The sequence below is a fragment of the Pseudoroseomonas ludipueritiae genome (genome assembly GCF_014490445.1).
Taxonomy (GTDB): Bacteria; Pseudomonadota; Alphaproteobacteria; order Acetobacterales; family Acetobacteraceae; genus Pseudoroseomonas; species Pseudoroseomonas ludipueritiae.
This window is the reverse complement of the sequence record NZ_JACTUZ010000003.1, coordinates 1-57,041: the sequence shown is the minus strand read 5'-3', so window position 1 is coordinate 57,041 and position 57,041 is coordinate 1. Positions and strand designations below refer to the sequence as shown.

Annotated in this window: 50 protein-coding genes and 1 pseudogene (1 of these 51 running past the window's edge); 28 read left to right on the top strand and 23 right to left on the bottom strand. The window is 65.8% G+C overall.

The window, feature by feature from the left end:
- The 7 genes from IBL25_RS01935 to IBL25_RS01905 form a co-directional block, all read right to left on the bottom strand.
- A protein-coding gene (locus IBL25_RS01935) for a hypothetical protein (protein WP_187776872.1) crosses the window boundary here: on the bottom strand, positions 1-303 show its 5' portion. It extends 213 nt beyond the left edge of the window; only the first 303 of its 516 coding nucleotides appear in the window; the start codon lies at positions 301-303; its stop codon lies off the left edge, out of view.
- Positions 304-461: 158 nt separating this feature from the next.
- Positions 462-1,844 carry an NAD(P)H-dependent oxidoreductase gene (locus IBL25_RS01930; RefSeq protein WP_187776871.1) on the bottom strand — a complete coding sequence of 461 codons (1,383 nt, stop codon included), beginning with the start codon at positions 1,842-1,844 and terminating at the stop codon, positions 462-464.
- 101 nt (positions 1,845-1,945) lie between these two features.
- On the bottom strand, positions 1,946-2,158 hold the full coding sequence (locus tag IBL25_RS27450; RefSeq protein ID WP_194433579.1) for a type 2 periplasmic-binding domain-containing protein: 213 nt from the start codon (positions 2,156-2,158) through the stop codon (positions 1,946-1,948).
- Positions 2,159-2,186: 28 nt separating this feature from the next.
- Positions 2,187-3,719: a tripartite tricarboxylate transporter permease gene (locus IBL25_RS01920; protein ID WP_187776870.1), complete on the bottom strand. Its 1,533-nt coding sequence runs from the start codon at positions 3,717-3,719 to the stop codon at positions 2,187-2,189.
- A 10-nt stretch (positions 3,720-3,729) separates the two neighbouring features.
- Positions 3,730-4,212 carry a tripartite tricarboxylate transporter TctB family protein gene (locus IBL25_RS01915; protein ID WP_187776869.1) on the bottom strand — a complete coding sequence of 161 codons (483 nt, stop codon included), beginning with the start codon at positions 4,210-4,212 and terminating at the stop codon, positions 3,730-3,732.
- A 21-nt stretch (positions 4,213-4,233) separates the two neighbouring features.
- On the bottom strand, positions 4,234-5,235 hold the full coding sequence (locus tag IBL25_RS01910; protein WP_187776868.1) for a Bug family tripartite tricarboxylate transporter substrate binding protein: 1,002 nt from the start codon (positions 5,233-5,235) through the stop codon (positions 4,234-4,236).
- A gap of 64 nt (positions 5,236-5,299) precedes the next feature.
- On the bottom strand, positions 5,300-6,280 hold the full coding sequence (locus IBL25_RS01905; protein ID WP_238940147.1) for a 4-hydroxythreonine-4-phosphate dehydrogenase PdxA: 981 nt from the start codon (positions 6,278-6,280) through the stop codon (positions 5,300-5,302).
- Here IBL25_RS01905 and IBL25_RS01900 point away from each other — a divergent pair.
- On the top strand, positions 6,279-7,130 hold the full coding sequence (locus tag IBL25_RS01900; RefSeq protein ID WP_238940146.1) for a GntR family transcriptional regulator: 852 nt from the start codon (positions 6,279-6,281) through the stop codon (positions 7,128-7,130). The two genes, IBL25_RS01905 and IBL25_RS01900, sit on opposite strands and share 2 nt — an antisense overlap.
- 289 nt (positions 7,131-7,419) lie before the next feature.
- On the opposite strand, the gene IBL25_RS01895 is transcribed toward IBL25_RS01900, so the two are convergent.
- The 7 genes from IBL25_RS01895 to IBL25_RS01865 all read right to left on the bottom strand — a co-directional run bounded on the left by IBL25_RS01895 (position 7,420) and on the right by IBL25_RS01865 (position 15,232).
- Positions 7,420-7,734, bottom strand: a complete 315-nt coding sequence (locus IBL25_RS01895) for an EthD family reductase (RefSeq protein ID WP_187776866.1) — start codon at positions 7,732-7,734, stop codon at positions 7,420-7,422.
- 188 nt (positions 7,735-7,922) lie between these two features.
- Complete coding sequence (gene fabG, locus IBL25_RS01890) at positions 7,923-8,714, bottom strand: 3-oxoacyl-ACP reductase FabG (protein WP_187776865.1); 792 nt, start codon at positions 8,712-8,714, stop codon at positions 7,923-7,925.
- A 7-nt stretch (positions 8,715-8,721) separates the two neighbouring features.
- Entirely contained in the window at positions 8,722-9,426 is a 705-nt protein-coding gene (locus IBL25_RS01885; protein WP_187776864.1) for an ABC transporter ATP-binding protein, read from the bottom strand.
- Positions 9,410-11,215, bottom strand: a complete 1,806-nt coding sequence (locus IBL25_RS01880; protein ID WP_187776863.1) for a branched-chain amino acid ABC transporter ATP-binding protein/permease — start codon at positions 11,213-11,215, stop codon at positions 9,410-9,412. The genes IBL25_RS01885 and IBL25_RS01880 overlap by 17 nt, the downstream gene beginning before the upstream one ends.
- Positions 11,216-11,225: 10 nt before the next feature.
- The gene (locus IBL25_RS01875) at positions 11,226-12,101 is read right to left on the bottom strand and encodes a branched-chain amino acid ABC transporter permease (RefSeq protein WP_187776862.1); all 876 of its coding nucleotides are present in this window, start codon (positions 12,099-12,101) and stop codon (positions 11,226-11,228) included.
- A gap of 24 nt (positions 12,102-12,125) precedes the next feature.
- Positions 12,126-13,343: an ABC transporter substrate-binding protein gene (locus IBL25_RS01870; RefSeq protein WP_187776861.1), complete on the bottom strand. Its 1,218-nt coding sequence runs from the start codon at positions 13,341-13,343 to the stop codon at positions 12,126-12,128.
- A gap of 155 nt (positions 13,344-13,498) precedes the next feature.
- The gene (locus IBL25_RS01865; RefSeq protein WP_187776860.1) at positions 13,499-15,232 is read right to left on the bottom strand and encodes an acetolactate synthase catalytic subunit; all 1,734 of its coding nucleotides are present in this window, start codon (positions 15,230-15,232) and stop codon (positions 13,499-13,501) included.
- Between the two features lie 76 nt (positions 15,233-15,308).
- On the opposite strand from IBL25_RS01865, the gene IBL25_RS01860 reads away from it, so the two are divergent.
- Complete coding sequence (locus tag IBL25_RS01860) at positions 15,309-16,016, top strand: GntR family transcriptional regulator (protein ID WP_275295939.1); 708 nt, start codon at positions 15,309-15,311, stop codon at positions 16,014-16,016.
- 115 nt (positions 16,017-16,131) lie between these two features.
- Here IBL25_RS01860 and IBL25_RS26760 read toward each other — a convergent pair.
- Positions 16,132-16,464, bottom strand: a pseudogene (locus IBL25_RS26760) (hypothetical protein); the annotation flags it as partial.
- Between the two features lie 163 nt (positions 16,465-16,627).
- On the bottom strand, positions 16,628-16,882 hold the full coding sequence (locus tag IBL25_RS26630; protein WP_367615526.1) for a hydantoinase B/oxoprolinase family protein: 255 nt from the start codon (positions 16,880-16,882) through the stop codon (positions 16,628-16,630).
- 358 nt (positions 16,883-17,240) lie between these two features.
- Between IBL25_RS26630 and IBL25_RS01850 the strand changes: the two genes are divergently transcribed.
- Both IBL25_RS01850 and IBL25_RS01845 read left to right on the top strand, forming a co-directional pair.
- Positions 17,241-18,023, top strand: a complete 783-nt coding sequence (locus tag IBL25_RS01850; RefSeq protein WP_187776858.1) for a DUF2092 domain-containing protein — start codon at positions 17,241-17,243, stop codon at positions 18,021-18,023.
- Between the two features lie 422 nt (positions 18,024-18,445).
- On the top strand, positions 18,446-18,994 hold the full coding sequence (locus tag IBL25_RS01845; RefSeq protein ID WP_187776857.1) for a hypothetical protein: 549 nt from the start codon (positions 18,446-18,448) through the stop codon (positions 18,992-18,994).
- A 79-nt stretch (positions 18,995-19,073) separates the two neighbouring features.
- Here IBL25_RS01845 and IBL25_RS01840 read toward each other — a convergent pair whose 3' ends face one another.
- Positions 19,074-19,793, bottom strand: coding sequence for a transporter family protein (locus IBL25_RS01840; RefSeq protein ID WP_187776856.1), 720 nt, complete (start codon positions 19,791-19,793; stop codon positions 19,074-19,076).
- Between the two features lie 408 nt (positions 19,794-20,201).
- On the opposite strand from IBL25_RS01840, the gene IBL25_RS01835 reads away from it, so the two are divergent.
- Positions 20,202-21,155 carry a SphA family protein gene (locus IBL25_RS01835; protein WP_187776855.1) on the top strand — a complete coding sequence of 318 codons (954 nt, stop codon included), beginning with the start codon at positions 20,202-20,204 and terminating at the stop codon, positions 21,153-21,155.
- Between the two features lie 39 nt (positions 21,156-21,194).
- A complete protein-coding gene (locus IBL25_RS01830) occupies positions 21,195-21,761 on the top strand; it encodes a preprotein translocase subunit YajC (RefSeq protein ID WP_187776854.1) in 567 nt (188 codons plus the stop codon).
- A gap of 147 nt (positions 21,762-21,908) precedes the next feature.
- On the opposite strand, the gene IBL25_RS01825 is transcribed toward IBL25_RS01830, so the two are convergent.
- Positions 21,909-22,577 carry a response regulator gene (locus tag IBL25_RS01825; protein WP_187776853.1) on the bottom strand — a complete coding sequence of 223 codons (669 nt, stop codon included), beginning with the start codon at positions 22,575-22,577 and terminating at the stop codon, positions 21,909-21,911.
- A 537-nt stretch (positions 22,578-23,114) separates the two neighbouring features.
- Here IBL25_RS01825 and IBL25_RS01820 point away from each other — a divergent pair.
- From IBL25_RS01820 to IBL25_RS01760, 13 genes are all read left to right on the top strand, one after another.
- On the top strand, positions 23,115-24,023 hold the full coding sequence (locus IBL25_RS01820; protein ID WP_187776852.1) for a formylglycine-generating enzyme family protein: 909 nt from the start codon (positions 23,115-23,117) through the stop codon (positions 24,021-24,023).
- Between the two features lie 13 nt (positions 24,024-24,036).
- Complete coding sequence (locus IBL25_RS01815; protein WP_187776851.1) at positions 24,037-25,677, top strand: arylsulfatase; 1,641 nt, start codon at positions 24,037-24,039, stop codon at positions 25,675-25,677.
- A complete protein-coding gene (locus IBL25_RS01810; protein ID WP_187776850.1) occupies positions 25,677-26,690 on the top strand; it encodes an AAA family ATPase in 1,014 nt (337 codons plus the stop codon). The genes IBL25_RS01815 and IBL25_RS01810 overlap by 1 nt, the downstream gene beginning before the upstream one ends.
- 1 nt (position 26,691) lies before the next feature.
- On the top strand, positions 26,692-27,654 hold the full coding sequence (locus IBL25_RS01805; RefSeq protein ID WP_187776849.1) for a DUF58 domain-containing protein: 963 nt from the start codon (positions 26,692-26,694) through the stop codon (positions 27,652-27,654).
- Complete coding sequence (locus IBL25_RS01800) at positions 27,651-28,112, top strand: DUF4381 domain-containing protein (protein ID WP_187776848.1); 462 nt, start codon at positions 27,651-27,653, stop codon at positions 28,110-28,112. Before IBL25_RS01805 ends, IBL25_RS01800 begins: the two co-directional genes overlap by 4 nt.
- Entirely contained in the window at positions 28,096-29,100 is a 1,005-nt protein-coding gene (locus tag IBL25_RS01795) for a vWA domain-containing protein (RefSeq protein ID WP_187776847.1), read from the top strand. Before IBL25_RS01800 ends, IBL25_RS01795 begins: the two co-directional genes overlap by 17 nt.
- Complete coding sequence (locus tag IBL25_RS01790) at positions 29,093-30,661, top strand: VWA domain-containing protein (RefSeq protein WP_187776846.1); 1,569 nt, start codon at positions 29,093-29,095, stop codon at positions 30,659-30,661. Before IBL25_RS01795 ends, IBL25_RS01790 begins: the two co-directional genes overlap by 8 nt.
- Complete coding sequence (locus IBL25_RS01785; RefSeq protein ID WP_187776845.1) at positions 30,658-32,025, top strand: BatD family protein; 1,368 nt, start codon at positions 30,658-30,660, stop codon at positions 32,023-32,025. Before IBL25_RS01790 ends, IBL25_RS01785 begins: the two co-directional genes overlap by 4 nt.
- Before the next feature lie 26 nt (positions 32,026-32,051).
- Positions 32,052-33,065: an HAD family hydrolase gene (locus IBL25_RS01780; protein ID WP_187776844.1), complete on the top strand. Its 1,014-nt coding sequence runs from the start codon at positions 32,052-32,054 to the stop codon at positions 33,063-33,065.
- Positions 33,066-33,131: 66 nt separating this feature from the next.
- Entirely contained in the window at positions 33,132-33,473 is a 342-nt protein-coding gene (locus IBL25_RS01775) for a hypothetical protein (protein ID WP_187776843.1), read from the top strand.
- A 40-nt stretch (positions 33,474-33,513) separates the two neighbouring features.
- Complete coding sequence (locus IBL25_RS01770) at positions 33,514-33,942, top strand: DUF1134 domain-containing protein (protein ID WP_187776842.1); 429 nt, start codon at positions 33,514-33,516, stop codon at positions 33,940-33,942.
- A gap of 31 nt (positions 33,943-33,973) precedes the next feature.
- The gene (locus IBL25_RS01765) at positions 33,974-34,654 is read left to right on the top strand and encodes a MarC family protein (RefSeq protein ID WP_187776841.1); all 681 of its coding nucleotides are present in this window, start codon (positions 33,974-33,976) and stop codon (positions 34,652-34,654) included.
- A gap of 108 nt (positions 34,655-34,762) precedes the next feature.
- Positions 34,763-35,233 (top strand): hypothetical protein, encoded by a 471-nt coding sequence (locus IBL25_RS01760; protein WP_187776840.1) that lies wholly within the window; start codon positions 34,763-34,765, stop codon positions 35,231-35,233.
- A 473-nt stretch (positions 35,234-35,706) separates the two neighbouring features.
- Here the strand turns inward: IBL25_RS01760 and IBL25_RS01755 are convergent, their stop codons facing one another.
- Positions 35,707-37,401, bottom strand: a complete 1,695-nt coding sequence (locus IBL25_RS01755) for an aspartate-alanine antiporter-like transporter (protein WP_187776839.1) — start codon at positions 37,399-37,401, stop codon at positions 35,707-35,709.
- 18 nt (positions 37,402-37,419) lie between these two features.
- Complete coding sequence (locus tag IBL25_RS01750; RefSeq protein WP_187776838.1) at positions 37,420-38,817, bottom strand: glutamate decarboxylase; 1,398 nt, start codon at positions 38,815-38,817, stop codon at positions 37,420-37,422.
- A gap of 394 nt (positions 38,818-39,211) precedes the next feature.
- Here IBL25_RS01750 and IBL25_RS01745 point away from each other — a divergent pair, with 394 nt between their 5' ends.
- The 7 genes from IBL25_RS01745 to cyoD all read left to right on the top strand — a co-directional run bounded on the left by IBL25_RS01745 (position 39,212) and on the right by cyoD (position 49,287).
- Positions 39,212-40,912: an aspartate:alanine exchanger family transporter gene (locus IBL25_RS01745; RefSeq protein ID WP_187776837.1), complete on the top strand. Its 1,701-nt coding sequence runs from the start codon at positions 39,212-39,214 to the stop codon at positions 40,910-40,912.
- A gap of 430 nt (positions 40,913-41,342) precedes the next feature.
- On the top strand, positions 41,343-42,512 hold the full coding sequence (locus IBL25_RS01740) for a sensor histidine kinase (protein ID WP_187776836.1): 1,170 nt from the start codon (positions 41,343-41,345) through the stop codon (positions 42,510-42,512).
- A 1,060-nt stretch (positions 42,513-43,572) separates the two neighbouring features.
- Positions 43,573-44,916 carry an MFS transporter gene (locus IBL25_RS01735; RefSeq protein ID WP_187776835.1) on the top strand — a complete coding sequence of 448 codons (1,344 nt, stop codon included), beginning with the start codon at positions 43,573-43,575 and terminating at the stop codon, positions 44,914-44,916.
- Positions 44,917-44,919: 3 nt separating this feature from the next.
- Positions 44,920-46,233, top strand: a complete 1,314-nt coding sequence (cyoA, locus tag IBL25_RS01730; RefSeq protein WP_238940145.1) for a ubiquinol oxidase subunit II — start codon at positions 44,920-44,922, stop codon at positions 46,231-46,233.
- A 45-nt stretch (positions 46,234-46,278) separates the two neighbouring features.
- A complete protein-coding gene (gene cyoB, locus IBL25_RS01725; RefSeq protein ID WP_456315846.1) occupies positions 46,279-48,252 on the top strand; it encodes a cytochrome o ubiquinol oxidase subunit I in 1,974 nt (657 codons plus the stop codon).
- 4 nt (positions 48,253-48,256) lie between these two features.
- Entirely contained in the window at positions 48,257-48,883 is a 627-nt protein-coding gene (gene cyoC / locus IBL25_RS01720) for a cytochrome o ubiquinol oxidase subunit III (RefSeq protein ID WP_187776833.1), read from the top strand.
- Positions 48,880-49,287 (top strand): cytochrome o ubiquinol oxidase subunit IV, encoded by a 408-nt coding sequence (cyoD, locus tag IBL25_RS01715; RefSeq protein ID WP_187776832.1) that lies wholly within the window; start codon positions 48,880-48,882, stop codon positions 49,285-49,287. The genes cyoC and cyoD overlap by 4 nt, the downstream gene beginning before the upstream one ends.
- A 461-nt stretch (positions 49,288-49,748) precedes the next feature.
- On the opposite strand, the gene IBL25_RS01710 is transcribed toward cyoD, so the two are convergent.
- The 3 genes from IBL25_RS01710 to IBL25_RS01700 all read right to left on the bottom strand — a co-directional run bounded on the left by IBL25_RS01710 (position 49,749) and on the right by IBL25_RS01700 (position 55,044).
- On the bottom strand, positions 49,749-52,571 hold the full coding sequence (locus IBL25_RS01710) for a cation-translocating P-type ATPase (protein ID WP_202986639.1): 2,823 nt from the start codon (positions 52,569-52,571) through the stop codon (positions 49,749-49,751).
- A gap of 62 nt (positions 52,572-52,633) precedes the next feature.
- On the bottom strand, positions 52,634-53,608 hold the full coding sequence (locus IBL25_RS01705; protein WP_187776831.1) for a lactate/malate family dehydrogenase: 975 nt from the start codon (positions 53,606-53,608) through the stop codon (positions 52,634-52,636).
- Complete coding sequence (locus IBL25_RS01700; RefSeq protein WP_238940144.1) at positions 53,608-55,044, bottom strand: DASS family sodium-coupled anion symporter; 1,437 nt, start codon at positions 55,042-55,044, stop codon at positions 53,608-53,610. The genes IBL25_RS01705 and IBL25_RS01700 overlap by 1 nt, the downstream gene beginning before the upstream one ends.
- Positions 55,045-55,566: 522 nt before the next feature.
- Between IBL25_RS01700 and IBL25_RS01695 the strand changes: the two genes are divergently transcribed.
- Entirely contained in the window at positions 55,567-56,241 is a 675-nt protein-coding gene (locus IBL25_RS01695) for a 2Fe-2S iron-sulfur cluster-binding protein (protein WP_194433577.1), read from the top strand.
- Positions 56,238-57,041: FAD-binding protein (locus IBL25_RS01690; protein WP_187776829.1), on the top strand; the 804-nt coding region annotated here is incomplete at its 3' end. The genes IBL25_RS01695 and IBL25_RS01690, both read left to right, overlap by 4 nt.

Sequence of the window (57,041 nt, the reverse complement as noted above, 5' to 3'; positions counted from 1 at the left end):
GGACCGCGCCTCACCTTTCCCTGCCATGCCTGCCGCCCCGGGGCAACAGGTCGGCAGGCGCTTCCCGCCCGCAGCGATCACGGTCGGCGGCCAGGGCACGGCGCAGGACGGCCGGGGCATGCCGCCGGCCTGGATCAGGCTCACCTCACGCGTGGCCCCCAGCAGGTCCTGGCCGATACCCGGCGCGGCGCGTCCGGCGATGGCATAGGCCACGGCCAGGGGTGGCGAGGCGAGCAGCGCGGCGGCAACCAGCAGGCTGAGGTCGGAGGTGTTGGTGCAGGATGTCACGGCGGCGATGGTCACGGCATCCGGCGATATCGAGACGGCTTCCACCGACGCGCTCCAGGAGCGGGGAGGGGCTGCTCCTGGAAACGGCTGTTTCGCCTCCCGGCGCGTGGATGGGCGCGGTGCCCTGGCAACCCTCGCCAGGGTGCCCTGGCCGCGCCGCTCGTGGGAGAATTTCAGTCCTTGGGCGGCTGAAGGCTGACGGACCGGCGCAACCGCTGCATCACCGAGCCTTCAAGATCAACCATGTCCTCGCGCAGCAGGGTACCGCGTGGAAGATCGACGCGCAGCCGCTTGTGGGCGGCAAGGTAGAAGGGCACCAGGCCTTCCGCCTCGGTGGCCGGCAGCAGAAGCGCGGTGCAGCCGGTCATGACATGGTGGTGCCCGCCCATCTCGAGCACTTCCCCGGCCTGGAAGTCGCGATCCGCGCGGGCGACCATGACGGCATGCGAGCGCTGGGTATCGCTGCCCGAGGCGCGCCCCTGTCCCGCCGCGGAGAGCAGCGAGACGGGCGTCTCCAGCCCCATCAGGTGGTAGGGCTGGAAGATGCAGGCATAGCGGCCATTGCGGCTGACCACATGCCCCTTCTCCCGCAGCATCTCCCAGACCACGGCATCGCCGCAGCGGACGATGACGAAGACGCCGCCGCCGAAGCTGACTTCCTCCGGCCGGCGCAGGCAGTTGAACACATCCACCACCCCGGTCCGGTCCAGGATGCCGCCCTCGGCGCGGGGTATGAAGATATCCGCCAGTTCGGAGATGCGGCAGACCGGGTAATTGAGCGCGTCCCGCGAGGGCAGCAGGCCGGTGGAATTGGCCACGATATTCATTTCGCAATAATCCGGCGTCGCGCTCTGCGGCAGGGCAGCCAGGGCCGCCGAGCGTTCCGCCAGGCGCGCCGGGATGTCCTCGCCCAATGTCCAGAGATCGGCCAGGGCGGGTGCGGTGCAGCGCTGGTCCGTCTGGGTCACGACACCGGTCGCATGGTCGAAGATGAAGTCGTATTCACTGGACTTCCCCGCGGCCACCACATCGAAGCCCAGCAGCCGCGCCCAGGTGACAAGGCCGATCAGGTTGGCCGGCTGGTCGCCATCGGCGGTGGTGTAGACAACGCCATGCTCCTTCGCGAGCTGGTTCAGATGCGGCCCGACAACCGAATCCGTTTCCTTCGTGACCATGGCCACATGCACATTGCGCCGGATCGCTTCCATCGCGACCTGCGCCCCGGCCTCCGGCTGCCCGGTCGCTTCCACCACGATGTCGAGCGGCACAGCGGCCAGGAGCGCATGGTCGCGCAGCACGACGATCCTGCCGGCCCCGGCGGCCTGCCGGGCGGCGCCGGCATCCTCGCAGAGCAGGGCCGCCTCCGATGGAAAGCCGAGTTCCCGCAGCACCGTCAGGACCCCCTGCGGGTCCAGGTCGCACAGCGCCGCCAGTTGCAATTGCGGCACAGCCCGGATCTGCGAAAGCAGGGTCCGGCTGAAGCTGCCCTTGGCGCCGGTGACGCCGACGCGGAAGCGGCGGTCGCCCAGGCTGCGGAACAGGATCTCATGGTTCATGGCAATCTCTTGGTCTGGGGAACGGGCTTCAGCGGAACCGGCGCAATGGCGTGGGACGGTCTGCGGCAGCGGAACCAGCAGGAACGGCATGACGCCGCGCATCAGCGGGCCTTTTCGACCCGCGCCGCAGTGCTGGCGATATCCGGCGTGCCGCCGCGGGCCGGGGCGGTGCTGGCCTGGCCGCTGCCCAGCACGCCATTGCCGAAGACCTGCGCGGTGACGGCACCATCGGCCCGCTCCTTCAGTTGTTTCCTGAAGAGCCTCGCGGCCTTTTTCCGGCTGTCGCTTTCCGGGTGAGGATGCGTGAAGCGCAGCCGTACCGGCCGGCAGGCATGGCATTCCTCATGCGTCCTGCTCCGGATGGGCTGCCAGGGCGAGGCTCTCCGCCGGCCGGCGGCGCAGCAGCACGGCCAGGAGAGGCCAGAGCAGGAACAGGATGGCCAAGGTGGTCAGCGTGCCCACCAGCCAGTTCGACCACAGGATGCTCAGGGAGCCGTTGGACACCAGCATCGACTGCCGAAAGGCATCTTCCGCCTTGTCACCGATGACCATGGCCAGCACCAAGGGCGCAAGCGGATAGTCGAGCTTCTTCATCAGGTAGCCGGCGATGCCGAAAAGCAGCGCCAGCCACAGGTCGAAGCCGGCCCCGGCCACGGTATAGGCGCCCACCAGGCAGACCGTGACGATGATCGGCCCGATGATCGAGAAGGAGATGGAGAGCATCGCGGCGAAGAGCGGCACCGTCGCCAGGGCCAGCACGACGCCGACGACATTGCCCAGGTACATCGAGGCGATCATGCCCCAGACGAAATCCTTCTGCTCGGCAAAGAGCATCGGCCCCGGGTTCAGCCCCCAGATCATCAGCCCGCCCAGCATCACCGCCGAGGTGGCGGAGCCGGGAATGCCGAGGGAGAGCATCGGCAGCATCGCCGCCGTGCCGGCGGAATGGTCGGCGGTTTCCGGCGCGATCACGCCCTCCGGCTCCCCCTTGCCGAAGCGGCCGCGGTTGCGCGAGACGCGGCGGGCGATGCCGTAGGACATGAAGGAGGCGGCGGTCGGCCCGCCCGGTGTGACGCCCATCCAGACGCCCACCGCGCTGCCGCGCAGCATGGCCAGCCAGTAGCGCGGCATCCGCGCCGCCGCGCGCAGCATGGCGCGTGGGTCGATGCGGCCGCTGGCGCCCTTGAATTCGGGTCCCTCCTCGATGGTCAGCAGCAGCTCGCCGAGCCCGAAGAGGCCGATCACCACCACCAGGAAGGAGATGCCACGGATCAGCTCGTCCAGCCCGAAGGTCAGGCGCATGGAGCCGGAGACCGTGTCCGTCCCCATCATGCCGAAGCCGAAGCCGAGGCAGAGCGACACGATCGTCTTGAGCGGCGCGCCGCCACCGAAGGCGATGAAGGAAGCGAAGGCGAGCAGATAGACCGCGAAATATTCCGGCGGCCCGAAGCGCAGCGCGAAGGAGGCGACGGCCGTGGAGAGCAGCGTGATGACGATGATGCCGACCAGGGCGCCGAAGCCCGCGGAAAGGAAGGCATAGGTCAGCGCCTCCGTCGCGCGCCCCTGCCGCGCCATCGGATATCCGTCGAAGGTGGTGGCGACGGAGGAAGGCTCGCCCGGGATATTGAACAGGATCGAGGTGGTGGAGCCGCCGAAGAGCGCGCCCCAATACAGGCTGGTCAGGAGGATGATGGCCGAGACGGGGTCCATCGAGAAGGTCAGTGGCAGCAGCAGCGTCACGCCATTGGGGGCGCCGAGGCCCGGCAGCACGCCCACCAGGATGCCGAGCAGCACCCCGGACACGATCAGCAGGACGTGGTAGGCGGTGAGCGCGACGCTGAAGCCATGAACCAATGCTTCGAGATTGGCGAACATGGCGTTCCCCTCAGCCCAGGCCGAGCATGATTTCGAGCGGCCCTTTGAGCAGGGGCACCTGGAACCACCGCTCGAACACGATGAAGGTGACGATAGGCACCCCGAGCGCGACGCCGAGGCAGGTTGTCCAGGGGCGGCGGCCGCGCAGCCGGATGGTGAACAGCAGATAGGCCGCCATGGCGACATAGAGGCCAAGCCACTGGGCCAGCGCCACCATGCCGATGATCGGCAGGCCGAACCATAGCACGCGCCCGAGGCCCGCATGGTCGGCCACCGGCACCTGGCGCAGCGCGGCCCGGCCGCGCCAGGCCTGCACCGCCACCAGCACCGCCGCCGCCATCAGGATCAGGGCGACGCGGAAAGGGAAGAAGCCGGCTTGCGGCCCGTCCGACGCCCAGCCCGTGTTCAACTCGGCCGAGCCGTAGAGGCCGCCCAGGCCAATCAGGAACACCAGGCCGGCGAAGATCAGTTCGAGATGCAGTCGGGACAGCATGCCGCCTCTCCTTCCCGCCGGTCAGTTCGTCAGCCATCCTTCCGCGGCAAAGACCTCGCGCGTGGCGGTCTCCTCCGCCTGGATGACGCCGCGCATCTCGTCGCTGCCGATGAAGCGGCCGCTCTGGCTGGTGCGCTGGATGTAATCCTGCCATTCCGGCGTCTCGCTCACCTTGCGGAACACCTCGCTCCAATAGGCCTGCGCCGCCGCCGGCGCGCCGGGGGGCAGGAAGACGGTGCGGGGCATGCGGAATTCCTCCACCGCCACGCCCTGGCTGGCGCAGGTCGGGATGTCGGACCAGCCCTGGGTCTCCGTCACCTTGCCGCCCTGGGGCAGCGGCTCGCGCCGGAAGACGCAGACCGGACGCACCTGCCCGCCGCGCCAGCCGCCGATGCTCTCGGACGGATTGTTGGTATTGGCCTCGATATGCCCGCCGGCGAGTTGCACGCCGACCTCGCCGCCGCCACGGTAGGGGATGTAGTTGAAGCGCACCCCGGCCGCGCGCTGGATCAGCATGGTCAGGGTCTGGTCGGTGTCATGGGTCTGGCTGCCGCCCATGCGGATCGACCCCGGCTTCTCCCGCGCCGCCGCCACCAGGTCGGCGGCGGTCTTGTAGGGGGCGTCCTGCTTCACCCAGAGCATGAATTCGTCGAAGGCCATGATGGCCACCGGCGTCAGGTCGGTGACCTTCCAGTTGACCTTGGCGACCATCGGCAGGGTCCAGGCATTGTTGGTGCCGAAGATCACCTTGTGCGGGTCACCCTTGGCGCCGGTGCCGTAGACGAAGCCCTCGACGCCCGAGCCGCCGCCCTTGTTGGACACCACCACGGAAGTCGGGATCAGATCGTGCTTGGTGATGGCGGCCTGCACGGTGCGGGCGAAGACATCGGTTCCACCCCCGGCGCCGGAGGTGACGACGAATTCCACCGGCCTCGTCGGCTTCCAGGTCGTCTGGGCCTCCGCCGGGAAGATCGCAAGCAAGGCAGCACCAGCGGCAAGCGCCGCCGTCGGGACAAGCTTCATGGAACTCTTTCCTCCTGGATGCTCCGCACGCCCCTTTGGGGTTCTCTGCGGTGTTTCGGTGGATCTAGGGACCCGCAACCTCCCTGGCCGCCATGCGGGCCGCGAGCAGCAGCGCGTTGCGCATGGCGCCCGGATGGGCGATTCCCCGCCCCGCGATGTCATAGGCGGTGCCATGCGCGGCGGTGCAGATCGGGAAGGGGAAGCCGCCCATCAGCGTGACCCCCGCCTCGAAACCAATCAGCTTCATCGCGATCTGCCCCTGGTCGTGGTACATCGTCAGCACGGCATCGAAGTCTCCGCGCCGGGCGCGCACGAACACCGTATCGGCCGGGAAAGGGCCGTCGCAGCCGATCTGCTGCGCCTTGCCCTCCTCGACGGCGGGGCCGATGACCTCGATCTCCTCGCGGCCGAAATTGCCATTGTCGCCGGCATGCGGGTTGAGCGCGGCAACGGCGATGCGCGGGCGCGCGATGCCCGCCGCCCGCAAGGCATCATGGGTCAGGCGCAGGTTGTCCAGGATGGTCTGCCGGCTGAGCAGGGAGGCAACATCCTTGAGCGGCACGTGCGAGGTGACACGGGCATTCCACAGCCCTTCCAGCACGTTGAACTCCTTGGCCACGCCATGGAAGCCGATGGCCTCCGCGGTGAAGCCGATCTCGTCCTCATAGCCAGGGGTCACCAGCCGCATCGCCGCCTTGTTGAAGGGCGTGAAGCAGACCGCATCGGCCTCGCCGGCGGCGGCCATCGCCAGCGCCCGGCGGAAGTTCTCCGTGGCAAAGCGGCCGCCAGCTTCGGAGATCTGCCCCAGCGGAACCTCGGCCGGGTCGCAATGGGCCAGGTCGATCAGGAGTGGCCGCTCCGTCCGAGGGGCTGATGCCGGAACATCCGCCGCGATGTCGATGTCCAGATCGAGGCCAGCCACCCGCGCGCCCTCGGCCAGCACACGGGCATCTCCGAAGACGGTGATCGAGGCCGCCGCGCGGACATCGTCATCGGCCAGGACCTTGGCCGCGAGTTCAGGCGAGATACCGGCCGCGTCGCCCATGGCCAAGGCGATCCGAGGCTTGGCGGAAAATGCAGCCTGCATCCTCATGGAGATGGGCCCTTCTGGTAAACCCCTGTCCGATTATACTGCATACAGTATTTTCGGAGTCAACGTGGTAAGCCAGGCCTCTCAGCAGCATCGTTTAGGAAGCCCAGTCATGGACGCGGAATGGGACGCGCATCCGCAACAAGCAGCCGCCCCGGCGGATGGGCCAATCATCCGCCGCCCGTTGCAGGAGGAGGTGGCGGTCAGGCTCAGAGACCTCATCACCCAGGGCCTTATCCCGGCCGGTGCCCGGCTGAATGAGGTGGCGCTTTGCGCGCAGCTTGGCGTCTCCCGCACACCGCTGCGGGAGGCCGTGCGGGTGCTTGCCGGCGAAGGGCTGGTGGAACTGGTGCCAGCCCGGGGTGCGGTGGTGCGCCGGCTGACGCGCAAGGATGTGGCCGACAGCCTGGTCGTCCTGAAATCCCTGGAGATGCTGGCAGGCCGCCTGGCCTGCTCCGAAGGCTCCGCCGCCGGCATCGCGGCTATCGAAGCGCTGCACCATGGGATGATGCAGTGTTACAAGGCCCAGGACCGCCTTGCCTATTTCAAGCTGAATCAGTCCATCCATACAGGCATCGTGGCACTACCGGGTAATGCGACGCTGATCTGGGCACATGAAGCGATCCAGTCCCGCATGAAACATATCCGCTTCATTGGCAATGCCGGCCCGGAGAAATGGGCCGATGCCGTTGCCGAGCACGAGGAGATGATCCGGAGCCTGAAGGCGCGCGACGGAGAAGCGCTGGCTCACATCCTGGGAAAGCACCTGGACAATACCTACGAGCGGGTGAAGGAACTGATCTAAGGCTCTGTCGGCGCCTGGATGTGCGTCCCGTGCTCCAAGGATGACCAGAGCACCGACAATCAGGATCTTGGGGAATTGATCCGGCACTCCAGGCGCCGCCGGTCAGGATGAGAATCATCTTGATCTCGACGCAGAAGTGCTGAGCCGCGAGACAGCCATACCTCACACCGACGATGGTTTTGCCCGGCGCTGAGGCCGCTTCGGCTATGTCGCGGCCCCGCTCATTCCGCGCCAAGGGCATGGAAGCGTATCAACCTGGCTCAGCGAGAAGACACGACACATCATCCCGTCACACCGACACGGCACGTGCCAATACAGGCTTCACGTCAGTGAAACGCGCAACGTCGGCCATGACTTCAGAAGTGTCAGCCGAAGCAAGTGAAGCTGCGAGTGCTGCATCATCACGAAAGCGAAGTTCACAGATCGCGATGGTTCCGTCCTGCGCGGCGGCCGGAAAGAAAGCGGCGGCACTCTCCAGGCCGTGCCCCTCCCAGGCTTTCATGACCAGAGGCAGATGGGTCCCGACATAGTAGCCACGGTCGAAACGTGTCGTCGCGCTGCCCTGGTAAGTGACATAGATGATCGTGGGAGCAGTGGCGGACATGGAACCTCCTGATGATCCGGTAACTGTGGATTACGCCCTGCTGCCTCGGCGACGCCTGGACCGGGGACCTGCCGGATGTCAGGAGCATGCTAAACTGTCCCCGACACAACCCACTTTGCAACGAAATACTGCCTGGCCGGGCCAGGGCGGGACTGCCGCGCTTGCCCATGCGCCCACCAATCCTGACCTCAGGTCATCATCATTCCGCCGGCGACATCCACGACCTGCCCGGTGACGAAGGATGCCTCGCCGGAAGCAAGGTAAAGCGCCAGGTCTGCTACTTCCTCCGGCTTGCCGAGCCGCCGCAGTGGCGTAGCCGCCACCTGGCGCTGGTTCACCTCGTCCGGCACCGTCCGGATCAGCGGGGTATCGATGCGGCCCGGTGCAATCGCATTGACACGAATGCCATAGGGACCGAGTTCGCCGGCCAGATGCTTGGTCAAGCCGATCAGTGCGGCCTTGGTGGCGGCATAATGGGCGCCAACCACCATGGAATAGGTCCGGCCGGCGATCGAGGACATGTTGACGATGCTGCCGTGCCCTGCCGCACGCATTGCCGGCGTAAGCAGGCGGATGGCGTTGAAGCAGCCACTGAGGTTGACGGCGACAACGCGGTTCCATTCATCCGGCGCCATCTCCCATGCCTCGTGCGCCCGCCCGTCATGCTTGGGCGAGATGCCGGCATTGTTCACCAATGTGTCGAAAGGCACACCGAGTTCAGCCTGCAGGGCATCCACCGCTGCCGAAAGCGCCGCATAGTCAGCCACATCCGCCGTGGCGGCACACGCCCTGCCGCCATTCCCCTGGATCGCCCTGGATACATCCTCGGCACGGTCGGAAGACGCGTCCAGCACCCCGACAGCCGCGCCGCGGCGGCCAAAAGCCATGGCGATGGCGGCGCCGATACCCTGACCTGCACCGGTGACCAGTACGCAGCGGCCGGCATGGCTTGGGCGGGTAGCCAGATCCTGCATGGACATCACGCTCTCAGATTCCGAGATAAGCGCGGCGCACATGATCGTCGCGCAACAAAGCAGAACCGCTATCGCTCATGGTGATCTCGCCATTCTCCAAGACGTAGCCGCGGTCGGCGATAGAAAGGGTGCGGAACACATTCTGCTCCACCAGCAGAACCGTGACGCCGGTTTGCACGATGCGCTCCACCACATCGAAAACCTGGGAGACAATGATGGGGGCGAGGCCGAGCGAGGGTTCATCGAACATCAGCAGCTTCGGCCGTGCCATCATGCCGCGCGCGATCGCCACCATCTGTTGCTCCCCGCCCGAAAGGGAGCCGGCATGCTGGTCGAGCCGTTCCCTGACCCGGGGAAACAGCTCCAGCACCTCCTCCATGGTCTGTTCCATTCGGGCGCGGGCATGTGGCGTATAGGCACCCATGCGAAGATTGTCGCGTACGCTCATAAAGGGAAACAGTTGCCTCCCTTCCGGAATCAGGGTGATGCCGCGCGCGACCACCTCGTGCGGCGACAGGCGGCCGATCTCCTCGCCCTCGAAGGTGATGCGCCCGGCACTCGGCCGTACCAGCCCGGCAATGGTGCGCAGCGTGGTGGTCTTGCCCGCGCCATTGGCGCCAACGATGGTGACGACCTCGCCTGAGCGCACCTCGATATTGATGCCATGGAGGATGGTCGTGCGGCCGTAGCCTGCCTGGACATCATGCAGGGTGAGCATCGACGAAATCCTTCCCGAGATAAGCTTCGATCACCATGGGATCGCGCACTACCTCCTTCGGCTGGCCCTCCGCGATAACCCGGCCGGAATTCAGCACCACCACGTGATCCGAAAGGGCCATGATGGCCTGCATCACGTGCTCGATGGCGATGATACTCACGCCGTCGTCACGGATCTGCTCGATCATGCGAATGGCGCGGCGGACATCGGTCTGGTTCAGGCCGGCCATCACCTCGTCCAGCAGCAGGATACGCGGCTCCATCGCCATGACGCGCGCGACCTCCAGCCGCTTCAGCCCACCGATGGTGAGCGAGCGTGCTTCCAGGTCACGCTGCGACCACAGCCCCATGCGCGCGGCGGTTTCCAACGCCTTCTCGCGCGCCTCGGCCCGGCCAGGGTGGCGGTGGAAGGCGCCGATCATGATATTCTCCAGCACCGTCATGGCCGCGAACGGCTGGACGATCTGGAACGTGCGGCCGACGCCGGCATGGGCAAAGCCATGCGGCGTCGCCGGCGTCACGAGGCTACCATCTGCCAGCCGCACCCGCACCACGCCGCTCTGTGGCGCAAGGAAGCCGGATAGCTGGTTGAACAGCGTGGTCTTGCCGGCGCCATTGGGGCCGATGATGCCAAGCACCTCACCCTGCCGCAGCGACAGGCTCACGTCCGTTGTAACGGCGAGGCCACCGAAGCGCTTGTTCAGGTGTTCGGCCACCAGGATGGGCTCGCCCAGCGGCGGACGAGCGGGGCGGGCTTCCGCCGGGACGCTGGCAGCAGGAGCACCGGCCTCTACATCCGCGGCATCGGACGCCGTCTTGCGGCGAAGCAACCCCGCCAGACCGTCCGGCAGGAACAGAACAATCAGCACCAGCACCGTGCCGTAGACAAAGCCGTGCAACCCAAGTGCCGAGGCACCGAGCCAGCCACGCGCCAGTTCTGTGAGGGGCACGACCAGCAATGTGCCGAAAAGCGGCCCCAGCACCGTCCCGATGCCACCTATGAGAGCGAACATCGCGATCTGGACGGAAAAGGCGAGGGAGAACATCGCCTCCGGCTCGATGAAAGTCAGGTACATGCCGTGGAAGGTGCCGACCATGGAGGTCAGCGCCGCCGACACCGCCACGGCCGCCAAGCGGATGCGCAGTGTGTTGACCCCGGCCGCCGCCGCCGCAGGCTCACGCTCCCGCGTCGCCACCAGGTAATAGCCGAAGCGAGAGTGGCGGATCCATCCACTCACCGCCAGTGTAAAGGCGAGCATCCCGAAGGCGATCAGCAGTGAAGGCCAGCGATCAAAGAAGATCATCCACTGCCAGCCGGTCTGCAGCGGCACCATCAAGCCAACAGCGCCGCCGGTAAGGCCGGTGAAGTGCAGTGCCAGGAGGCGTATGACCTGCAGGAAGGCGATGGTCGCCAGCGCAAAGAAGGGCCCGCGCAGGCGGAAGCAGGGCAGGCCGATGCCCACCCCCACCAGCGCCGAGACAAGTGCGCCGCCCAACATGCCGATCCAGGGCGAGATGCCGTAGGGCACCAGCAATGCAGCGGTATAGGCCCCGATGCCATAGAAAATCGCGTGCCCGAGGGAAAGCTGCCCGGCAAAGCCGCCAACGATGTTCCAGGCCGTCGCCAGCGCACCATACAGGCAGATGGTGATGAAGACATGGGATACGAAATCGTCACCCACCAGCAAAGGCACGGCAAGGATCAGCGCCAGAAGGGCGGCAACGCCGATGCTGGCGGCGTCAACGCGGCGCGCCGGCCGCTGTGTGGCGGGCACCGTCATGTCGTTCATGGGCCGATCCTTATTCGGAGCCACGGCCGAGGCCGAACAGGCCTGTCGGCCGCAGCAACAGGATTCCGATGAACAAGGCGAAGATCACCACCTCCTTCAGGTCCGGCGCGATGTAGAAGCCGCTGAGGCTGTCCACGAGGCCGATGATCAGCGCGCCGACGAAGGCGCCGTGCAGGCTGCCCATGCCACCCAGCACCACGACCACGAAAGCAGTGAGCACGAAGTAGGTGCCCACTGTGGGGGAGGTCGGATAGATCGGCGCCACCAGAACCGCCGCCACCCCGACACAGGCAGCGCCGATGCCGAAGGTCACCATGTAGATGCGCTTCACATCCACACCCATCAGCTGTGCCGCGGCGCGGTGCTGCGCCGTGGCGCGGATGGCCCGCCCGAGATAGCTGCGTTCCATGAACAGGTGCAGCGCGGTAACCACGAGGATGCCGCAGACGAACATCACCAACTGCCCTACCAGGACACGGTACGGCCCAAAGGAGATGGAGTCGCGCACACCGCTGGAGGGTGTCGCGTAGAGGTCGGCGCCGAACACCAGCAGTGCCAGGTTGATGAGCGCGGTGGATAAGCCGACCGTGGCGAAAATCTGCACATGCGCATCCCGCGCTTCCAACAGCGGTTGCAGGATGAAACGCTGGATCAGCAGCCCGAGCACGAAGAGCACCAGCACCACCGGAGGCGCCAGAAGATAAGGATGCACCCCGAGCTTGGTGGCGCCGATCCAGGTGAGATACATGCCCACCATCAGCAACTCGCCATGGGCGAAATTGACCAGGCGGATGATGCCGAAGATCAATGTCAACCCGACGCTGATGATGGCGAAAAGCCCGCCCAGCATCAACCCATTCAGCACCAGTTGCACGAAGGTGTCCATGCGGGGCGGGCTCCTTCCCGGTCTTCAGCGGTTCAGGCGGATCTCAGATACCGCTGCTTCTGGCGGAAAGACGGTGACCAGCTTGCCGTCCTGCCACTGCAGGCCCATCATCTTGGCGCGCTCATTCTGCCCGTCCGCGCCGAACTTCACGCCCCAGCCTTCCGCAGTACCGCCATCAGGGATGTCCACCGCGGCCACGGCAGCACGGATGTCATCGGCTGAGGTGGATTTTGCGCTCGCCACAGCTTCAAGGAAGACCTTGGCGCCGACGTAGTTGCCAAGGCTGTGGCCTGAGCGCGGCTCCATGTTGTACTTCGCGCGGTAGGCCTCAACGAATTTGTCGATGCCCGGCGCAGCCTGCGGATTCGTGGCGATCTGCGTGAAGTCGACGTTCAGCACACCTTCCATCACCTCCTGGCCTACCGCCTGCATGGTCTCGCGCAGCGAGTAGCCGCCGCCGCCGCCGATGATGGCGCGCGGCTTGAAGCCGGCCTCCCTGGCTTGGCGGAAGAACAACACCGTGTCGTTCTGATAGGAGGTTTGCAGCACAACATCAGCCTTGGCTGCCTGCAGCCGCAGGATCAGCGACGACATGTCAACGACGTTGGCCGGATAAGGCATCGTCTCGACGATCTTCAGCCCGCGCTCCTTGGCATAGGCCGTCTGATAGCGCCCAACCGTGGTGCCATAGAGGCTATCCTCATGGATGATGGCGACGTTGAGGCTGCCCGGCTCCACAGAAAGGCCCTTGGCCACGGCGTTCACCACCATGTCGACAGAGCGTTCGGCCATGTTGCGGGCGGTGGGATTGGTGCGGAACAGGTAACGGAACTTGCGCTCGGTGATGGCATCTGAGACCGCGCCCATCTCGAAGTATGGAATGCGTGCCAGCTCCGCCACCTGGCTCGCCACCTGGGCGCGCGCGGAGGAGTAGGTGCCGAAGATCGCCTTGACGCCACCCACCGAGATTAACCGCCGCGCCTCGGCCACCGCCTGGTTGTTGTCCACCGCGTCTCCGCGCATCAGCACGATCTTCTCGCCCTTGATGCCACCTGCTGCGTTGCGTTCCTCGACAGCCAGTTCCAGCCCGCGCCAGCTCTCGTCGCCGAGCACCGCCAGTTCACCGCTGAAGGGATACAAAGCGCCGAAGCGAACCTCGGCGCCGGCCGGCTGTGCTGCCGCGATACCCGTGCTGAGCAGGAGGCCCAGCGTAACTCTCCGTGTCCAACGCCGCGTGTTCATCTTATTTTCCTCCCTGTTCTATCGTCCGTATATTCGGGTTCAGCCGTCTCTCGGCCGCAGCAGGGAGCGTCAACTTTCTGCTGTCCTGTGGCTGCGGCTGCGGCACCTCCTGCAGCTCCAAGCCGGCACGGCGCAGGTCTCGCGGAGGAACTGCATCAGAAGGGGGAAGGGTATGTGTTGTCGTAGAAGGTCACCGGCGGACGCGCATCGGGGTCGGTGATGACATCCACCACGGTGGGCCGATCCTGCTGCCAGGCCTCTTGCAAGGCGGCATCGAGATCGGCCGCACGCTCCACGCGTATGCCATGGCAGCCGCAGGCGCGGGCGATTGCCGCATGGTCTACAGGCGCGAAGTGACAGGCTTCAGTATGGGCCCCAAAGATCACGTCCTCGGCATGTTTCTGATATCCGAGGATTTGATTGTTGAGCACAACTACTGGAATGTCGAGCTTGAGCCGGAGGGCCGTCTCCAGCTCCGCCCAGGTATGGGCGAAGCCACCATCGCCGGCGAGGCACACCACCTTCCGAGCCGGGGCTGCCAGCTTTGCCCCGATGGCCAGCGGCAGGCCCCAGCCGAGGCCGGCCAGTCCTCGCGGCGTCAGAAAGCGCATGCCAGGCCGCTGCGCCGTCAGGTAGTTCGCGACCCAGATGGAGGAGTAGCTGGCATCGGCGGCGACGATGGTGTCAGCGTCGATGATGTTTTCCAGCGCCTGCATGACGCGCTCGGGGCGGATCGGTTCGCGGTCATTCGTGCGGATGTGGTGGGTGAAGCGGCGCCAGTCTTCGACGCCCTCTCGGATATGGGCCTCCATCCTGGAGCGTGCGTTGGCGCGGTGTGAAAGATCCTCGGCCAGCATCGCGTCGTGCAGCGCTTGCAGCGTCAGCTTCGCATCACCGGCGAGGCGAAGTGCCTCGTAATTTCGGCCAATCTCCGTGCTGTCGATGTCGATCTGGATGTAGCGGGCGTTCTGCGGGTACAGCTTCCAACTGTCGGTACCGTTCTGGTTGGCCCGGTTGCCGACCAGCAACACGACATCCGCTTCCTCAACCAGTGGCCGCAGTGCCCGGCCGCGGGCGCCATGCCCCATGAAGTAGCCGACCACGCCGAGCGATAATGGATGCGTTTCCGCCACAGCGCCTTTGCCCATAACCGTGGTGGCGACCGGCAGGTGCCCATGCTCCTGCAACATCGCCAGAGCCTCGCAGGCGCCAGAGGCATGCACGCCGCCACCGGCGATCACCAGCGGCGCGCGGGCCGCCGCGAGCAGCCTCGCTGCTTCTCGCACCGCCGCCGGGTCCGCTACACTGCGGTCCAAGGGGTATCGGCCAAGGTCGGCCTGCCGCTTCTCGGCGGCGCGGGCTGTCTCGGTCAGCAGGTCGGCCGGCAGGATCAGCGCCACGGGACCCGGGCGGCCACCATTGGCTTGCGCGAAGGCCAGATCAACCATCTCCTCAACGCGGGAGGCGTGGTCGATGCGCCGGGCCCACTTTGTGCAGCCGTCGAACAGCTTCAGATGATCGAGTTCCTGGAAGGCGTTCTTCTCCGTGGTGTCGCGCGCCACGTCCTGGACCAGGGCAACGATGGGGATGGAGGCTTTCAGTGCCTCCGCCAGTGGCGGCACCAGCAAGGTCGCGGCAGGACCGTTCTGCGCTGCCACCACGCCGGTGCGGCCGCTGATGCGTGCGTAACCATCCGCCATCGTGCCGCCGGCATTCTCGGCGCGATAGGTCGCCTGCCGGATACCGGCCTGAGGCGCTGCCAGAAAGAAGCTGGAGGGGATGCTCTGCCCGAAGACAATCTCAACCCCGTGACGGCGAAAGGCAGTGGCCAAGCGCATGGCGACGGACTCGTTCACGCCGGGCCTGTTGGCCGGCATGGCGGTATCCATGGCGGTCTCCCTCCCTCATTGACGCTGTGGCCGCGTCATTTGTTATAACAGTGAAATTCTGGCATTGAGCTTGTCAATGACAAAAGCGCCTGCGCCGCGGTTGCCCCGGTCAAGCTCCGGCAGAGTGCTTGACCCCGTCCCGCGCGAGAGTCTGAGTGAAAGAGCCTATCGCGCCTTGCGGTCCGCACTGATGCTGAGCCGCCTGAAGCCGGGGGAGAAGTTGCAGTTGCGGCCGCTGGCAGCGCAACTCGGCATCAGTGCAACACCTGTGCGTGAGGCCTTGCTCCGCTTGGTGTCGGAGCAAGCCCTGTCCATGGACGAGCGCGGAACCGTGGTGGTCCCCTCCATCAGCCGGGAAAGGTTCCTGGAGATCCGCCATCTACGCTGCCAGCTGGAAGGCGAGGCTGCGCTGGCGGCAGCACATCGCGTCACACCGGCCGATATAGGGGCGCTGACTGCGGTACACGCGTCGATGATGGAAGCTGAGCGAGCCAAGAACTTTGTTGCTGCTGTTCAGGCGAACGAGAAATTCCACTTTGGTATATGCCGCCTTGCGGCGATGCCCGTGCTCCTCGGGTTGGTGGAAAATCTCTGGATGCAATGTGGGCCGCTGCTCAGCCGCCTCTATGAAGTGGCGCCTCTGTACAACGGGCACCAGGAAGCGCTGACGGCATTGTCGAATGGTGATGCAGAAGGGGTTCGCACGGCGATGATCCGCGATATCGATGAAGGCAGTCGGCCCTTGTTGGCGCTTTTAAACAGCGATGCTTCTAGTAGAGTCTAATCTCGTCACCCTCGCTCTGGCGATGCAATGCCATCTTGCTCCTGTTTCTCACACGGAAGTAGCAAGTAGGAATTCAGATGGCTTGACGACTTCCTCCCGTGCCTCCGATAGGTTGTCATGCCGGGCATGTTCCTGCTGAAACGACGCGCGGGTTCCCGGCGCGGGGAGGCAGGGGGCACCCTGGTCCATGCCTGTTGCGAGGGAAGGGGAGGGGGAGGCGCCGCCCAGGCGGCCCCGACGCCCCCACCATCGGCAGTCGCGGTTCGAACACGTGCCCCAGCCACAACTCGACCCGCGCAGTGCCTGATAGTTCCCGCCGCGAGCCATCCGCTCGTTCAACCCATTGTTGTCCCGCGGCGCCGTCCGCCCCGCCATCCAGGCCGAAGGGCGCGACCTCGCGGTGCGATGCCACGATCACGGCGGTCTTCGGCTCCATGAAGCGCAGGCGCCGGACCGACCCGTTGCCGCCGCGGTGCTGCCCGGCACCACCCGAGCCCCGGCGGCAGGAAGGTGCAGGGCGGGATCAGGAGCCGGATCGGCTTGAGGCATCTGTCATTGAGGGGGATCTTCGTGCCCACCAAGCAGCGGAACACGTAGAGCACGACCGCGCGTCACCGCCGGCGGGGTGATGAAGTTCGTGGGATTCTGCGGGCTGGTGCCGGTGAATTCCACCGTGGTGTGGACACGCAGCGGCCACAACGCTCTCCTCCAGCTGGTGTCGCGCCAGAGGTGATGCCGCCGATGTCGGCATGGTGCCCGCGCAGGAAGAACAGGATTGCGCGCCACGCGGCGTCGAAGACCGGGGTGGCCACCGCGACATCGGGCAGGCGCGGGCGACCGTTGAAGGGGTTGTTCAACGCGACCACGTCAGCCGGCCGCAGCGGGCCGTGCCCTTGGCCCCCGTGGTCGCAGCACGGTTCTTCACGCTCTCATCGATATCAGCCGCTGCGACGATGCCTGCCCAACAGTGAGGCCGTACTTCTGCGGCCTGCCAGCTCCTGAACCGGCCTTGTGCTGCGGTCAGGCAGAAGGTGCCGTGAGCGGAACGGACTCTCTCGCGAATGCACCGCAGGCGTGGGAGCCTAAGGGATTTCTGCTATCTCGATCAGGTATCCACCCGATCATCCATCGAAGGGCTACCCCCTAAGATTTCCGCACCAAGCTGCGGACAACGCTGGGGAGGAGATTGACATGCGGAAAGGCGCGGGGAGGGGATTACCGCTGGTGGCGGCCTTTCTGCTGTCCGGCATCACGGCGGTACCGGCGCAGACGACGAGTGACCCGGCGCCGCCCGCGGCCTCGCCAGCACCTGTTCTCCCAGCGCCGGCACCTGCCTCTCCTGCCGGGTTGAGCGACGAAGCCGACCAGCTGCTGCGTGCCATGTCGCGCGGCCTGGCGGCGGCGCCCAGTTTGGCGGTGGAGCTGACCGTGTTGCGGGAGGTTGCGCTGGCCGATGGCCGCACAGCCTCGCTGCTTTCCGACATCACGCTGGCAATCCGCCGTCCGGACAGGCTGCGCGCCGACATCCGCGGCGACGCTGTGCTGGCGGATGTTTATTACGACGGCCGCAAGGTCACCGTGCATGCGATCCCCCAGCAGGTCTTTGCCGAAGAGCCGGCGCCGGCCAGCCTCGACCAGGCCGTCCCGTTGCTGGAGGACCAGCTCGGCGTGCCGCTGGAGCTTGGAACCTTGCTGGTCTCCGACCCCCATGCGCGGCTGGCGCCGGGCACTTCCGGCGAGGTCGTGTCGAGCACCGAAATCTCGGGGCATCCCGCATGGCACCTGATCCTGCAGAGCGGCCCGGTCGCCTGGGAGTTGTGGGTGGCACAGGCTGACTTGCCCCTACCATTGATGGTCAGCGTGAATCGCGATGGACGGCGGACTCTGCTGCGCTTCGATGCCTGGCGGATCGGGCCTAGCATTGACGAGAGCTTCTTCAGTTTCCGCCAGCCGCCCGGCACTCGGCCAGTTCCCTTCGCTCGACGGCAAGATGGAGGTGATCCATGAGACGCGCCACAGCCCTGGCACTTAGCGGCTTGTTGCTCGCTTCGCCGGCCACAGCGCGGCTCGGCGGTGGGGGACATGGGTTCGGCGGAGGCGGCTTTCATCGACCTGCCGCGGGCTTCGCCGGCGCCGGCTTCCACCCATCGGCCGGCGCAGTGCGGCGTGGGGAGCAGCGTCCGCTGCCCAGCAACGTCCATCCTGGAGGCGGCGGGCCGCATGGTCCGGCTGGAGGCGCACGCAACCGTATCGCCCAGCACAATGAGATCCGGGGCGGACATCAGGTTACCATCAATGCCGGGAACACGGTGGTCGCGGGGCGCCGGGGGCCGGCTGGTGGGCATCCGCCGCCCGCCGGCGGGCGTCCGCCACCCGCCGGTGGGGGCGGCTTTCGCCCGCCGCCGCCGCCCCCGCCCTTACCGCCCCCAATGCCCTACCCCGCCTATGGCGGCGGCGGCTACGGCTGGGATGCCGGGGCGGTGATTGCTGGCGGCCTGATCGCCGGCACGACCGCCGGGCTGGTGGCCGGCGCGATCAACAGGGCCGACACACCGACCACCGTGATCGTCACGCCGCCGCCACCTGCCACTGCGCCATCGGGCAGCACCGCCAATGACGCCTCCGCTGAAGAGGCCCGGAAATCAGCCGCGGCGGCGTCAGCGGCAGCCAGCCGGGCCCAGCACGCGGCAGGGGCAGCGCAGGGGTCCGCGGAGCAGGCGGCCGCTTCGGCCGACCGCTCTGCCCGCAACACCGCACCGGCGCAGCAAAGCCAGGCCTCGCCTGCGGCTCCCAACCCCGCCCCGGTGCCGCCAGGTGCCCGATACGCGCTAGGCACCCGGTTCACGCAGCCGCCCACGGGGTGCGTGCCAGAGGTGATTGGACCGATCAGCTTCGATCACTGCGGCAACGATTGGCTACAGCCAGTCATGGAAGGCGGCAGCGTTGCCTGGATTGCCGTGCCGCCGCCACGGGGGTAGCCCACAAAGCCTCCCTGAGCGCTGACCTGGGAAGTTCCGAGGTTCACGAGTCAGGAGGAACCCGCACCCGTTAAAGGGGTCAGGTCGGAAACAGGAACTGCACGCCGAAGCGCAGGCCCCAGTCCGGCCCCCCTTTGGGGCGCTGCAGATAGACACGCGGCCCGAAGAACAGGCTGACCGGAAGAGGGCCAAGCTTGACGATCTGCGCCGCCTGCAAGTTGAGCGGCACCGTCCATTGGCGGGTGGTCCAGTCATAAACGGTTTCGGTCGTGGCGCTCAGCGAGAAGCCGCCACTGAAGGTATGCGCCACGAAGGGCTGCACCGACGTGGCGTTGAAGTCAGGTCTGCCGGGTGAATCGCCGAAGGACCAGACATGGGATGCGAGGAGACCCAAGGTCCAGCGCGGGCTCTGCTGCACCATAATCATGGTGGGGCCCGCGCCCCAGCGCCGGTTGCCGAGCTGGTCGTCGGTTGCGGTCGGAACACGGATGATCGGCCCCAAGCCGATCATCGGCTTGCCCTGCTCCAGCGGGCCATGAAAGAACAGGCTGAGGCTCGTATCACCGAGGCCGCTGCGGTACTCGTCACCCGTATAGGCACTACCATGATACATCACCGGCAAGATGACGCGGGTCACCACGCCCCAGCCATTGCCCAGCTCGAGCGGGATCACCGGCTGGATGTTCAGCGTGTCCTGCATCGAGTTCTTCTGCCCGGCGCCGAAATCCATGTTGTTCTGCAGCGGGACACTGATCAGGTGCGCGATTGGATTGGCGACCTGGCGCGACAATTCATCCACTGAATGCCGGTCCGACTGGTCGCTGCTCTGGGCCTGGCCCGGCGTTGCGGCGCAGAGGAGCGCAAGCCCTGTCATGGCCGCGCCGCACCAATGGGAAGCCCGATTCTGCCTCATCTTTCGCATGTTCTCCCGCGTCCCCCGGCTCGATGCCACACAAGGGCAGCCCGCCCCCATGACGCTTACCCACTACAGCCTGTCCGTCGTCTCCATGCACATCAGGTGTATTCCTGATCCGCCGCCGAGGTTTACCCCAGACGCGGCCGCACTTCCCGCACACCCCGGCAGCTTGGCGAGACTACGGCAAAATCCCGGCGCGTCTGCAGTAAAGCCAGGATGCCCAAACCGGGGCAGCTTGCGCACTCTCGCTGGTCAGGGCGGAGTGCCGCCGCTCATGGAAAGGGCAAGCGCATGACGTATCACGCGCCTACGATGCGCAGAGTTTGCACCGGGCTGCTGGCTCTCGCCTGGGGCACGGCCTTCGTGGGCGGCGCCGAAGCCTCGGAGGGCGGCGGCGGGCATTACATCAGCGGGGCCTTCGCCACGCCAAAAGCTGGCATCGTTCCTTGGGACCCGGGCCTCTATTGGTCGTCAGCGCCGCTCTACTACTATGCTTCGGCAAGTCGTGGACTGAACCTGCCGGTCGCGGGGGAGATCCGGGCCGGCCTGGATGTCGATTTCGCCAGCCTCTCCTACAGCGCGATCTGGGTTCCGAAGCTCGACATGGGCAACTTCACCTACGCCATGGGGCTGACCATTCCGGTGCAGTACATGCGCGCCCGTGCCTATGCCGGCCCGATAAGGGACACCGACAAAGACTTCAATCCGGGTGACATCATCATCACCCCCGCCATGCTCGGCTACCGGAGCGGCACGAACTTCTTCCAGGCGCGGCTGGACATCTTCGCGCCGACTGGTCTCTACGATGGCTCCTCCCTGGCCAATGTGAGCATGGGCTACTGGACCTTCACGCCGACCGTTGCCTATACCTACCTGCATCCCTCCAGCGGGCTGGATCTGTCCTTCAATCTCGGCCTCGACATCAACACACGTAACGCCAAGACCGACTACACCAGCGGCGCCATCCTGCACCTGGATGCCTCCGCCAGTATTGATGTCGCCAAAGGCTTCGGCATCGGCGTCGCCGGATCAGCCCTGAAACAGATCACGGATGATGAGGGCGGATTGGCCGACCGGCTGGGTGGGTTCCGCGGCCGCGTTTTCTCAGCTGGCCCCATGGCCCGCTACGCCTTCAAACTCGGCGAGACCGAGATCAACGCATCCCTGCGCTGGGTCACCGAGTTCGGCGCACAGAACCGGCCACATGGCGGCGGTGTCTTCTTCTCCATCTCCGGGAAATTCTGACAGCCGCCCGCGTCCCCGGAAGAACAAGGAAAAAACGCAATGCGCATCCGTGCGACTCTCCCCCTCCTGGCCCTGCTCGGGGCCTTCACCGTGGAGCCGCAGCGGCCAATGGCCCAGCCGGCCGCCGTTATCGGCAACGATGCGGTGAATGCCGTTGTTGAGAGCGTGGACCTCACCAGCCGTGATGTCCTGCTGCGCGACGAAACCGGCGCGCTGCTCTCGGTCAAGGCGCCCCCCGAGCTACGCAACCTGCCGCAGCTCAAGCCCGGTGACCGTGTCGTTCTACGGGTTGTCAGCACCTTTGCGGCAGAGATCGCCCAGCCTGGTGACCCACGCCCCCCCTCGACCACCAGCGCCGCGCGTGCCGAGCAGGGCGAAAAGCCCGGAGGCCTCCTGGTACATCGTGAACGGGTGCGGGTCCGCGTCGAGGGCGTCGACGTCGCGGGGCGCAGCATCGCCGTGATCGGTCCCGACCGAGTGCCGCGCCGCTTCACGGTACGGCATCAACCGATGCTCAACCTGCTGCCCAGCCTGAAGCCAGGAGACGAGCTGGACGTCACCTTCACAGATGCCGTGTCCCTTCACGTGGCACCACCAGCCGGCTGAGCGTGGAGCGACCCCCGTCGCCTCCCGTAGAAGGCGATGCCGCTGCTGTCGGCGTAGGGCCTGTTGGCGAGCCTCTTGCGCTTTGATCCTGCCGTGGATTCCACGGCAGGTGGACGCAGCGCTTCTCCGAACAGCCTGCGTCCTTTGTCAGATCGAGGTCAGATTGTTGCGCAGCGCGTAGCGCACGAGATCGACAACCGAATGCGCATCCACCTTGCGCATCACCGTGGAGCGATGCGTCTCCACTGTCTTGATGCTGATGTCGAGCCGGGTGGCGACTTCCTTGTTGCTAAGGCCCTCAGCAAGCAACTGCACGATCTCACGTTCACGCGGAGTGAGAGGCTCGCCGGCGGTGCCACCGGCCATCGGCGCCACCGCGGCGCGCAGGAAGCCATCGAGGATGGTTTCGCTCACCTTCCAGTTAAAATACGGCCGGTGGACCGACAGTGCCTCCACCGCAGCGACCATCGAGCGCGCCGCGTCGGACTTGAGGAGATACCCCTTGGCACCTGCCGACAGCACTTCCCGGATCAGCTGCTCGCTGTCATGCATGGTGAAGATCAGCACCTCGGTCTTCGGCGAGGATTTCCGAATCATGCGGGTAGCGTCGAGGCCATTCAGGCTCGGCATGGAGATGTCGAGAATGGCGATATCTGGAAGAAGCTGCGCAGCCAGCTCGACGGCCTCACGCCCGTTCAGCGCCTCGCCGCAAACCTCCCAATTGGCATGCGCCTCCAGCATCGCGCGGAGTCCATGTCGGACGACATCGTGGTCGTCCGCGATGAGTATGCGCACCGGGCCGCTCTGGTGAGGCATGGGTCGCGTTGCTCCGCTAGACCTGACGACATGTCATCATCCGATCCTAGATCAGGAGCTGAACCCGTGATGATCGGGCCAATCCCGTAATCCAGGGTGGGAAGATAGGTAGTACGAGCAAGTCAGTTTCGGCATCCTCTGCCCGCCACCATCGCATCCGGAAGCGCTACAGGATTGTAGCCATGGTCCGTTCGGTTCTGCAATGCTCTGAGGCAAGGGCGCCCTGCGGCATTGCAGGCCTGAAGATCAGCAATATAGACAAGGTCGTGCCTTCCTCCCTTTCTGACTTTGTCTCACCGCCTCCAGTTATTCACATCAATGTTATGAGGGGCTGGATAAAAGCCGTGCTCCAGGGCCTCAGGCCCGTATTTGAAAACCATCAGGGTTTAACCCGATACGCTCCACCTCGACCCCCTTCTAGCCTTTCGCTTCTCCGGGCGTGCCCGTCGCGGAGGCAGAGGAGCAAGGCTGATGGCATCAGGCTGCTGCGCCGGCGCACAAGTCGCTTCATCGGATGACGTGGCCCGCGGGTCGCCCATGGTCTTCTTGCGCGGTGGCACATTCCTGATGGGCTCGGACCACCACTACCCCGAGGAAGGCCCGGCTCATCACCGTCAGGTCCGCTCGTTCTGGATTGACACACGGCCGGTCACCAATGGCGACTTCGCTGCCTTTGTGTCGGAAACAGGCTACCGTAGCGTGGCGGAGCGGCCACTCGATCCGGCGCTTTATCCCGGCGCGTCGCCCGCAGCCCTCGTGCCGGGTGCACTGGTGTTCACCCCGCCTCCGCGCCCCGTCAAGACAAACGACCTGCGCAACTGGTGGAGCTATGTTCCCGGCGCCTGCTGGCGGCATCCTGAAGGGCTGCGGAGCAGCACGAAGGGCCGGGAAAATCATCCAGTGGTGCATATCGCCCATGAGGATGCCGTGGCCTTCGCCAATTGGGCAGGCAAGGCTTTGCCCACGGAGGCTGAATGGGAGTTCGCCGCGCGTGGCGGCCTTGACGGCGCCGAGTTCGCCTGGGGTGCGGAGCTTGTGCCCAAAGGCATGCATATGGCCAATACGTGGCAGGGCTCATTCCCCTGGCTGAACCTTGCGGCCGACGGCCATGCCGGCACCTCGCCGGTCGGCAGCTATCCGGCAAACGGGTACGGGCTGCACGACATGATTGGTAATGTGTGGGAATGGACGGACGACTGGTATGCGTCGCGCCATGAGGATGATCCGGTCGTCTCGCCCTGCTGCGCAGCGCCGGACCGCGAAAGGCGCAGCTACGATCCACGGCAGCCGCACCTGCGCATACCGCGCAAGGTCGTGAAGGGCGGCTCCTTCCTCTGCTCCCCTGATTATTGCCGGCGGTACCGCCCAGCAGGGCGGCAGCCACAGATGGTCGACAGCGCCATGAGCCATCTGGGCTTCCGCTGCGTTCGTCGGCTCAGTCCCTGACAAGGAGAGATCCATGCCACACCAGCCACCGAAAGAATCGCGCCTGAACAGGCGCAACATCCTCCTCGGCGGCGCCGCTGGCGCATCGGCCCTGGCCAGCATTGGTACGCCGTTACTTGCCCAGGCGCAGGCTCCCAGCCCTGCTCCCACGGCCCCGTCGGCAGCGCCGGCGGCTGGCAGTGGCCGCCCTCCCAATATCCTTGTCATCTTCGGCGACGATATCGGGCTGTGGAACATCAGCCACAACAATGGCGGCGTGACTGGCTTCAGCACACCCAATATCGATCGTATTCACCGGGAAGGCGCGACCTTCACCGACTACTATGGCGAGCAGTCCTGCACGGCGGGCCGCGCTGCGTTCATTACCGGCCAATCGCCGGTGCGTACCGGCTTGACCAAGGTCGGCAGCCCTGGCGCCGATATCGGCCTGGACGCCAACGACCCCACCATCGCCCAGATGCTGAAGCCGCTCGGCTATGCAACCGGGCAGTTCGGCAAGAACCATCTGGGCGACAAGGACGAGTTCCTCCCGACGCAGCATGGTTTCGATGAGTTCTTCGGCAACCTGTATCACTTGAACGCGGAGGAAGAGCCGGAGCGTCCGAATTATCCGCAGGACCCTGCGTTCCGTCGCCGCTGGGGCCCCCGCGGCGTCATCCGTAGCTATGCGGATGGCCGTGTGGAAGATACCGGGCCGCTGAACCGCAAGCGGATGGAGACCATCGACGACGAGACCACGGCGGCCTGCATCAACTTCATCGATCGCCAGCACCAGGCCGGCCGCCCTTTCTTCATCTGGCACAATGCAACCCGCATGCACATCTATACGCACGTACCGGAGAGCTACAACGGCAAGACGGGCCTTGGCTTCTACGCGGATGGCATGGTGCAGCATGACGACCACGTCGGGCAGATCCTGAAGAAGCTCGATGACCTCGGCATCGCCAATGATACGATCGTGGTCTACTCCACCGACAACGGCCCGCATTTCAACGAGTGGCCGGACGGCGCCATCACGCCGTTCCGCAGCGAAAAGGACACGAACTGGGAAGGCGGCTTCCGGGTGCCCTGCGCTATTCGGTGGCCCGGCCGTATTCCAGCCGGCAAGGTCGTCACCGGAGTTGTCGGCGCGAATGACTGGATGCCGACCCTGCTGGCTGCCGCCGGCGTACCGGACATCAAGGAAAAGCTGCTGGCTGGTCATGCCGTCAGCGGACGTACCTTCAAGGTGCACCTGGATGGCTATAACCAGTTGCCAACCTTGACCGGTGACGCACCGAGTCCGCGCGACGAGTTCTTCTACTTTGACGATGACGGCGAGCTGGTGGCGGTTCGGAAAGGGCGCTGGAAGTTCGTCTTCGCCGAACAGCGCTCGCATGGCTTCCGTGTTTGGATGGATCCTTTCGTCCATCTGCGCATCCCGTTGATCATCGATCTCAAGATGGACCCGATGGAGCGGGCTCCGACCGACTCCAACAATTACTACCACTGGCTGATCCAGAACTCCTTCCTGATCCTGGTGGCGCAGGAAACCTCGGCCAAATGGCTGGGGACCTTCAAGGACTTTCCGCCACGTCAGGCGCCGGCCTCGTTCAACGTGGACCGGTACCTGAAGATGCTGACTGAGGCAGCCGGAAGGGTGGCGTCCCACTGATGTCCAGCGCGGCCCCCCAGTTGCCTGCCGGTTCGGAGGCTGCCAGCGATGCTGCGCGTGCGGCCTTCGCCGAGCTGCGTACCCGCATGGGCCGCGCTATCATCGGCCAGCAGGCGGTCATCGAGCATCTCCTGATCGCCCTTCTGGCCGATGGCAACGTGCTGTTGGAAGGGCTGCCCGGGGTTGCCAAGACGCGGGCAGTGAAGTCATTGGCCTCAGCCCTTGAGGCCGATTTCCGCCGCATCCAGTTTACGCCGGACCTCCTGCCGACTGACGTCATCGGCAGTGAGGTCTACCACCAGGCGGGCGGCGAAGCCGCCTTCCGTTTCGAGAAGGGCCCGATTTTCGGCAATCTGATCTTGGTGGACGAGATCAACCGAGCGCCGGCCAAGGTGCAGTCGGCGCTGCTGGAGGCGATGGAAGAGCGTCAGGTCACCGTCGCCGGAACCAGCCATGCCCTGCCGCCGCTCTTCACCGTGATGGCAACGCAGAACCCGATCGAGCAGGAAGGCACCTATCCGCTGCCGGAGGCGCAGCTCGACCGTTTCCTGCTTCATCTGCGGGTGGGCTATCCGAGCGAGACGGAGGAGAAGGCAGTTCTGCAGCTCGTCCGGGGCGAGGAGGCACAGCCGGCGGCGCCGGCTGGCGAGCCCATTCCGCAGCAGGCGATCTTTGATGCGCGTGTTTCGCTGCGGCATATGCACGTCGCGGAAGCGATCGACGATTACGTCGTGGCCCTCGTTTGTGCCACTCGGCGGGCCGCCGACTACGATGCCGAGCTAGGCCGCTGGATCGAAGTGGGCGCCAGCCCGCGCGCCAGCATCGGCCTCGGCCGTGCCTCGCGCGCCCGTGCCTGGCTGGCGGGCCGCGATCACGTGGAGCCGGATGATGTGCGCGCCGTGGCCGCCGCCGTGCTGCGCCACCGGCTGGTTCTCTCCTACGAGGCCAATGCCGACCGCGTCACGCCGGATGATGTGCTGGCCCGGCTGCTGACTCTGGTGGCGGTGGCCTGACATGGCGGCGCCGCCCACCCCGGGCCTGCTGCCGGATCTCGCGGACCTGATTCGCCTGCAGCACGGTGCCCGCGGCTTCTCTTTCCGGGCCGGCCAGGCGGTGAGGGCGCTGCTGCCGGGCCGCCGCGCTTCCCGCATCCGCGGCCGCGGCCTCAGCTTCGAGGAGATCCGCGCTTACCGGCCGGGCGACGACCTGCGGCAGATGGATTGGCGTGCCACGGCCCGTACCGGCCGGCCGCAGAGCAGGATCTTCACAGAGGAACGCGACCGCCCGGTCTTCCTGGTGGTGGACCTGTCCCCGGCGATGTTCTTCGGCAGCCGGACCGCCACCAAGGTGACGCGAGCCGCTGAGGTCGTAGCGCTGGCCGCATGGCGCTGTCTGGCGGCCGGCGACCGTGTCGGTGCCGTTCTGTTCAGCAGTGATACGGTGCGGGAGATCCGGCCGGCGCGGAGCCGAGCCGCGGTTATGCAGATCCTGCAGTCGGTTCTGGCTTTAGCCGCACGCTTGCCGGCAATGCCCACTGCCCCCTCGGGCCCCGCCGCGCTCAACAAGGCATTGCAGCACACCGCCACATTGGCGCCCCACGATGCGCTGATTTTGCTGGTTGTCGACCTTTTCGCGGCCGACGCTGGCACCAGGGCCGCGCTCGACCGGCTGCGGCGGCACAACGAGCTCATGGTGATTCCGGTCTCGGACCCGCTGGAAGCGGAGTTACCGGCACCGCCGTGGCGCGGCCTCGCCGATGACGGAAGCGGACCTGCTCTGCTTGACCCGGCGGCCAGCAACCTCGGCCAGCGCGTTCGTACGGGCGTCGCGGCGCGGCTTGAGGCACTTTGCGGCGCCGGCAGGCGGCACGCGGTACCGGTGCTGCCGATCGGCACCGATGCGGAGCCGGCGGCGCAGTTGCGCCGTCAGATGGGGCAACGGCGGACAGCCACCGGCGGCGGGGGGCGGGCACCGTGAATCCCGACCTGCCGCCGATGCCCAGCCTCGAGAAGATGCAGGACATCCTGCTGCCCCCGCCGGTCCCGCTCTGGCCGGCGACGCCGGCATGGGCATTTCTCGGGCTGCTGCTCCTGGGGCTTCTGCTGGCCTTCCTCTGGCGCATGTGGCGCCGCTGGCGGCGCGATGCCTGGCGGCGCGCGGCGCGCCACGCGGTGGAAGAGGCCTCGGCCCGGGGTGACTGGGCGGCACTTCCAGCATTGATCAAGCGGGCTGCCCTTGCGGCACATCCGCGCTCTGAAGTCGCGGCGCTGAGCGGCGAGGCCTGGGCGGCCTGGCTCAATCGAAGCGCGCCACGCGCCCGGCTGCGGCCGGAGGAGGCGCGTGCCTTGGCGATGATCGCTTATCGCCCCGCCGCTGCGGAACTGGCCCTGGCAGCGGCCCGGCGCTGGCTCGAATTCCATGACCGCGCTGGCTGAGCAGCTCGGCCTCAGCGCCCTGGTACTGGCGCATGGCTGGGTGCTGGCTCTTCTGCCTTTGCCCTGGCTGCTGCGGCTGCTGCTGCCAGTCTGGCGCGACCGCCGCTGGGCGCTGCGCTTCCCGGCCCTGCGCCGGCTTGCGGCGGACGCGGCGCGGCCACTGCCGCCCGACCCGACGCGGCGCCTTTGGCAGCACTGCCTCTCCGCGGCTGCCTGGCTGCTGCTGCTGCTGGCCCTTGCCGCGCCGCAGCGGCTGGAGCCGCCGGTCACGCGCCAATCCAGCGGCCGTGACCTGATGCTGGCCCTCGATCTCTCGGGCTCAATGGAAACGCAGGACTTCACCACTCCAGCCGGGACCCGGGAGAGCAGGCTGTCCGCCGCGCAGGCGGTGCTACGCGACTTCATCGCGCGCCGGCCCGCGGACCGCATCGGGGTGATCGTCTTCGGTAGCGCCGCCTTCGTGCTGGCCCCTTTCAGCGACGACCACGATACCCTCTTGGAGTTGCTGGCTGAGGTGCAGCCACGTCTGGCCGGCCCGCAGACCATGATCGGCGAAGCCATCGGCCTTGCCGCGCAGAGCTTCGAGAAGGCAGAGGCTCAAGGCCGGCTCCTCATCCTGCTGACCGATGGCAACGACACCGGCAGCAAGGTGCCGCCACTGCGCGCCGCGCAGATCGCCGCGGGCCTCGGCATCCGCATCTATGCCGTCTCCATGGGCGATCCGGCGGCCGTGGGCGAGGCGGCGCTCGACATCCCGGGTCTCGAGGCTATCGCGGCAGCCGCGGGGGGGCGGCATTTTCACGCCACCGACGCCGCCTCGCTGGCTGGCATCTACGCCGAGATCGACCGCATCGAGCCGCAGCGCTTCGCAAGCCAGGTGGCCCAGCCGCGCGCGCCGCTGTTCCATTGGCCGCTGGCCGGCTTTGCCCTGCTGGCGATGGCCGCGCTGCTTGCCACCGCCATGCGGCGGGAGGTGCGGCATGGCTGACGCATCCATGGCCGAGGCCTGGGCCGCGTCGCACTGGCTGCGGCCCTGGTGGCTGTTGCTGCTCCTGCCGGCGACGCTGGCCGCATTGCTGGCCTGGAAGCGGCAGCCACGCCGCGGCGGCTGGCAGGGTGTGGTCGCACCGGCGCTGCTACCGCATCTGCTGCTTGGCCAGGGCCGGCGGCGCTGGATAAGGCCGCTGCCCTGCCTCTGGGCGTTGCTCGTGCTGGCCAGCCTGGCACTCGCCGGGCCGAGCTGGCGGCGTGAGGCTCAACCGGGCCTGGCCGATGATGCGCCGATGATGATAGCGCTCGACCTCTCGACCGCCGCTGCTCCAAGGTTGGACGCAGCCCGGCGCAAGATCCGCGACCTGATGGCGATGCGCGGCACCGCCCGCACCGGCCTCCTGGCTTATGCCGGCACAGCGCATCTGGTGCTGCCGCCGACCGCCGACGCGACACTGCTGGGCCTCTACCTGGACGCGCTGGCACCCGGGCTGATGCCGCGCGACGGCGACGATCCCGCGGCGGCGCTCCGGTTGGCGCGGCACCAGCTGGAGCGCCAGCGGGCGGGAGGAACTGACAAAGAGGGCGTCGGCACCATTTTGCTGCTCACCAGCCGGGTACCGGCGGCGGCCGGCGATGGGTTCGCCGCTGCCCTCCGTGGCAGCCGGCATGCCGTCCTGGTGCTGGCAACCGGCAACACGGCGGCCGGCGCGCTGGATGGGGCGCGTGGCGCCACACGCATTGCCGCGACCCCGGACGATGCCGACCTCCAAGCCGTGCTGGCGGCAGCGCGCCGGCATGTCGCGGCCGCAACTGCTCAGGACCCGGACCTGCGCTGGCGCGATTCAGGCTATGCCATCGCCTGGCTGCTCCTGCCATTGGCCCTGCTCTGGTCACGCCGTGGCTTTCTGTTGCCCGCGCTGCTGGTGGGGCTGCTGTCGGCCCCGGCCCTGGCTCAGTCGCCAAGTCCCGGGCAGGAGCATTTCGGCTGGTTGGCACGCTGGTTCCTGACCGATGACCAACGCGGACGCCTCGCCTATGAGCGAGGCGACTTCGCCGCCGCCATGGATTTGTTCAGCGACCCTGCCTGGCGCGGGGCCGCTGCCTACCGCGCCGGCGACTATGCCCGTGCCATTGCCGAATTCTCGGCGCTGGACACGCCGGAGGCCTGGTTCAACCGCGGCAATGCGGCACTGCTGCAACCACATGCCTGGCAGGCGGCGCTCGACGCCTACGACCGTGCCCTGGCGCTCCGGCCTGACTTCCCGGCTGCTCAGGCCAACCGTGCCATTGCGAGCGCCTTCCTCGCCTATCAGCAGGCACTGGACGCCGAGCGGGCCCGGCAGTCGAGTGACCAGATGAACGAGAAGGCGGATGCCACGGTGGTCGACCGCCAGGGTCCACAGCCGCCGCCGCCGCGACCGGGGGCGCCGCCAGCCCCGCAGGACGGACTGTCGGATTCCGAGATCACCGCCCTTTGGATGAGACGCGTGGGTGGCAGTCCCGCGGATTTCCTGCGGCGGCGCTTCGCCGAGCAACTTGAGGAAGCGCCGCCATGAGGGCCCTCCCGCCGGCCTTTTCCAGACTGGTTGCACCCTTGCCTGGCCCGCTGCTGCTGGCCGCCGCGATGTTGCTGCCCGCTCCTCTCCGCGCCCAGCCGGCGCTGGAGCTGCGTGTCGTGCCTGACCAGCCTGGCCCGCTGTGGTTCGGCCAGCATGTCGGCCTCACCGCCATCCTGCGGACACGGGTGCGCTTCGGTGGCTCACCCAGCTTTCCCGATCCTGCCATGACCGGCCACGCCGTTGTGCTTCCGAACGGCAGCACGACACCGGGCACGGAGCGCGAGGGGGGCGTGAGCTATGTGCTGCTGCAGCACCGCTACGACCTTTTCCCGCTGCAGACCGGATCACTGGTCTTCCCTGCGCTGAAGCTTGTTGCCCCGGTCATCGGCGACGACGGCGGCAGCATCACCGCTCAGGCCGAAAGCCAGCCTCTCACCTTTGAGGTGCGGCTGCCACCCGGTGTGCGCGACCTGCACCGCCTGGTCACTTCGCCCGAAGCCAGCCTGACCAGCGAAGTTCAGGGGGACCCCGCGCGTGTGCCGGTGGGTGAGGCTCTGACCCGCCGTATCACGCTGCGGGTCAGCGACACCACCAGCATGGTTCTGCCGGCCGTCGACTGGCAGGCACCTTCGGGCATGCGCGCCTACCCGGACCCGCCGCGGCTGGAGGACAGCAGTGAGCGTGGCGTGCTGAGGGCCCAGCGTATCGACAGCGCCGCCTTCGTGCCGCAGCGCCCCGGCCGCTTCGTGCTGCCGGGCAGTCAACTGCAATGGTTCAACCCGGACAGCGGCGCGCTGACCGAACTTGCCATCGCACCGCTGGTGATCGAGGCGGTCGCCGTGCCCGTGGCGCCCCATTCCCGCCCCTGGTGGAGGACCGCACCGGCCATGCTGGTCCTGTTGGCCCTGATCCTGGGCCTGCTCGGCTGGTGGGCTGTCCGGCATGGCAAGCTGCCACGGCGCCTCATGCCGGCCGAGACGCCGGAAGCGGCCGCCTTCGCCGCGCTGCGCCGAGCCTGCCATGCCAATGCAGCGCGCCCCGCGATGGCGGCGCTGCTGCGCTGGGCGGCGCTCATCCTGCCGCCGCCGCACTTGCCCACCCTGCCTGAGCTGGCCCGGCTGAGCCGGAGCCCAGCCTTGGCAGCAGAAGCGGCCAGGCTGTCGGACCTCTGCTTCGCGGCACCGGCCCAGGCTCCCGGGCGGGCCTGGAACGGCGCTGGCCTGGCGGCCGCGGCAGTGAAGGCGCGCCGGCGGCTGCGGAGGCGCAGCCCTGGCAGGCGGGAGGCGGCGCTGCCTTCTCTCAACCCGGCTGGTTCCCCCACGCCCCCGCCACGCCTCATCCTGCCGGGCTGGCATCGATGAAAACCTTCCACCCTGGAGATCGTGCCATGCCTCCTCGCCCAACCGGTCTGAGCCGCCGCACCCTCGGCACACTTGGTTTGCTTGCCTTCGTCGCGCCGCGTCCGGCCGGGGCGCAACCTGCTTCGGAAGCGCTGCCCTCCTGGAAGCCCAGTGCCGCCCGCCAGGCGATCATCGACTTCGTCGAGGCCGTCACGCGGGAAGGGGGGCCGGACTTCGTGCCTCCGCCTGCCCGCATCGCGGTCTTCGACAACGACGGCACCTTGTGGTGCGAGATTCCCACGGTACAGTTCGAGTTCGCGCTGGACCGGATACGGCAGATGGCGCCGCATCACCCGGAATGGAGCACCACGGAACCGTTCCGCACCGCCCTGAAGCGCGACGAAGCTGAGCTGGCCGCACTTGGCTCACGCGGCATCATGGAGCTGATGCTCGCGACGCATGCCGGCAGCACTCCAGAGGCCTTCGAGGAAGAGGTCAATGCCTGGCTCTCCACCGCCCGGCATCCGAAGTTCCACCGGCCCTACCTGACCACCATTTATCAGCCGATGCTGGAGCTGCTGGCGCTGCTCGAACGAAATGGCTTCGCGAACTACATCGTCTCCGGCGGCGGCATCGAGTTCGTCCGTGCCTGGAGCGAGCGGGCGTACGGCATTCCGCCGCAGCGCGTCATCGGCTCCAGCATCCGCAGCGTCTTCCGCTTCCCGCAAGGTGGGCAGCCGGAACTCCATCGTTTGGCCGAGATGGACTTCATCGACGACGGGCCAGGCAAGCCGGTAGCGATCGGCAAGTTCATCGGCCGCCGGCCGATCGCCGCATTCGGCAATTCCGACGGCGATCTTGAGATGCTGCAGTACGTCACGGCCCCCCCGGGGCGCCGGCTGGGGCTGGTGGTGCATCATGACGACGCGGCCCGTGAGGTTGCCTATGACCGGCAGAGCCCGATCGGCAGGCTGGACCGCGCACTGGACCAGGCACCCGTGCGCGGCTGGAGCGTCGTATCGATGCGGCAGGACTGGTCCACCGTATTCCCTCCTCTATGATGCCCGCGATCCTGCGGCCAGCCTCAGATCCGCGTTGCGGTTGATTTCCAAGAAAGGAGAAGTCGCATGCCGCGACTGCCGCTATCCGCCGCTTCAGTCCTGTTGCTGGTGCTTTCCGGCTGCGCGACCAGGGCAGGCTTCGAGAGCCGCCTCGCGCCTTATGTCGGCCGTTCGGAAGGCGAGCTGGTTGCCGCGCTCGGCGTGCCGGTCCGCGTATACCAGGCCGGAAGCAGGCGCTTCCTGCAGTATGAGCGCCGCAAGGTGGTGGGCGAAGCACTCGGCGGCTGGGGTTGGGCCGGCGGCTACAACGTGCAGACATACAGCTGCGACGTTACGTTCGAGGTGGCAGACAATGTCGTGCATGGTTTCACAAGCCGAGGCAACGACTGCGTCGCCCCGGAGATCTGATCCAGCGCCACGCCATGGCCGCCGCGGCTTCCTGCTGGGCGTGGCTTCGCTGCTGCACCACTGGCCGGCCGCCGCGCAGCCGCGGCGCCACTCCGATCCCAACCCGGATGCGACGCTGGAGATCGAGCTGGTGCATGTTGGCCTGCTGGTGCTTGGCGGAAGCTTCGGAGGCGGGCGGCTGCATTTCCGCGGCAAGGATTACGCGGTGAAGATCAGTGGCATTGAAGTCGGCAGCCTCGGGCTCGCATCGGTCAGCGCAAGCGGGGAGATCTTCGGCCTGAAGAGGCTGGAGGATTTCCCGGGGAACTACCAGGAGGAGCCGACGGCGTCAGCGCCGGAAGGAAGTTCCGGCCCGCACCCGCTGCGGCTGCGCAATGCCGCGGGCGTGTTGCTGCGGCTACGGTCGCAGCATGAAGGCGCTCTGCTGCGCATCGCGCCGGCGGGCCTCGATGCCGCGTTTCAGGACTGAACTGGGGCATCAGCTTGAAGGAAACACTGATATGGACGGCTTCCTGCTCGCCCGAGTGCTGGGTGAATGGCTATTCGGTGTCTCGACGCTGGTTAGCATCATCAACCCCGCTGGCACTGCCTTCGTGTTCCAGGCGGCAACCAGCGGCCTCGCCAAGCCCGAACGGCGGCAGCTCGCGCGCATAGTCTCCCGCAACAGCTTCGTCCTGCTTCTGGCCTCGATGCTGTTGGGTGCGCGATTGCTGGCCTTCTTTGGCATCTCGCTTGAGGCGCTTCGCATCGCCGGGGGCGCAGTGGTAGTGATGACCGGATGGCAGATGCTGGTGGCTGAACCAGCCGAGCCGGCCGAAGCAGTCGAGCCGTCCACGCGCACGAGCGCCCTGCGCCAGGCCTTCTTTCCGCTGACCATGCCACTGACCACCGGGCCGGGCTCGATTGCCGCCGCCATCGCGCTGTCCGCAAGTGCTGCCCAGGATAATTCCGAGCATCGGTTGCTAGCGGCGGCGCTGGTGGCCTTCCTCATTGCGGCAGCCGTCGCAATGCTGGTCTGGATCTGCTACCGACACGCGGACACCCTGGCCAACTGGCTGGGGAGTAACGGCACGCTGGTCGCGACCAAGCTCTCAGCATTCCTGCTGGTCTGTGTGGGCGTGCAGATCGCGCTAAACGGCATAGAGGCGGTGCTAACGCGCATCGTCGGGAATGCCGCTTGAGCACGGGTATGGCCTCAGGAGATTTCCTGCCTGCTCTCAGGCATTACCCTGATACCATGCCTGTCGTGCGCGGTGTTGGCTACGGTTCGCAACGCCCGGAGATGTCACATGATCCCGATGCTTTCCCGCCGCCGTACCGCCGTCGCGCTTGCTTTCCTGCTGGGTGCCGCTACCGGCTGCGCCCCATCATCCAGCGGACCCGACGGATCCTCACCCCGCGCTGCCGATGCAACGCTGACCATTGAGGAAGTCCAGGTCGCGTTCATTGGCAGTGGGGATGCGGGCCACGGCACGCTGCGTTTCCGCGGGAGCGATTACCCGTTCAGGGTGACCGGCCTCGGTGTAGGCGGCATCGGCGCATCCCGCCTGGAGGCGGATGGCGAGGTCTACAACCTGAACAATCTCCAGGACTTCGCCGGCACTTACGGCCGGGCGCGCGCGGGCTACGCGATCGGCGATGTCAGCGGCGGCGGTATGTGGATGGAAAATGGCGCGGGTGTGGTGCTGCGGCTCCGGACGCGGCGCGAGGGATTGATGCTGAGCCTCGGCGGCGACGTAATGGTGATCTCCTTCCGCTGAAGGCCACCCTGCCGCCGGTACCCTGCGATGCAACGCCGTGATGGCCTGATTCGCCAGTCATGGCGGCGGATTGAGCTGCTGCGAGATCTGCTTGATCCCTCCGGCCTAGGGCGAAAGCGCCAGGATGAACCCAACGGCGCTGAGCCCGGCGGCCAGGTGCGGCAATGGGCGATCCGCAGTGGCCAGCACCTGGAGGAGCTGTACCGGGGGAGGGGGCATTCGATGGCACAAAAGCGGTGCCATGCATTTGGGTGAAGCATAGCTACCGGACATTTACGCAACGCCCACTGAGGCGCGGCCCGTGGAGACAACTCCTGATCACGAATCCACAACCTGGGTCAGAGCAACTTGTCCGCCACGAACGGTATGGAACGGCCATATTGACGAACCGTCAGCCGAACATCTCCACCGTGGCGGCGTGTTCAGCCAGGGAAGCCTTGCACGCACCTCCAGTTACTCTTCCCCAGCGCGCTTCAGCTCATTGCCACGACGAGCGGGCCAATCATGGTCAACAGAATGTTGCCGACAGCATAGGCGACGGTGAACCCGAGTACCGGAGTTGAACTCTCGGCTGCATCTGAGACAGCCAACATGGCCGCATCCTGGGTCTGCGCGCCCGCAATCGCACCGCAAAGGATCACGGGATCCATGCGAAGCAGCCAACGGCCTACAATCAGCGCAGCAAAGAGCGGCAGCACAGCTACCACCACCCCGGCCGCCAGTACGGGCAGCCCCTGCGTGGCGAGCGCGGCCAGCGCCGCTGGTCCGGCATTCAACCCGATGATGGCGACGAACACCGTGAGGCCCACATCCCACAGCACCCGCGCGGCCTGCGGCGGCAGATCACCGATCAGCGGGTTGCGGGCGTGGTACCAGCCCGCGACAAGGCCGGCCACCAAGATAGCTCCGCCCGAGCCAAGGCTCAGCGGGATACCTCCTACCTCGAATGACAGCAGGCCCAGCAACGTCCCCAAGGCAAGACCGATGCCAAGCATTGCTATGTCAGAGCGTTCACCGGCTTGGCGACGACGACCGACAGCGGCGATAACTTTCTCGACTGCCGGACGTGGCCCCACAAGGCGCGCCAGATCGCCCTGCAACACCACCTGGTCTGGCAGGATGGCGATCTCCTGCCCCTGGCGGATGATCGATGTGAGGAAAACCCCGTGAGCGTTTTCACCGAGTTCAGCGCTTACCTCCTGCAGGCTGCGGCCCGAGAGTTCCTTCCGGGTTACCACCACCTCGGCACTGAAGGTCTCCAGCGGCGCCAGAAGGTCCCAGCCCTCCAGTTCCTGCCCAATTAGCCCAGCAGCGACAACGATGGCAGGACGCCGCCCGGCTACCACCACCTCGTCACCAACCTGCAGCCGCTCGCCAGCAGCCACCGGCACCGGCTGGCCATCTCGCCTCAGATGTTCGATGCAGCCATGGCCTTCGGCCAATGCCGCCTCGATCTCATCGATACGCTGTCCAGCTCCGGTCGTAACCCGGAAGCCACGTGCATCGATCCGCCGATACGCGAGGCCGTGCCGCGGTGCATTGCCGCTGGCAGCAATGCGGCTTTCCAAAGCGCGGGCCGCCTGCTGCAGGTCAACACGCATCAGCCGGGGCGCGACCTGTGAGCAGAAAAATACCACGGCGATGGTGCCAAAGACATATGTCAGGGCGAATGCAACCGCCGCCCGCCCCTCAAGCGCATGGATTTCGGCTGCCGGCAAAGCCAGCTGCGCCAGAGCGCCGCTGGCAGTACCGAGAAGTGCCGTCTCCGTCAGCGATCCAGCGGCCAAGCCTGCGGCGGTGCCCTTATCGAAGCCCAGCAACCGCGCCATGGCAATGCTGGACAACAGGCCAACGACGGCGACCGTCAATGCCACCGCCACCGTATCGAGCGTGCGCCAACTCAGCGAGGCGAAGAACTGCGGCCCGCCGGAGAAGCCCACGGAGAAGACAAAGAGGCCGAAGGCAAAGGTCTTCAGTGTGGTGGGCAGCACCACCCCGGCCGGCCCGGTCAAGGTAATGCCAAGAACAACCGCCACCAACAGCACTGCCGCCGCGTTCCCCAGCGCGAAACGGCCAAGCTGCAGCCTGCCAAGCGGCACACCGACGGCGAGGGCGGCGAAGATTGCGAGCTCAGGCGCCTGCTGCAGCAGTGCGTGGATTCGCTCCATGTTATTCCGTCTCTGCCTTCAGCACTTGGCAGGGCTGGACTTGTACGTGTCGTGCAGAGCTGGAGGTGTCGCGTTGCCGCCATGCTGCTGCAGCCACTGGCAAGCATGAATGATGTCATCGGCAAGGATGCCGAGCGTGTTGCTGTTCAGATGCGGCCGGACCACCACACGCAGCGAGTTCACCGTCTGAGCGTCCGGCGGCATCGAATAGGCCGAGATCACCCAGCCACGCTCACGGACCTTTGCCGAGATATCGAACTCATTGAAGTTCGCGAACTCCGGCTTCAGGGTCAGCGCCACGACGGGAATGCGCTGGGTTTCGTTCATGATGGTGAAGAGTCCGCTGGCCACCAGGCGGTCGCGCAGATGCACGGCGTTCTGCACCGTCTGTTTCATGATCCGCGTGAAGCCATCGAAGCCCAGGCGAATGAAGGTATAATATTGCAACGCGATCTGGAATGCGTTCCGGCTGAAATTCAGCGTTGCCGTCGGCATCTCACCGCCAAGATAGTTGACGTAGAAGATGAGGTCTTTGTTGAAAACCTTGTCATCACGGAAGATCACCCAGCCCAGCCCTGGCGGAACCAGGCCGAACTTGTGCCCCGAAGCATTGATGGACTGCACCCGTGGCAGTGCAAAATCCCATTTGTAGTCCGGGTAGCAGAAGGGGTTGACGAAGCCGCCTGAGGCACCGTCGATATGGAGGGGCACGCTGTGGCCGGTGCGCTTCTCATAAGCATCCAGCCAGTCGTGAATCTCCTGGATATCGTCATCTTCGCCGGTGAAGGTCTGCCCGGCGATCGCGACCACCGCGATGGTGTTTTCGTCAACCAGACGATCGAGATGCTCCGTGGTCAGCCGGTAATTGCCCGGCTTCAGCGGCGCGATCCGAGGCTCGACGTCGAAGTAGCGCAGGAACTTCTTCCAAACGATCTGTACATTGCCGCCCGTGACCATGTTCGGGCGTGTTGCATCCTTGCCCGCTGCCTCCCTGGCCTGGCGCCAGTTCCACTTATGCGCCAGCCCCGCCAGCATGCAGGCCTCTGAAGAGCCCACTGTGGCGGTGCCATACGGGGTGACATCACTCGGCCCATGCCACAGCCGGTGCAGCCAACGCACCATTCGCTGCTCCATGGCGAAGAGCTGCGGGTACATATCATGGTCGATGTAGTTCTTCAGAAAGTGCTCCCGCATCAACTCTTCTGATTCGGGCTCGGTGAAGGTGGTCACGAAGGAGGATAGGTTCATCGTCGGCCGGGCGTCGGTCCAGGATTCGCTGTTGACCACCGCCTTGGCGACACGCGCGGGCACACCGTGCATCGGCATATGGTCCTGGGGTACCTCCAAGTTGAACATATCCCAGGGTGTCATCTTCTCTGGCTGTTCCGCTACCATGCGATGAGGTTGCTCTGTCATGGTATGCCTCCTTGCTACGCAAGCATCTTCTGGAGCGCCCCGGGTGCTGCCCATCGGGTGCAACCCCGATAAACAGGCGGAAGGGACCGGAGCCGGCACGGCGGCCGTGGTCCTCATCAGTGCATCCTGCCTCCTGTATTCGCGGCAGCCAGCCAAACATCAGGACGTAGAATCGAACCGAGTTGCGCGACCCGGGATAGGCGGTGGACCGCCGCGGGACGCTCTGCATCCCGGTAACTACCGGGCGTGAGCAAGCCGGCAGCAAAGAAAATATGAGCAATGTCGGCTGTCTCAGGTCATTCCGCACAGACAACACGGGTTTTGCCCGATGCCCTCGGGCCTAACGCAGCGCGAGCATTCCGTCACTGACAAGGCTGTTGAGAAGGGCCGCTAGATGCATGGCTTGTTCCAGTTCCTTGAGTCAAATCCCTATATTCTGTTGTTCCTGGTCGTGGGGCTCGCCGTGGGGGTAGGCAGGGTCAGCCTGCGCGGCTACGGGCTTGGAATGGTCGCCTCCGCCATCGTCGTCGGCTGTGGCCTGTCTGCCTGGGCCGCGGCGAACGGCGTCGCCCTGAAGTTGGATGATTTCACCAAGAGCTTGTTCTACTACCTCTTCATGTATGGCGTGGGATTGCGTGTCGGCCCCTCCTTTCTGAACTCACTGAACCGCGATGCCATCGCCTATACCATCCTGGCGGTCGTTTCTTGCGTGGTCGGAGGTGCGATCGTTGTCGCGGGTGCCGTGCTGCTCGATCTGCCGCAGGGCGTGGCGGGTGGCATGCTGGCGGGTTCGCAGACGATGTCCGCTGCCATCGGCTCAGCAGAGCAGGCGATTACCTCCGGTGCTGTGGCCCTCCGCCCAGGCACATCGGTTGAAGATGTGAGCGCCATGATCGCGCTTTCGTACGGCATCACCTATATCTGGGGAACGGTCGGCATCATTCTGATCTGCAAGTACCTGCCGCGCTGGTGGGGAATGGATGCGCGTGCCCTGGCGCGGGAGTACGAGGCGGAGCACGGGGTCAACAACGTGGATGAGGCAGGTCTCACCGCCTATCGTCCCACCACCGCGCGCGCTTATCGGCTCGATAATGATTCTGTGGCCGGCCTCTCGGTGCATGATTTCCGTCAGCGGTACCCGATGTACCGGGTCGCGAACATACGGCGGGCTGGCCAGAACCTCGGCGCCGATCCAGAGTTGGTGATGCGGCTAGGTGACATCGTCGTACTCGGCGGGCCATTAGGCGAGATGACGGACCGCATGGGCCTGATTGGCCCGGAGGTCGCGGACAGCGCGGCACTGACCGTGCCGCTGGACCAGGGCACCATCTTGCTCACCCACCCAGAAGCAGTGGGCCGACAACTGGGCGACTACGCCCGTTCGGATCTCGCTGGGCAGATACAGCTCACCGCCATCGAACGCGGCGGCCATCCGGTACCAATCGGCACTCAGACGCGACTAAAACGTGGCGATCTTCTATCGGTGATTGGCAGCAAGGCGGCGCTAAGCCGGGCTTCGGCGCTGCTCGGGCCGCTGGCACGGCCGAGCACGGCGACCGATCTGCTGACACTCTGCGCCGGCATGATCCTGGGGTTCCTGATTGGGTTGATCCAGTTTCCTGCCTTCGGTTCCAATGTCGGCCTCGGCAATGCCGGCGGCCTCCTGCTCTCCGGCATCATCGTCTCAGCGCTGGTGTCACGCCTCCGCTACTTCGGAAACACGCCGAACGCCGCGCGCAACATCCTGGAGGATATGGGGCTTGTGGTCTTTGTGGCCATCGTCGGCGTCAATTCTGGCGGCGCCCTGGTGACGCAACTGAACGGGACTCTGGCGTTGTCCATCTTCATTATCGGCTTCCTGGCCTGTTCGGTTCCGCCCTTCATCGTATGGGTTCTCGGCCTCTACCTCTTCCGTATTCATCCGGTTCTACTGATGGGTGCCACCGCCGGGGCACGCAGCCATTCGGGCCCGGCGCGGGAGGCAGCAGCCGAAGCAGGCAGCAGCGTCCCGTGGCTCGGGTTTCCGGTAGGCTACGCCGTTTCCGGCGTGTTGCTGACGGTGGGCGGCTACTTCGTCATGCTCTTTACCGGCTGACGGCAGAAGACACCTCTTTCCCGGCCGGCTGCTTTCACCGCTCCCCACCGCCTCGGCCAGCCGCTCTTGGGCAAGCGGCTGGCCGAAGGCATGACGGACCTCGCATGTGTCGAAGACTGGCATGGCCGAGCGTGCTGCAACACACGTCACGCTGACCATGCCGCCCTGCTGAGGCAGTAAGGACAGGCGGCTGCCTGAAGCAGCTCGACGCCCGCGTGGCGGTGTCAGGATGCGAAAGGGTCATCCAATGTTCCCGCTTCGCAGCCTGCCAGCGGGCTATTGCAGCATCCCTTGTCCGAGCTAGCATGCTGCAAGGAAATGTAAGAAACGAGCCGACATTGCATCCTTCCAACGGAAGGGTAACGTTTTTTGTCGCTTTAGGCGCGGCGGAATGCCATATTTCTTGGCAGGCCCTGCGTGAGGGATGGGCATGAAGCTGACGTCGGTCCAGGCTCGCTCTATATCAATCAGCAATGCCGCAGATGACGTCACGACTCTGATCTGTCGTGCTCTCTGGCCTGGTGTGCAGCAAGACGGTAGTTTCCGCACCCTGCGCACCATGGCCTCCATTGTCTCTGGCCTGCTGTACGCGGTGGACCTGCACGACAATCGGATCACTCTTCTCAACACTTCGCCGGAAGTCGCCGTCTTCACAGGCGCCAGTGGCGAGGTGAGTGAGGCCGCGATGCTCAACCGGATGGCCCAGAGCCAGCAGGCCATGTTCAAAGAACATCGTGATGGCTGTGCAGCGCTGCCTGATGGAAAGACAACGCAAGTGACCTTGTGCCTGGGCAGTGACCAGGAAGATCCGCGCTGGATTACTTTCCGCCACGCGGTATGTCAGCGTGACGAATTTGGCCGGCCGGCCAGCTTGATGTGCACGGCGCGTGAAGTTACCGAGCAGTATCAGGCAGCAGAGACGCTCCGAAACCTCACGGCGAGCATGTTGCGGAGCCAGGACAGCGAGCGCAGGCGGATCGCACGCGACTTGCACGACCAGACTGCACAGAATCTGCTGGCAGCGACATTGTCGATCCATGCGGCGCAGCGCAGGGGAGATGCGGATTCAGAGGCGGGTATAACAGATCCACTTGCGAATGCATTGGTCCTGTTGAAGCAGTGTGAGGACGAGATTCGCACCCTCTCTTACCTGCTGCATCCGCCGCTCCTTGACGAGGTCCGACTAGGCGCCGCTTTGGGATGGTATGCGGAAGGCTTCAGCGAGCGTAGTGGCGTCGTCACGGTGGTCCGGGATCAGCGGCCGGAAGTGGCGAGTACCGATCTGCCCAGAGTTGTGCCTGAAGGAGAGATTATCCTGTTCCGGGTGGTGCAGGAGGCGCTCACCAATGTTTACCGGCACGCCAGGGCAAGCTTTGTTTGCATCAACATGCAAACCGAGACAGCAGTGGGCGGCTGCACGCATCTGGTTGTGACCGTTACCGACAACGGGCTAGGCATCGTTGACGGAGCGAAGCCGCGCGGTGTCGGACTTATCGGGATGCGTGAAAGGCTCCGGCTGGTTGGTGGCACGCTTGCGGTTCAGTCGACGCCCGGACATGGCACCTCGATCAGAGCGAGTTGCCCGGTAGGATCCGCCTAGAGCAGGGTGGGCATGCCGGTGGTTGGTCGCTCTCGATACTCGATAAGCTATCCCCCGCCCTCAACCTGCGGATGCTGCTGACGAAAGCGATTCTGTTTTCCACAGCGATGCAACGAACTGGCTCAAACTCCTGGGCCACGGAAACGTCAAGGCGTGGCAGATGTGGGCGGTCGTCGGACCCACCGTCATTCATATGTCAGGTCCAGGCGGCCTCGCCCGAGTAGTCCCGGTGTTTCGGCAGGTCCGATCTCCAGCGACCGTGATGCCTGACTGTATCTTGCTATCCTGGCCACCGCGCCGCGCCGTGAACTGATGAAGCAACACCTTGCGATCAGGGTCGATGCCTTAGAATACGTCGGTACCTGCATAGAGGAACTGGTTCATCGCCTCAGCGGAACAGCGGTGGAACAGGTCGAGCAGAGGGTCAACAAAAACGCTTCTCCGCTTGACCAACAAGGGCAGCCTAGCAGCACCCAAGGTGCGCTGACATCGGCTATTCGCCCTTCTGGCAGCGTATCCGCGAGATCGCGGGTACAGTCTTTGCGTTGTTAGCTGCGTGCTGGGCAACCATCAGCGTTCAAGAAGATGGCCATGAGGTGTGCCTAACCAGACAGGCCCTACAGAAGCCGATGATCTATATACGTCTTTCCTGTTGCAGTTCCTCTTGACCTACCTGCGGCAAGGCTCTGGCCAGAACTCCGAGCTATCGAGGCAGCCCTCAAAGAGCTTCTGTTTTCTTGGAGAATGCCTCGATTCCAAACCAACCCGCAGAAGTGCTCTTTGTTGATGATGTGGAGGTCACGACGCCGAGGCTCGTCTCAGCCTTGATGTGAAGGTTAGGTTGTGGCGCGCCTACGAGACGGCAACTCGATTCTTCCTCGGCATCCGCCGCCTGCCCACGTCATCCGACCGGATCAAGATCCAACAAGCCGCGCTAACGGTGACGCCGGAGATCGTCCTTTCAAGTGATCTTTACACTTCCAGACGCTTCTGAACGCCGCCACGTATTGACATAGAATACGGCGTCTCGAAACCTGTCGTAACAATTTGGGGCGCCACAATGGCAAGCGACAATGTCCAAGGACCAAACCCCAATTCTGCGGCGGCGGAACGCGACGCACGTTTGGTATCTACCGATCACAAGGTCGATCCGAGCGAGATTGCCATTGGCGTCATCATCGGCCGCGCCGCCGAGTATTTCGACTTTTTCGTGTTCGCCATTGCGGCCGTCGTGGTCTTCCCGAAGGTCTTCCTGCCCTTCGCGGAACCCGTCACTGCGACGCTTTATTCCTTCGCGATCTTCTCGCTCGCTTTCGTGGCACGGCCGATCGGCACGGTAATCTTCACGGCAGTCGACCGGCGGTACGGCCGCAGCGTAAAGCTCACTGTTGCGCTCTTCCTTCTTGGCTTCTCGACCATGGCCATCTCTTTTCTGCCAAGCTACGCGCAGATCGGTGCCTGGTCGCTGTATCTTTTGAGCATTCTGCGCATAGGCCAGGGGCTAGCCCTCGGCGGGGCATGGGACGGGCTTGCCTCCCTGCTGGCGTTGAACGCGCCGGTCGAGCGCCGTGGCCTCTATGCAGGCATAGCGCAATTGGGAGCGCCGCTGGGTTTCGCTGTCGCAGCCGTCCTTTTCTCGTTTTTCTTGCTCAATCTATCCGAGGAAGATTTTCTGAGCTGGGGCTGGCGGTATCCCTTCTTCTGCGCCTTCGCCGTCAATGTTGTCGCCTTGTTCTCGCGCCTGCGGCTGGTAGCGACCGAGGAGTTTTCTCGGCTTCTGGACCTGGGACGACTTGAGCCGTCACCGATCCTTCCCCTGATCCGGAACCATTCGCGCGAACTCCTGATTGGTGCCCTGATTCCGCTCGCAAGCTTTGCCTTGTTCCATCTCGTGGCAGTCTTTCCCATCAGTTGGATAGACCTGTTCACGCAGCGCTCGGTGGGCGAGTTCCTGATGGTGCAGACATCAGGGGCGTTCATCTGCGCCGGCGCGATCGTGGCTTCCGGCCTGATTGCCGACCAGATGGGACGCCGCAAGCTTCTCATGATCTCAGCCGGCCTGATCGCAGTCTTTGCGATTTGCAGCACGATTGCGCCCTTGATCATTGAGGAGAATGCCATCGGGCAAACCATCTACGTCAATGCCGGATTTGCACTGCTTGGCCTTTCCTATGGCCAGTCATCCGGAGCGGTGACATCCCGACTGGATCCACGCTTCCGTTACACCGGAGCCGCGCTGACAAGCGACCTTTCCTGGTTGCTCGGTGCCGGCTTCGCGCCCTTGATCGTGCTGTTCCTGTCTGCGCGTTACGGACTTGCCTGCGTCGGACTTTACCTGCTGTCCGGCGCGGTCACGACCCTTTTGGTGCTCAGCCTGTCGCGCTCGGAAGTCCGGCAGGTTTGACCCATGCAGGCCTCACACAGCCCCTTGACCGGCCACGCACTGCTCCGCGTGTCGGCTGATCGTGAAGAGACGGTGATGGACAAACCTCAAGCAAAGCCTGCCGCCCAGAACCCGCCCAGGCTCCGGGTCAGCCGCGTCACGCGGCTTGTCGCACTGCTCGGGTCCGGCGCCCTCCTCTCGGGGTGCAATCTGGTTGTCATGGATCCGTCAGGTGACGTGGCGGTGCAGCAGCGGAACCTCATCATCGCCTCCACGGCGCTCATGTTGCTTGTCATCGTGCCGGTTATCGTCCTCACCTTCCTGTTCGCGCGGCGCTATCGCGCTTCGAACCCGAAGGCGAACTATGATCCTGACTGGCACCATTCGACGCGGCTCGAGGTGGTCATCTGGACCATCCCGCTGCTGATCGTCATGGCCCTCGGGGCGATGACCTGGATCAGCACGCATACGCTTGACCCATTCCGGCCGTTGTCGCGCCTCGGCCCCAAGCGACCGATCCCGGCGGACACAAAGCCGCTCGACGTGCAGGTCGTCGCGCTCGACTGGAAGTGGCTGTTCATCTACCCGGAGTATGGCATCGCGAGCGTGAATGAGATGGCGGCGCCGGTGGACCGGCCCATCGCCTTCCGCATCACGTCTTCCTCCGTCTGGAACACCTTCTACGTCCCCGCGCTCGCCGGCATGATCTACGCCATGCCTGGCATGGAGACGAAGCTCCATGCGGTGATCAACAAGGAGGGGAACTTCAGGGGGCTGTCCGCGCATTACAGCGGTTCAGGCTTTTCCCGCATGAACTTCGGCTTCCGAGGCCTGTCATCCGATGGGTTCAGCCAGTGGGTTGCGAACGCGAAAGCCGCCGGGGGCTCCCTCGACCGCGACGCCTATCTCACGCTCGAGAAGCCCAGCGAAGCCGAGCCGGTCCGCTATTATGGGGCCGTCGCCGATAGGATCTTCGACGCCATCGTCGGCATGTGTCCCGAACAGGGGCAGATGTGCGTCGCTGAGATGCACCATATCGACAGCATGGGGGGCGGCGGCAAGGACAGCGATGAGCATCGCGGCCGCCTGGAATACGACAACCGTCGCCTGGAGAGCGGGAGCGAACCGCCGGGTGCCACGGTCCCGGCCTCGGGCCGCCCCTCAAGGTCGGACACCCAGCCTGAAGGCATGATGCCGCGAGACCAGGAGAGGGCGCGCGGCGGAGTGAGCGATGGGCCGGCCGCGCCCGGGGCAGCACAAGACCGTGCCCCACAGGGCGCTGGCGAGGCTCCTGCGCCCAACCAGCTGAATACCCCCTCAACCGGCCACCAGCACTGACCGACGGGATTGCCCATGTTCGATCATCTCGACCTGAAACAGTTCCTGTTCGGACGCCTGACGCTTGAGGCGATCCCGTACCATGAGCCGATCCTGCTCTGGACCTTCGTGGTTGTGGCTGTGGCCGGGCTGGCGCTGCTGGGCGCTGTCCTGTGGTACGGCAAACTGGGCTATCTCTGGCGGGAATGGTTCACCAGCGTCGATCATAAGAAGATCGGCATCATGTACATCATTCTCGCCATCATCATGCTGCTGCGCGGCTTCGCCGACGCGATCATGATGGTGACGCAGAAGGCCCTCTCGGTCGGTGCGGCGGAGGGTTATCTGCCTCCCCACCACTATGACCAGGTCTTCACCGCGCATGGCACGATCATGATCTTCTTCATGGCGATGCCTTTCGTGACAGGGGTGATGAACTACGTGGTGCCCTTGCAGATCGGCGCTCGGGATGTTGCCTTTCCGTTCCTGAACAATTTCAGCTTCTGGATGACCGTCGGCGGCGCCGTTCTGACCATGCTGTCGCTCTTTGTCGGCGAGTTCGCCCGGACCGGCTGGCTCGGCTATCCACCACTGTCCGGCGCGGCCTATAGCCCTGGTGTCGGGGTCGATTACTGGATCTGGGGGCTCCAGGTCGCGGGTGTCGGTACCACATTATCCGGCGTCAACCTGATCGCGACGATCATCAAGATGCGCGCTCCCGGCATGACGATGATGAAGATGCCGGTCTTCTGCTGGACCACGCTGGCCAGCAACGCCATCATCATCACCATCTTTCCGGTGCTGACCGCGACCCTGACGCTCCTGGCCCTCGACCGTTACGTGGGAACGCATTTCTTCACCAACGACTTCGGCGGCAATTCGATGTTGTACATGAACCTGATCTGGATCTGGGGGCACCCTGAGGTCTATGTCCTGGTTCTGCCTGCCTTTGGCATCTATTCTGAGATCGTCTCGACCTTCTGCAGCAAGCGTCTGTTCGGCTATACGTCGATGGTCTATGCGACCGCCGTCATCGCCCTTGTTTCCTGGCTGACCTGGCTGCACCACTTCTTCACCATGGGCTCCGGCGCCAATGTGAATGCCTTCTTCGGCATCACGACCATGATCATCTCGATCCCGACCGGCGCGAAGGTCTTCAACTGGCTGTTCACGATGTACCGTGGCCGGATCCGGTTCGAAGGCCCCTTCATCTGGGTCATGGGCTTCATCCCGACCTTCGTCATCGGTGGCCTGACCGGCGTGCTGCTCGCGGTCCCGCCTGCTGACTTCGTCCTGCACAACAGCCTCTTCCTGGTGGCGCATTTCCACAATGTCATTATCGGCGGTGTCGTGTTCGGGCTGCTGGCGGGCATCCAGTACTGGTTCCCGAAGGCCTTTGGCTACAAGCTCGATCCATTCTGGGGCAAGGTGAGCTTCTGGTGCTGGCTGGTCGGATTCTGGACCGTCTTCACCCCGATCTATGTTCTGGGCCTGATGGGCGAGACGCGCCGGACGCAGCATTTCGATGACCCGGCCGTGCAGCCTTATCTCACGGTCGCCGCGATCGGAGCCTTCATCATCATGGCGGGGATCCTGGCCTTTGTGGTGCAGCTGGTCGTCAGCTTCTTCCGGCGCGCTCAGCTTCGTGACCTTACCGGCGATCCCTGGGGCGGGCGAACCCTCGAGTGGTCCACGTCGTCGCCGCCTCCGCCCTATAACTTCGCCTTCACGCCTGTCGTCCATGACCTGGACGCCTGGTGGGATATGAAGAAGCGCGGGTATGACAGGCCAATCAGCGAATTCAGGTCACTCCACATGCCGCGCAACACCGGTGCCGGCGTTGTGCTGGCGGCGCTCAGCACCGTGCTCGGCTTTGCCCTGATCTGGTACATCTGGTGGCTGGCAGTGGTGTCCTTCGTGGCGCTGATCGCGGCCGCCATCATCCATACCTTCAACTACAACCGGGGCTACACGGTTCCGGCCGAAGAGATCGCTCGGCTCGAGAGCCAGCGAACGGCACAACTGGCGGCGAGGGCCTGATCCGATGCATGAGAAGGCCGCGCCGCCTGGTGCCACCGCCCCGGTATTCTATGAGCAGGAGGACCATGCCCACGGCGACGGGGGCACGCTGATCGGCTTCTGGCTCTATCTGATGAGCGACTGCCTGATCTTCGCGGTGCTTTTCGCCTGCTACGGGGTGCTCGGCCGTAACTACGCCGCCGGCCCTTCGGGGGCGGACCTCTTCGATCTCAGGCTTGTCGCCTTCAACACGGGCCTTCTGCTGGTGTCTTCCATCACCTACGGCTTCGCGATGCTGGAGATGGAGAAGGGCGGACTGCGCGGCACCCTGCGCTGGCTCACGGCAACAGGATTGCTGGGCGCCCTGTTTGTGGGAATCGAACTCTACGAGTTCGGCCATCTGATCTCCGAAGGGGCAACGCCGCAGCGCAGTGCCTTCCTGTCGTCCTTCTACGTTCTGGTCGGCACGCATGGGCTGCATGTGACCTTCGGTATCATCTGGCTCGTCACATTGATGGTCCAGGTCCGGCGGTATGGCCTGAACGCCGATAACCAGCGGCGGATCATGTGCCTCTCCATGTTCTGGCATTTCCTTGACGTGATCTGGATCGGCGTTTTCACCTTCGTCTACCTGATGGGATCGATGCGATGAGTGTGACTGCCAAATCAGGCTCGGCCCACGCCTCGGACAAGCACGGCAGCGCCACGCCAGCACATGGCGGGCCACCGCATGGCACGGCCCGGAGCTACATGACCGGGTTCATCCTGTCCGTTGTCCTCACGGCGATCCCGTTCTGGCTCGTCATGGGCAATGTGCTGGACGACACGACGAAGACCAGCATCGTGATCATGGCCTTCGCCGTGGCGCAGATCCTGGTCCACATGATCTACTTCCTGCACATGAACACCAAGTCGGAAGGCGGGTGGACCTTCGTCTCCCTGGTCTTCACTCTCACACTGGTCGTCGTGACGCTGGTCGGATCAATATGGGTCATGTATCACATGGATCAGAACATGATGCCGATGTCGCCACACGAGGCTCTGACACGGCCTTGACGGGCTGGAGGGTTGTGGCGGCAGTAGTCCCGGCTGAGCCACCGTACTCATGGACGCGCTTTCACCGGCCTTGGATGTCTAGCGGTACTTTGGCGGGCTGTGGTGTGGTTTTCGTCCGCCATGCGAACATTGTCGGGACAACGGCGCCCGGTTCATTGACAGCAAGGTCGACGCGTACTGCGTCTGCCTGGTTGCGACGTGTCCCTGGTATTCTCTGCTGGGGGCAGGCTTTGGCGATGTCTTCAAGCCAAGCTCGCCCTTTAGCGGCGAATGAGCTTGGAGCGGGCCTCAGGCATTCGGCCAAGGGCCGATCGGGTGTTTTGCCGTTGAGCACCCGCTGAGGCGGTTATCGGGGCGGTTATGCGGCCCCGAAGCAGGCCGGCACCTCGAACTATCCGTTGCTGCGAGGCCGCCACGGGCAGGATGGTGGCCTCAGGTCAGCTTGCCTGCCGGACCTGGCCTTATCTCGGTGAGCGCGCCGGTCGCGCCCGGCCAAGCAGCTTGCTCAACTCACGCAACCAGAGCACCGAACTCGCGGCGGCCACGCAGCTCAGCCAGTCGCCTGGGCTCAGCGGCACGGTGGAGAAGGCCTGCTGCAGCAAAGGCAGGTAGATCACCGCGGCATGAAGCGCCATGGAGAACAGGATGGCGGCCCAAAGCCAATGATTGGTGAAGAGGTTCCGGAAGGCGCTTTCCTCGTCGGAGCGGGCGTTCAGGACATTGAAGAGCTGGAACAGCGTCAGTGTCGTGAAAGCCATGGTCTGCCCGTAGCGCAGATCGCCGGAACCCTCGATCATCCCGCCCGGGAGTGACATGTCGAGCATGAGCAGCGTCCCCGCCGCCATGACGGCGCCGACGAAGAAGATGCCGGCCCACATGCGGTAGGTGACCACGCTCTCCCCCCGGGGGCGCGGCGGCCGGGACATGGTGCCGGCGTCCACCGGGTCCATGCCGAGCGCCAGGGCCGGCGCGCCATCGGTGACGAGGTTGATCCACAGGATCTGCGTCGCCAGCAGCGGCAGCGCCACACCGCCCTGCGCCAGGGCCGTCAGGCCGATGAGGTCGGCGAGCAGCACGCCGAAGAACATCGTCATGACCTCGCCGATATTGGAGGATAGCAGGTAGCGGAGGAACTTGCGGATATTGGCGAAGATGGCGCGGCCTTCCTCCACGGCGGCGACAATGGTGGCGAAGTTGTCGTCGGCCAGCACGATATCCGCCGCCTCCTTCGAGACGTCGGTGCCGGTGATGCCCATGGCCACGCCGATATCGGCGGCCTTCAGGGCGGGCGCGTCGTTCACGCCATCGCCCGTCATCGCCATGGTCGCGCCATGGCCCTGCAGCGTCCTGACGATGCGCAGCTTGTGTTCGGGATTGACGCGCGCATAGACCGAGACCTCGCGCACGGTGCGGCTCAGCGCGTCATCCGGCATGGCCTGCAACTCGGCCCCCGTCACCACGCCGCCATCCTGGGCGATGCCAAGCTCGCGGGCGATCGCCACGGCCGTCCTGGGATGGTCGCCCGTGATCATGATGGGGCGGATGCTGGCGCTCCGGGCCCGCGCCACGGCCAGCTTCACCTCCTCACGCGGCGGGTCGATCATGCCAACCAGGCCCAGAAAGACGAGCCCCTGCTCCAATGCCGTGTCAGGATGATGCTGCGCGGCCATGTCCTGCGGCAGCAAGCGGAAGGCGATGCCGAGGGTGCGCAGCGCCTGGCCGGCAAGCTCCTCATTGGCGCTCATGATGGCGGCCCGGCGCCCGGCGCTCAGGGGGCGCGTGTCCTCTCCCACCAGCTCATGCGTGCAGCGTTCCAGCAGCACGTCCGGCGCGCCCTTGGTGAAGGCGGTCAGGCAATTCTGGCGCTCGGCATCGCGGTGCAGGGTGCTCATGAGCTTGCGCTCGGAGGAGAAGGGCACTTCCCCGATGCGGGGGAAGCGGGCCTCCAGCGCCTCGCCCTCCAGCCCCGCCTTGCGCGCGGCCACGATCAGCGCGCCCTCGGTCGGGTCCCCCTGCACGGTCCAGCGCCCGTCCTCCACTTTCTGCAGCACCGCGTTGTTGGCGCGCTCCGCGGCCAGGAGCGTGCGCAGAAGCTCCGTGCGCAGGCTGCCCTCGACGGCGCCTCCCTCCACCTGCCGTATCCCGCCCTGGGGGGCATAGCCGGCGCCCTCCAGCTCCACGTTGCCGCTGGCGGTGACCACCCGGCGCACCGTCATCTCGTTCCTGGTCAGCGTGCCGGTCTTGTCGGAGGCGATGACATCGGCCGAGCCCAGGGTTTCCACCGCAGCGAGGTGGCGGACGATGGCCTTGCGCCGGGCCATGCGCTGCACGCCGATGGAGAGCACCGCCGTGACCACCGCCGGCAACCCTTCCGGCACCGCCGCGACAGCCAGGGCGACACCGAGGATGAGCACGTCGAAGATGGCCCGCGCGCCATGGATATCCTCCACCAGGAGGATGGTGCCCACCATCACCACGGCGATGGCGATGACGATCATCCCGAGCATGCGGCCGACGCGGTCCAGCTCCCGCTGCAGTGGCGTCCTTTCCTCGGGTGCCGATGCCAGCATTCCGGCGATGCGGCCCATCTCCGTGTGCATGCCGGTCGCCGTGACCACGGCGCGGCCATGCCCATAGGTCACGGCCGTGCCGCTGAAGATCATGTTCGCCCGGTCACCCAGCCCCGCCTCGGCCATGAGGGCCTCGGCCTGCTTCGGGACGGGCAGGCTCTCGCCCGTCAGGGTGGCCTCGGCGGCCTGCAGCGTGGCGGAATGGACGACCCGCGCATCCGCCGGGATGGTATCGCCTTCCTCGACCAGGATGAGGTCGCCGGGCACCAGCTCCGCCGCCGGAATGCCGCGCTGCGCGCCGTCCCGGATCACCCGTGCCTGGGCGGCCGACATCTGGCGCAGGGCGGCGACCGCCCGCTCGGCCCGCGCCTGCTGGAAATAGCCCATCAACGCATTGAGCAGCACCACGGCCAGGATCGCCATGGCCTCATAGGGCAGCGCCGCGTCGCGCTCCAGCAGCCAGAGCGTGGCGGAGATCAGGGCGGCGGCCAGCAGCAGGATCACCAGCGTGTCCTGGAACTGGGCCAGGAACTTGCGCCAGGCGGGGACAGGCTTCTCGCCGGCCAGCTCGTTGCGGCCGTGGCGGGAGAGCCGCCGCCGCGCCTCCTCGGCGGGCAATCCCCGCTGGGCGTCGGTGCCGAGGCCCGCCAGGACCTCGCTCGCCGCCTGCCGATAGGGCTGCGCCCCGTCCTGCCCCACGCCTATGTCCATCATGTCCGTTGCCCGTCCCCGGTTGCCCGGCCTGTGGTTATTGCGGCGCGGGGGCCGTGGTTGCCTTAAGCCCGGACACCCGGCCCCTTGGGCGGGAGCGCCCCGAGCCCGGCCTGGATCGCCTGGCGCAGCACGCCGGCGCTGTGCCGCAGCGCCGCTTCCTCCGCCCTGTCGAGCGGCGGCAGGAATGGCTCCGAGGCCCCCTGGGCGGACAGCACATGGGGCAGCGAGACGCAGGTCTCCTGCACCCCCATCAGCTCCTCCATGAAGGTGGAGACGCTGAAGACCACGTGTTCGTCATTCACGATGGCCCGGGTGAGCCGCGCGATGCAGCCGCCGATGCCGAAATTCGAGACGCCCTTGCCTTCCTTGATCCGGTAGGCGGAGGTCCTGACCTCCTTTGTCATGGCTTCCCGGGTCTCGGGCGGCAGGGGGTGGCCCAGCTTCGCGGCGAAATCGATCAGCGGCATGCCGGCGATCTGCGCGCCGCTCCAGTGCAGCACCTCGGAATCCCCGTGCTCGCCCAGAACGTTGGCATGGACCGAACTGGGCGAGACGCCGAGATGCCGCGCCAGGCGGTCGCGGAAGCGGGCGGAGTCGAGGGCGCAGCCGGTGCCGATGGCACGCCCGCGCGGCACCCCGAAGTACCGCACCGCCACGGCCGGCATCACATCCACCGGGTTGGTGGCGAAGAGCAGCACCGTATCCGGCACCACCGCCAGCACCCGCTCCAGCACCGAGGCCACGACGCCGACATTCGCCGCCAGCAGGTCCAGCCGGGTCTGGCCGGGCTTCAGGCTGGTGCCGGCCGTCACCACCACCACCTGCGCGCCCGCCAGGTCGGCGTAATCCCCGGCCGCCCGGATGAGGGCCGGGCTGCCGAAGGCGGCGGCATGGGCGATATCCGCGGCCTCCGACCTCGCCCGTGTCTGGTCCATGTCCAGCAGCACGACCTCACTGACCCCCGGCACATTCGCCAGGAGATATCCGGCGGCGGCACCGACCAGCCCGGCGCCGATGATTGCGACCTTGCCCTGCATCACAGCACTCCCATCATCGGCCAGATGGTTGCGGAGAACAGGACGAGCAGCGCCAGTCCCGCCAGCGTGATCACGATCCCGACCTTCGCGAATTGCAGCGTCGAGAAGGCGCCCGTCGCGTAGCACAGCATGTTCTGCGGCGCATTGGTGGGCAGGATGAAGCCGAAGGACACCACCATGGCCTGGATCATCACGATGCCGAAAATGGTGTCCTGCCCATAGGGGAGGGTCTGGGCGAAGGCGATCATGATCGGGATCAGCGTGCTCGCCAGCCCGGTGGCCGAGGCGAAGCCCAGGTGCAGCAGGATGCTGAAGAGGGAGAGCGCCCCCACCACCAGCGCCACCGGCATCGCATCCAGGCCGAGCCGCCCCAGCGTCACGCCCGCCAGCCAGGAGGCGGCGCCGGTGCGCGAGAGCAGGATGCCGAGCGAGATGCCGGCCGCGAAGAGCACGATCGTGCCCCAGGGAACCTGCTTCTCGGCCTGTGCCCAGGTCATGACGCCGATGCGCGGCATCAGCAGCAGCGCGATGCCGAGCTGGGTGGTCGTGGTGGTATCCAGCGGGTGCAGCACGCCCTCGGTGGACCAGAGCACCAGCAGCAGCAGCGCCACCAGCATCAGCCGCCACTCGGCGGGCGTCACGGGGCCGAGCTGCGCGACCTCATCCGCCAGGCGCTGCTTCGCTTCCTCCACCGGCGGCACATGCGGCCGCAGCAGCACCAGGGAGACAACGAAGAGCACGGCGCACATGGACAGGGTGAAGGGCAGGGCGGTGAGGAACCATTCGCCCCAGGTCATGCTGCGGCCGAAGGAAGCCTGCATGAAGTTCAGGCTGATCAGGTTCTGCGCCGCGCCGGTCTTGATCGCCATATTGAAGATGGAGCAGACCTGCGCCGTCACGATCATCAATGTGGCGCCGAGGCTGCTTGTCACGGGCAGGCCGAGGGCGGTGGTGATCCCCACCATGATCGGGATAACCGCGCCGACGCGCGCCGTGGCGGAGGGAATGAACAGCGCCAGCACGAAGCCGACGATCATGGCGCCCAGCGTCAGCCGCGCCGGGGAGATGCCGACGCGCGACATCACCAGCAGCGCCACGCGCCGGTCCAGCCCCGTCAGCTTCAGGGCCACGGCCAGGAACAATGCCCCGGCAACGAGCAGCACGGCGGAGGAGGAATAGCCGGAAAGCATCTGCCCCAGCGCATCCGCCGAACTCATGGCCTTGCCGCCCTCGGTCAGCGGCTTGCCCATCAGTCCCAGCACCGCCATGCCGGTGAGCACGATGGCGCTGGCCGCCGGAGACACGCATTCACTGATCCAGAGGATGATCACCAGGGCCAGCAGCCCAAGAGCCACCTGACCCGAGGCGCTCAGCCCCGCCGGCGTGGGCAGCATCAGCACCGCCAGATAGGCCAGCAGCGCAACGCCGAACCACATCAACTTGCGATTCGACGTTGGTTCAGCGGGTGACATCAGGATCATGAAAATCTCCGAGAATCAAGGAGCCCTGTCCTTGGTGGACGGATGCGGCCGCAGTGCATTGCCGAGGCCGTCAGGCATGAAGCCGCGGCTCCAGCCGCAGTGCCACGAGGAAGGCAGTTGCGGCCGGGCGACGGACTTGCGTAACAGCTAAAACTTGTGCCGTCAGCATTGTTGTTTGTAAGATCGGCGGCATCACGGCCCCAGCCGGATCGGGGCACTGAACTGTCATCCGCGCCGGCAGCCCAGGTGCCTTGTTCTCCCGCGGGGAGGGAGGCGCGCGCTGCCCACGGGACGGTCAAGCATTCCGCCATATCCGCAAGCTGTCCCTTGTTGCAGTTTGGCGTCCCTTCGTTGGAGGGATTTGTTCTCCCGCCCCGGCCGGCCACGCATCGCGCCCGCGAAACGGCTTTACCCGAGGGGATTTATATCGGTGGCGCGCTGTATGCCTGCACAGCATGTACTTTCGGGGAGGCGCTCTTGAGTGACAGCGGAACCGAGGCCGGGCCGAAGGTGAGCCTCGTCTTCGACGGTCATCCGATACTGGCCGAAGCCGGAGCCTCCCTGCTACAGGCCTGGGCCGCCGCAGGGCTGCCGCTGACCGAGAATGTCGGCTGCATGGGGCAGGGCGTCTGCGGCGCGTGCCGGGTGCTGGTGCGGCGGCAGGGCGAACGCCTGGCCGGCACGGCCCTTGCCTGCGAGACGCAGGTGGAGGAAGGGATGCAGGTTTCCTTTCTCGACCATTTTCCGGCCCGCCGCCCGCATGCCTATGACCTCCATGCGCTCACGGATAGTTGGACGGCGTTGGAGCAGATCGATGCCGTCTTCCCCGAGGCCAGGAACTGCCGCCATTGCAGCGGCTGCGACCGCGCCTGCCCCAAGGGCATCGAGGTGCAGCGGATGGTGAACCTCGCCGCGGAAGGGCAGGCCTTCACCGCGGCGGCGCTCTTCGACCACTGCGTGATGTGCAACCTCTGCGTCGCCGCCTGCCCGGAACATATCGACCCGGCGCATCTGGGCCAGTTCGTGCGGCGCATGAGCGCCTCGCTCACCCTGCGCCCCGCCGACCTGATCACACGCCTGCGCGAGATCGACCAGGGCGGGCAGCCGATCGATTTCGAGGCACCCGGCACCAATCCGCCGGTGCGGCCATGAACGGCGGCATCCTGCATGCCGAGGCACTGGCCGCCTGGCGCGCCAGGGTGCCCGCGCCCGCGCAGGCCCTGGCGCTGCCGGTGCCGGAACTGCTGGAAGGCTTCCATCCCGACCGGCAGCCCGGCGCGATGGTGCCGCTCCTCGTCGGCGCCAGTGCCGGCCTGCCGTGCCGGGCGGAGCTGGCCGCGCTGCTGCAATCCGATTCCCTGATCGAGGATGTGGACATCGCCGGCGCGCCCATGCTGGACGCGGATGTGCTGGTGATCGGCGGCGGCGGGGCAGGCTGTGTCGCAGCGCTGACGGCGGCGAGGGCGGGGGCGCGGGTCACCCTGGCCACCAAGCTACGCCTCGGCGACAGCAACACGGTGATGGCCGAAGGCGGCATCCAGGCCGCCGTCGGGCCTGAGGACAGCCTCCAGCGCCATTTCGAGGACACGCTGCGCGCGGGCCATTTCGCCGCCGACAAGGCGCTGGTGGCCGCGCTGGTCTCCGATGGGCCGGGCGTGATCCGCTGGCTGATCCAGGAGGGCATGGGCTTCGACCTCACGGAAGGCAGCGACCGCATGGGCGGCACCCTGTTGCGCAAGAAGCCGGGCGGCGCGACGGCGGCGCGGCTGCTCTCCTACCGCGACTTCACCGGGCTGGAGATGATGCGGGCGCTGCGCGAGGCCGTGCTGCTGCAGCCGGGCATCACCCTGCTGGACCGCCACCCGGCGCTGGAACTGCTGACCGACGATCGCGGCCGCTGCGCCGGCGCCGCGCTGCACGACCTCGCCCAGGGCCGCGCGGTGCTCGCCCGC

Excerpts from the sequence above, each read along its gene's own strand:
- IBL25_RS01930 (WP_187776871.1), bottom strand. The coding sequence starts at position 1,844 with ATGAACCATGAGATCCTGTTCCGCAGCCTGGGCGACCGCCGCTTCCGC.
- IBL25_RS01920 (WP_187776870.1), bottom strand. The coding sequence starts at position 3,719 with ATGTTCGCCAATCTCGAAGCATTGGTTCATGGCTTCAGCGTCGCGCTC.
- IBL25_RS01915 (WP_187776869.1), bottom strand. The coding sequence starts at position 4,212 with ATGCTGTCCCGACTGCATCTCGAACTGATCTTCGCCGGCCTGGTGTTC.
- IBL25_RS01910 (WP_187776868.1), bottom strand. The coding sequence starts at position 5,235 with ATGAAGCTTGTCCCGACGGCGGCGCTTGCCGCTGGTGCTGCCTTGCTT.
- IBL25_RS01900 (WP_238940146.1), top strand. The coding sequence starts at position 6,279 with ATGGCCAAGGCGATCCGAGGCTTGGCGGAAAATGCAGCCTGCATCCTC.
- IBL25_RS01905 (WP_238940147.1), bottom strand. The coding sequence starts at position 6,280 with ATGGGCGACGCGGCCGGTATCTCGCCTGAACTCGCGGCCAAGGTCCTG.
- IBL25_RS01895 (WP_187776866.1), bottom strand. The coding sequence starts at position 7,734 with ATGTCCGCCACTGCTCCCACGATCATCTATGTCACTTACCAGGGCAGC.
- fabG (WP_187776865.1), bottom strand. The coding sequence starts at position 8,714 with ATGTCCATGCAGGATCTGGCTACCCGCCCAAGCCATGCCGGCCGCTGC.
- IBL25_RS01885 (WP_187776864.1), bottom strand. The coding sequence starts at position 9,426 with ATGCTCACCCTGCATGATGTCCAGGCAGGCTACGGCCGCACGACCATC.
- IBL25_RS01880 (WP_187776863.1), bottom strand. The coding sequence starts at position 11,215 with ATGAACGACATGACGGTGCCCGCCACACAGCGGCCGGCGCGCCGCGTT.
- IBL25_RS01875 (WP_187776862.1), bottom strand. The coding sequence starts at position 12,101 with ATGGACACCTTCGTGCAACTGGTGCTGAATGGGTTGATGCTGGGCGGG.
- IBL25_RS01870 (WP_187776861.1), bottom strand. The coding sequence starts at position 13,343 with ATGAACACGCGGCGTTGGACACGGAGAGTTACGCTGGGCCTCCTGCTC.
- IBL25_RS01865 (WP_187776860.1), bottom strand. The coding sequence starts at position 15,232 with ATGGATACCGCCATGCCGGCCAACAGGCCCGGCGTGAACGAGTCCGTC.
- IBL25_RS01860 (WP_275295939.1), top strand. The coding sequence starts at position 15,309 with ATGACAAAAGCGCCTGCGCCGCGGTTGCCCCGGTCAAGCTCCGGCAGA.
- IBL25_RS01845 (WP_187776857.1), top strand. The coding sequence starts at position 18,446 with ATGCCCTACCCCGCCTATGGCGGCGGCGGCTACGGCTGGGATGCCGGG.
- IBL25_RS01835 (WP_187776855.1), top strand. The coding sequence starts at position 20,202 with ATGACGTATCACGCGCCTACGATGCGCAGAGTTTGCACCGGGCTGCTG.
- IBL25_RS01830 (WP_187776854.1), top strand. The coding sequence starts at position 21,195 with ATGCGCATCCGTGCGACTCTCCCCCTCCTGGCCCTGCTCGGGGCCTTC.
- IBL25_RS01825 (WP_187776853.1), bottom strand. The coding sequence starts at position 22,577 with ATGCCTCACCAGAGCGGCCCGGTGCGCATACTCATCGCGGACGACCAC.
- IBL25_RS01820 (WP_187776852.1), top strand. The coding sequence starts at position 23,115 with ATGGTCTTCTTGCGCGGTGGCACATTCCTGATGGGCTCGGACCACCAC.
- IBL25_RS01815 (WP_187776851.1), top strand. The coding sequence starts at position 24,037 with ATGCCACACCAGCCACCGAAAGAATCGCGCCTGAACAGGCGCAACATC.
- IBL25_RS01810 (WP_187776850.1), top strand. The coding sequence starts at position 25,677 with ATGTCCAGCGCGGCCCCCCAGTTGCCTGCCGGTTCGGAGGCTGCCAGC.
- IBL25_RS01805 (WP_187776849.1), top strand. The coding sequence starts at position 26,692 with ATGGCGGCGCCGCCCACCCCGGGCCTGCTGCCGGATCTCGCGGACCTG.
- IBL25_RS01795 (WP_187776847.1), top strand. The coding sequence starts at position 28,096 with ATGACCGCGCTGGCTGAGCAGCTCGGCCTCAGCGCCCTGGTACTGGCG.
- IBL25_RS01790 (WP_187776846.1), top strand. The coding sequence starts at position 29,093 with ATGGCTGACGCATCCATGGCCGAGGCCTGGGCCGCGTCGCACTGGCTG.
- IBL25_RS01785 (WP_187776845.1), top strand. The coding sequence starts at position 30,658 with ATGAGGGCCCTCCCGCCGGCCTTTTCCAGACTGGTTGCACCCTTGCCT.
- IBL25_RS01780 (WP_187776844.1), top strand. The coding sequence starts at position 32,052 with ATGCCTCCTCGCCCAACCGGTCTGAGCCGCCGCACCCTCGGCACACTT.
- IBL25_RS01775 (WP_187776843.1), top strand. The coding sequence starts at position 33,132 with ATGCCGCGACTGCCGCTATCCGCCGCTTCAGTCCTGTTGCTGGTGCTT.
- IBL25_RS01765 (WP_187776841.1), top strand. The coding sequence starts at position 33,974 with ATGGACGGCTTCCTGCTCGCCCGAGTGCTGGGTGAATGGCTATTCGGT.
- IBL25_RS01760 (WP_187776840.1), top strand. The coding sequence starts at position 34,763 with ATGATCCCGATGCTTTCCCGCCGCCGTACCGCCGTCGCGCTTGCTTTC.
- IBL25_RS01755 (WP_187776839.1), bottom strand. The coding sequence starts at position 37,401 with ATGGAGCGAATCCACGCACTGCTGCAGCAGGCGCCTGAGCTCGCAATC.
- IBL25_RS01750 (WP_187776838.1), bottom strand. The coding sequence starts at position 38,817 with ATGACAGAGCAACCTCATCGCATGGTAGCGGAACAGCCAGAGAAGATG.
- IBL25_RS01745 (WP_187776837.1), top strand. The coding sequence starts at position 39,212 with ATGCATGGCTTGTTCCAGTTCCTTGAGTCAAATCCCTATATTCTGTTG.
- IBL25_RS01740 (WP_187776836.1), top strand. The coding sequence starts at position 41,343 with ATGAAGCTGACGTCGGTCCAGGCTCGCTCTATATCAATCAGCAATGCC.
- IBL25_RS01735 (WP_187776835.1), top strand. The coding sequence starts at position 43,573 with ATGGCAAGCGACAATGTCCAAGGACCAAACCCCAATTCTGCGGCGGCG.
- cyoA (WP_238940145.1), top strand. The coding sequence starts at position 44,920 with ATGCAGGCCTCACACAGCCCCTTGACCGGCCACGCACTGCTCCGCGTG.
- cyoC (WP_187776833.1), top strand. The coding sequence starts at position 48,257 with ATGCATGAGAAGGCCGCGCCGCCTGGTGCCACCGCCCCGGTATTCTAT.
- cyoD (WP_187776832.1), top strand. The coding sequence starts at position 48,880 with ATGAGTGTGACTGCCAAATCAGGCTCGGCCCACGCCTCGGACAAGCAC.
- IBL25_RS01710 (WP_202986639.1), bottom strand. The coding sequence starts at position 52,571 with ATGATGGACATAGGCGTGGGGCAGGACGGGGCGCAGCCCTATCGGCAG.
- IBL25_RS01705 (WP_187776831.1), bottom strand. The coding sequence starts at position 53,608 with ATGCAGGGCAAGGTCGCAATCATCGGCGCCGGGCTGGTCGGTGCCGCC.
- IBL25_RS01700 (WP_238940144.1), bottom strand. The coding sequence starts at position 55,044 with ATGTGGTTCGGCGTTGCGCTGCTGGCCTATCTGGCGGTGCTGATGCTG.